This window comes from Chryseobacterium sp. WG14, from assembly GCF_024586945.1.
In the GTDB taxonomy this organism is placed as follows: Bacteria; Bacteroidota; Bacteroidia; order Flavobacteriales; family Weeksellaceae; genus Chryseobacterium.
This window is the reverse complement of record NZ_JALCZD010000005.1, coordinates 1-57,671: the sequence shown is the minus strand read 5'-3', so window position 1 is coordinate 57,671 and position 57,671 is coordinate 1. Positions and strand designations below refer to the sequence as shown.

Sequence of the window (57,671 nt, the reverse complement as noted above, 5' to 3'; positions counted from 1 at the left end):
TTTATAAATTCCACCTTTGAGCTATTTGATGGCACCTTGTTTGAAATAATCTTTTTTAAAAACCTAATGTCTTTGGTTGTCTTACCTTGTAGTAATAAATCAAAATTCTTGTACTTAAAAAAGTCTAAATTCTTAGAGTTAGGATTTACCATTATAGATTTAATATTATCCCTTGTTATAGTAATCATATACCCTTTGTTTTCGTAATAAAGACTTGACACATGAATTAATGATAAATCAGGCTTAAACTTTTCATCATTATTTGCATAAATAAATGCATCAACAACATTATTAAAATTGTATTTATTTGTTACACAAGGAGTTTGTGAAATACTAAATTGAAATATTAATGTGAATAATAATATTAAGTTATTTTTCATAAGTACCGTTTTTATTAAATGTTGTATAAGAGCCATTTCTGTAAACTCTAAAAATAGTATTTCTGTAAATTGGATTAACCGCATTGTCATAATCATACCTTCCTCCCCAAGCTTCTCTATTCGACCCAACATTACCCCATGGAAAGTAACCACTTGGAAGAGTATTTAATGGATGATTATGGTCTTGTTTGGTTAAAATGAACGTACCTTCAAAAGATGAAAAGTTTGTCATTCCATTTAATCTTGGGTCTACAGGTGAAGACCCTTTTAAACCAAAAGTTGAAACAACTGATTTAGTAGAACCATTTTCTTTTCCTGTATAGGTACTATTAGAAAACTCAATTTTTGTATTATTATATAAATATTCTGCTAATTCAGTAGCCTTACTGGAGGCATCCAGTTTTAACGTTGTCATTAAGCTAGATTCATTACCTTTGGAATCTGTAATGGGATTGTCTAATTTGACTTCCTGCATATTAGAGGCAACAGTCCCTTTTGCCCCGACCTCAACACCCTGAGCATTAGATTTTAAAGTTTTCCCATCTTTTTCAAACTGATTTTCAGCATAAATAACATCTGTATTTGAATCTGCAACTTTAGTAAGCTTTCCTGAGTTATCCCATTTAAATATATCTGTTGCCTGCCTTCCATCAGGGTCAATAAACCTCAAAGGATTATTCATAGCATAATTATAAGGAGACCACCTTCTAAACTCCTCACTTAATGGGTCAGGTGAAAACCATCTACCTGCTGTATCCAAATAAGGTTGAGCATCTGGGTCATTCAAATCTATTTCTCTGAACTCTGTTATCTCCTTGGTTTTTCTATTGTACTTTACAGAACCAATATTAACTACAGCATCCATATCGTGAAATTCTAAGTATTTTCCTTTGCTGAGTGTAGCAATTTTAGGATAATAGCCACGGTCTTTAAAAGGATTTCCAATAGCAATATTTTTTCTTCTTCTTTCTGCTTCTTCAGGAGTAATGGTATCTCTGGTTTTCAAAACCTCATCCATATAAGGTCTATTTCTCTCTTCTTTAGTTAGTTTAACAGGATTTACCCATTTCTTTTCAGCTTTTGGCTTAGCTTGGGGTTTCTTGACTTGAGCTTGTGTAATTCCTGCCAGAAGTACAAAGCCAGTAAGTATAATTCTTTTCATTGTCATTTGTTATTTTGTAAAGTTATTCATTAATTTTTTATTCTCATATTTATCTCTCTCAGTTCTCAGAGAAACAAGCCAGTCCAAATACATTTCCTCTGGCATTTGTCTATATCCGATGTCATAAATATGCCCATATTCCTTTATCATAAGCTCCATGAGTTCTTTGGCTTTTGGGTCTTGTTGAGCCTTTTTTATATTTTCAGGATTAGTGGAACTCAAATTCTGTTTATCCATCAGCTTTTCAAACTGTGCTTTGTATGTTTCAGCTTTCAGTATTAAGGCTTTAGCAAAATTGGGATAAATTTCTAATGCTCTGTTTATCGTTTTTAATACAAAGTCTCCATCATTATCAGGGAAATTTCTATTATATGCCTGTGCTAAATCAAATAGACATACAGCAAGGCTTTCTTTGTTGTTCAGAGCTTTCATAAACACCCCATTTTTGATAGCATCCAAATGAATATACCCAGAAGCCATCAGCCATGAATCCTGAGGAAATATGCCACTTGTAAGCTCTGTATTATACCAACCATCCGATTTAATTTGATGTTTGATATAAACGTGGTTTGGTGCTAATGCCAGATTAGCCTCAACCCCCAATTCTTCTGCCAATATCTTATACAGATAAGGCATAGAGTTACAGTTTCCTTTTTTTGTAGCCAGAAGTTTAGATACAAATAAATTGGTAATATCATTATGCCCAAACACATCCTTAAAATCATAATTGAAAGGCTTGTACTGGATTACGGTATCTTTAATAGCAATTGGCAAAGTCTGGCACATGATAGAATAGACTGCTGCATATTTACTTACTTTATCCTTGTCTGACTGTTTATAGGTCAAATCTCTGCTCTGAACAATATTATTTGCAAAACTCTTTAGAAAGGCTATTTCTCGATTTAATTTGTCTGTATCTAACTTACCTTGATAGTATGCATTTTCTATACTAAAAACAGCCTCTTTGAAACTGTATTGCTGTTTGTCATTAAGCATGTTATCAATAGTTTGATAAGCATCGTTATAAAATTGGTTGCTTTGTGCCTTAACCATTCCTGTACCAAGCCATAGAAGCAACACAGGTAAAAGGTATATAGTTTTATGAGATAAATATTTTTTCATTATTGCTATAAATGTTTTGGGTCTATTGGGAAATATTGGGCTTTCTCGTTAGACTGCTGAGATTCTTTTTTCTTTTGTTCCTGAACTTTTCTTAAAGATTCCTGTTGTTTCTGTTTTTGCTTTTCAGCATTAATCTGTTTTATTCTTTCAGCAAGAGCTTCACTTTTCTGCCTGTTGGCTTCACCTTTCATATTTCCTAACCACTCTTCATAAGCACCCTCAGACATAGAAACATAACCTAAATTGTCAATATTATTAAATTGGGCTTTTGTTTCCTGTAATAGAGTCAATGCTCTTGGATAAAATCTAATGTTTTGTAGCTCTTCAGGATTTTCAAGGTTTTTAATACCTAATTGCCCTGCTACATATTCCAGTTTAGCCTGTTGAAAAGTTGATTTTAGGAGATTTGCATAAATGTTTTTGGGTGAGTATTCCAGTGCCTTGTCTAAAGTCTTTCCTACAAATTCATCCATTCCGTATTTGTGGGCATAACCATTGGCTAAATCTGCATAGAACTGGGCTAATAGCTCTTTTTTGTTTTGCTCCTTCATATAAATATCATTCTGCAAAGCTTCTGATTTTATATAGCCTGATTCCAATATAATAGAGCTTGTGGTAAATATTCCATTGGTAAGCTCTGCATTTTGCCATTCCTCCTCTTCATCTTTAAACTTGACATAAGTATGGTTGGGAGCAAAGGCTAAATGAGCTTCTGCATTCATTTCTTCTGCCAGCATCAAATAATACAAAGGCATGGAGTGGCATTGTCCAGAGCCTGTTTTAAGAAGTTTGGAAACAAACATCTTGCTCCAATCCTTTGCACCCATGTAATCCTCAAAATCATACTTGATAGCTTTGTGCTGGACTCCTCCCAGCTTCATTCCTTTAGATAGGTACTCAAAAATCATCAGGTTTTTATCTGTATTGCTTTCAGTATCCTGCTTTCTCTCTTTCATTTTCTGTAAGAGCTGTTTTGCTGTTTTCTGAATGCCAGATTTGGATTGATTATAATTTTGTTTATTCCCATAATAGGCATTCTCCACAATGAAATTGGCTTCACTTATAGAGTAATTGTCAGTATTGAGTGAGGCCAGTTGATTGTAAGCATCATAATAAGATTCTGTTCCTGCTTTTCCTGAAAATGAAGGCAGGTTATAATAAGAATCTTCTAAGGCTTGTTGTCTGTAATAGTTCTCCTGTTTATTTCTGAGTTCCTCTTCCTGAACCACCTTTCTAAAGTCTTCTTCCATCATTTTTGCATTCTGTTGCTGAATCTGTGAGCTTCTAGAATTATATAAACCATCGTGAGGAACAGAGGGAGCAACAGACTTTGTTGTACCTCCGTAATTTGGATTTGAAAAGTTACCTAAACTACTAGAGGTAGGAGCTTGGGAAGTAGGGAAATTTGGAATCTGTCCCAATCCATAGATACTTATACACAGCAAAGGCAAAAACTGTAATTTTTTCATCATAAATACTCTTATATTGTGCTTGTTAGAGGTTCGTAAATCTACAAAAATTCAATGAATTGTGAAAATTACAACCAGCCCTAAACTTACATTTAGACAAAGGTATATGGGAGTAACGACAAAACGTGTCACAATATAATTAATCTCTGAAGAGTCTTCATTTTAGCAATTTAAAAAACTTCATTCCAGCATAAAATCTATTAATAAATTCGTTAAAATACTTTTTAGATAGGAAATCAGGAGATAACATTTAAATTTAACACTGTTTATTGTATCTTTGATAGAAACCACATGAAAACTTAGAAGATGGAGAAATATTATGTATTTGGTGATGAATCTGGAACACCTTCAAAAAACGATGGTATAAGTCATTTCATTTATGCTTGTGTTCTTATTAAGGAATCAGAGTTACAAAAAGCTAGAGAAGTTAGAAATTACATTAGTCAACAGTTTCTAGATGGACATATAATTAAAGCAAGCAATAGGGCAATAAGTAAAAATCTTTCAAAGAGGATTAAAATTTTAAAATACTTATGTGAGAACTTAGATTTTCATATATATTCTTTAGTCATTGATAAAAAGGCTTTATTCAGTAAAGGCCTAGATATTAAAACCAGCTTTATAAAATTTTTTCAAAGAATTCTTCTAAATGATTTAGCAGGAAAAGTTTCATCATTCCAAGTCTTTATTGACTCAACAGGAAATGATGACTTTCAAATAAGCTTAAAAAATTATATAGTTGCAAATATACCACAGTTCCAAGCCAATCTTTTCAATCAGGAAAACAGCTATCATTTAAAAAGTGATGAGGAAGAAGAATTAATTCAATTAGCAGATTTAGTTTCCAATTCGTTAATGATGATTTATTCGGAATCTAAGAGAAATGCTAATTGGGAAGAATTATTTAATACATTAGAATCGAAATTGTTTCAACCTCTTGTTTTTCCTTATAATTCAATTCTCAATCAAGAAGAGGCAGAAGAAAATTTCAAGGTATCGAAATCAATATACAGTAGTGTTTTGGAAACAATTGAGAGGTTTAAAGAGGGAAATATAGATAAAATAAAAAGTGTTATAGTAAATCATTTAGTATACATATCAAGAATATTCCCAACTAGGTTAATAGAAACCTATGAATTAAAAGATGAAATAAAGAGAGTCTTAAACCTGGATGTGAGCTTAGAAAATATTAGGATTAACATAAGAGACCTAAGATACAAGGGAGTTCTAATCATATCCAAGGCTGGTAAAAGTGGGTATAAAATAGCAGTTAATGAACAAGATATTAGCTCATATTTTCAACACTATCTATCTTACATAATTCCAATGTTAGAAAAAGCTAATATTGCTGATGAGGCCTTAAAAATCAGCATGGATTCTACCAATTACAATAAGATACATAAGTTTATTAAAGCTTTAAAAGAACCTGACATATTAGAAAGTTAACGTCTTAATCAATACATACTTATTAATTTTTTAGAAAATATAACATCAACTATAAAAACATGAATACATCTATAGGCTTTGCATTAATGAACATTTTTAAAGAACCTATTTTAAAAAAAGCAAAAGAATTAAGTGAGGAATATGCTTTCATATATGAAAATGGACTTGTTAAATACATCAATAACTATTATGACAAGTTTTCAAACATTAAAACATTTATCTACAGAGACCAAAGGATACCCTTCTATGACGTTTATTTCCCTGTTAATATAAAATCAAACCAAGAACATATACAAGATATTCAAGGATTAATTGATGATAAAAGATATATATCCATTACCGGCAGTGCTGGTAGTGGGAAAAGTATGTTAACAAAGCATATATTTATTTCAAATGCAAAAGGTTGCAAGTCAGTACCAATTTTGGTAGAACTAAGACAACTAAATACATTTGATGGTACTATTGAAGATTTGATAAATGCTATAATTACCGATAATAAAATATCTCCAAGTAATAAAATAACTAATCAGATATTAAGTGAAGGTAACTTCATATTTATATTAGATGGATATGATGAAATTTTTTCTAACAATAAACAAAAAATCACTAATGAGATAGAGAATTTTGTAGATAGATACAGTAATAACAAATTTGTTATTACAGCAAGACCAGGAGCAGGAATTGAATCATTTCAAAGATTTGACAATTATAATGTTTGCAACCTAGATAATACCGAAATTAAAGAGTTTATAAATCTACAATTCGAAAACCATGAGAACAAAGAGATTGCTGCTAAAATTATCGAAGAGATAGCAAAGCCTTCAAACAGACATTATAAGCACTACTTATCAAGCCCGTTGTTATTATCTATGTTCATTTTTACTTTTAGTAACTATCCTGAATTACCTAAACAACAAAGTAAATTCTATTGGAATGTTTTTGATACCTTATGTACAAGACATGATTCGTTTTCAAAAACAGGAGGGTGGCAGCATGAAAGAAAATCTGGGTTAAAGAATGATGAGTTAGAAAAGATACTTTTGTGGCTATCTTATTTAACTTTATTTGAAGGAAAATACAACTTTGATTATCATCACTTAAGTACCATTATTAAAAGAATAATTGATAAAATAAATATTACTGGTGATTTGGATAAAATAATTTATGACTTAAGCACATCCTTATCAATCTTAATTGTTGACGGAACGGAATACACATATCCACATAAGTCTTTACAAGAATATTTTACTGCAATGTTAATTAAATCCCTAGATGACAATCAAAAACAGAATGTTTATAGTAAGCAGTTTGAAAAATTTAATTTATTTACCAGTGGGGGCAATTCAAGCTTCTACAAACTCTGTCTTGAATTAGATAAAGTAAGTTTTTTAAAATATTATTTAATACCAGAATTAAAATCATCATACAAGTTTGACATTCAAAATGATAATGAAAAAGTAAAGTATATAATCAAGCTTTTATCATTTGGTTTTGCCTTCCAAAGAACAGGTAATAGTTTTAGACTAAAAAGTGTTGGTTATTCGGCCTCTGATATCAATACATTGATTTTAGAAAATGCTAATTTTATAACTTACTTTAATACTATTAATGAAATGATTGATATTAATAAAGATTTTGTAGCTTATCTTCATAGTCTTAAAGAGGTTAGATTGGATTTTGAAGGAAATATGGGAGTACGTATTTCGCAAAGTAATTTTAATACGGATAAAGTACTCGACTTTTTTACAAGTCAATCTGTTATAAAAAGTTTTATCATCACATATGAAGATATAAAAAATTCAATTAAGGACCTTGAAAACTTTATTATTGAAGATGAAAAAGGAACATTAGATTTATTAGATATATAAGATTTACTTAGTCAGCTTACCTATATGGATAACATCCCCCCTACCTTTTTGCAAGTTTAGGTATGCCCCCCCTTTTAGAATTCTAATTTTCTAGCTTACTTTGAAATTAACCTTAAAAGGTAATAAACCATCAGCTATTTTATGATAAAAGCTCTCTTAAATGTTTAGAGAGCTTTTAATTTAACAAATAGGAGCTAATTCAAAAAATTAATTCCAAACCTTATTCAGTTTATCAACAGAATCATTATCAGCAAACTTTACATAGTTTTGAAAAACAGCAAAATCTTCATGACCCGTAATTTGCATAATTTCAAGAGGCTGTAACCCTCTATTTAAACAACCAATAATAAAATACCTTCTACCATAGTGAAAAGTAATCCATTCATATACTGGCTTTGTAATTGAAACTAGCTCTCCCTTATAATTTTTTTCATTAATAAGGAAATCACTACTAACTTCAGCCTTTATAAGAATTTTTGTTAAATGCTTATTGCTAGTCTGGTTGGTATATCCTTTACCTACTCCGTAAAGTTTATTAAATTCCTCAATATAGGAAACAGCTTTACTTGACATTGCAATTATATCAGGTCTGTTCTTTTTAGTGTTTTTGAAATGATATTTTCCTTCCTTTATGCTTTTGTAGTCTATATTCAAAACGTCCGAATGTCTTAATCCTGTAAGGCAACTAATACAGAACAATCTACGGGTTATATCTAAATGAACGTTATTACTAAGGTCAAGGTTAAATACTTTTTCAAAATCTTTTTCTATAAAATCTACAAACTGTCCCTTTTCATGCTCTCTTTCTAAGGTTTCAAAAATTTTATTGGTATGGTACTTTCTACTATACATGAATTTTAAAAAAGCCTTTATGCTTTTAATTTGTTTAGACCTTGTATTTGTTTTCTGCTTACAGGTCATTTGTAAGTAAGTTTTAAAACCATCAAAAAACCTCTCATCTAAATCATCAAATAATAAATCTTTTTTGCTAATGGTAGTAGAATAAGATTTTAAATGATTTCTAACTGTTACATAAGCCTTCACGGTTTGTAGTTTAAATACACCTTTTTTTATTCTAAAAACTTTTCAAATGCTTTATCAACTGTCAAATCAGTCTCAGAGTTCTCAAACTTTCCATTTAAAAATGTTCTAACCTCATCAAAAAATTTGGTTGCTTTCGATTTATCATCCTCTACAAAACTCTTTGTGTACAAATCCAGTATTTTAGATTCTATCGTACTGAGCATTCTATTAAAGTTTAATGCATTAGGGGCATTTGCTTTAATTCTCTGGTTTTTTTTCATTCCAGTATTTAGGAGTGATTTTTAAGGTGGTGGAAAATTTGGGTCTTTTTCCATTCAGACTGATTGTAACTAGAACTAATGAATCTTTTATTGAGTTCGGTTCTTTTAGGTAAAAGTTAATTTTCATAATATTTACGTTTAGGGGACACTTTAATTTACATTAGGGACACTAAAGGGGACACTATTTTATGAATATAATTGAACAATCCTAAAAGTAAATATACAAAAAAACCCTTGTATTACTTATGAATACAAGGATTTACGTTTAACTGTGTTCAGTTAGTTTTAACTGTTTTCAGTTGTCTGTGGTCCCACCTGGGCTCGAACCAGGGACCACCTGATTATGAGTCAGGTGCTCTAACCAACTGAGCTATAGGACCTCAAAACTTGGTTAAATTTTGTGTTTGCAAAAATAGTAAAAATTCTTTCACCACAAAATTTTTTATTGCTTTTCTTGACAAAGTTCTACCAGCACGCCGTTTGTAGACTTTGGATGGAGGAATACAACTAATTTGTTATCAGCACCTTCTTTCGGTTCTTCGGAGATAAATTGAAATCCTTCTTTTTTTAATCTTTTTACTTCTTCCAGGATATTTTCAACACCAAATGCCAGATGATGGATGCCTTCGCCCTTTTTTTCGATGAATTTTGAGATTGGACTTTCAGGACTACTGGCTTCCAGCAGCTCAATTTTACTTTCTCCTGTTTCGTAGAAAGAAGTAACGACACCCTCCCTTTCCACAGTTTCTTTTTTATAGGATTCCTTTCCTAATAGTTTAGTAAAAAGCTCGTCAGAGATTCCTAAAGATTGTACGGCAATACCGATATGTTCTAGCTTCATAAATACAAATAAAATATAATTAAATCGTAAATTTGATACTGTAGCTGAATTTGAAAGTATCAATTCAAACAAAAGTACTAAATTTGCATAAATTATGGAAAGTAACAGACAAAGAAAAGTAGCACAGATTATTCAGGAAGACTTCGCAGAGCTTTTCCGCAAACAGGCTTCAGAAAGTAAGCAAAGCATATTGGTATCCGTATCAGACGTAAAAGTAACTGCTGACTTAGGAATTGCTAAAATTTATTTAAGCATTTTCCCACAGGAATTCCGTACTGCAGTCATGAAGGAGATTGAAGAAAACAAACCTCAGTACAGAAACTTCATTGGCCAGAAAATGGCAAAACAGGTACGTATCATCCCACAGCTTAACTTTTATCTGGACACCGCGCTGGATGATGTTGAAAAATTAGAAAGAGAATTAAGAGGCGAAGGCGACAATCCTGTTTTATAGATCTTGAAGAATATTGCATTTTACATAGCATCCAGATACCTTTTGGCTAAAAAAGGAAGTACTGCTGTTACGTTTATTACGTGGCTTTCGGCAGGGGCTATGACGGTTGCAGTAACTGCAATGTTCGTCATTATTTCTGTTTTTTCAGGTCTTGAAGACCTTAATAAAGACCTTATTTCCAATCTTCATGCAGATCTCACTATACAGAGTACTGCCGGAAAGACGATCAAAGACCTGGATAAGGTTAATAAAATACTGGCCAATCAAAAAGAAATCAGCAGCTTTTCCCGTGTTATTGAAGAAAAAATATACATCAGTTTCAATGGCAAAGGAGATATTGCTTACTTAAGGGGTGTTGATTCCGCTTATGTAAAGGTTAACCCAATCAATAAAGATGTATTCTACGGAACTTACCCAAGTTTCAAATATTCTAATGAAGTATTAATGGAAAACAGTCTGGATAACAGGCTTTCCATTCCGGTAGATTCATCCAATCATTATGCAACGGTCTTTATGCCGAAACCGGGAACGGGTATCATCACTAAGGAAGAAGACATTTATAATAAAAAAGACATTCTGGTAACGGGAGTTTTTCCGGGAAAAGATCAACTGGACAATTACATTATTTCTCCTATTGAACTTGCTGAAGAACTGCTTAGCTTACCTAAAAAATCTGCATATCAAATTGTTATTAAACTAAAAAATCCTGAGAATGCAGATGTAGTAAAACAAAACCTGCTCTCTGTTCTCGGAAAAAATATTGAAATAAAAACCAAAGAAGAGGAAAATGCAGCTTTCTGGAAGATGATCAACACAGAGAAAATGTTCATTTATTTAATTTTCGCATTGGTTATTTTCATTACTACCTTTAATCTTGCCGGAGCTATTATTATCCTGCAGCTTGATAAAAAAGAACAGGCAAAATCATTGATATCACTGGGCTTTCCTTTAAGCCACTTAAGAAGAACCTATTTCTACACCGGAATTCTCATTGTTATTTCAGGAGTTATCACCGGATTGATTGCGGGAACAGCACTTTGTTATTTCCAGCTTTATACAGAATTTTTCAGAGCTAATGAAGTACTTCCTTTCCCGGTGAAAATTGTAGGAAAGAATTATTTCATCGTAGCCCTTACCGCTTCCTTGTTTGGAATTGCAATTTCATGGTTCTTCTCAAAAATCAGCAAAGAATATATTACTAAAAATTAATATATTAAGCTGGTAAATTTAACAACACCAATCTTTTCGGATTTCATTTTTTCATACCTTTACGCCCCAATTTAAAAAAAATGAAACGAATTCTATCTTTTTTGCTATTAAACCTGGTATTCATCAGCGCTCTAGCACAACCACCCGCCAATTATTATAATGCTGCTGCAGGTTTAACAAATGCACCTCTTAAATCAGCACTGAAGCAAATCATTACCACCGGACACGCCTCCAATCTCTCTTATAATGATTTGTGGACCGCATATCAAACCACTGACCGTGATTATGACTATGATAATGATGGAACTATATTAGACATTTACTCTGAATTCCCTATTGGTCCAGATAATTATAGCTATCCTTACGGATCTTCGCAATGTAGTGGAACCAGTGGTCCTGAAGGGCATTGCTACAACAGAGAACACATCGTTCCTCAAAGTTTATTTAATCAGGGGTTACCTATGAGATCTGATGCTCACTTTGTAAGAGCTACAGACGGAAAAGTAAATGGAGAGAGAGGAGATTTACCTTTTGGAAAAGTGGCAACTGCCAATTATAATTCACAAAATGGATCTAAAAGAGGAAATTCTGCATCACCAGGCTTTACAGGAGTAGTATTTGAACCAATTGACGAGTTTAAAGGAGATGTAGCCCGAATGATTTTCTACTTTGTAACAAGATATGAAACTCAACTTTCCGGATTTGGTACAGGAAATATGCTGGGCGGCTCTGCTTATCCTGGACTTCAGAACTGGGAGCTTAATCAACTTATCATATGGCATACACAAGACCCTGTATCATCAGCTGAAATCAGAAGAAATAATGCTACCTATACATTTCAGGGAAATAGAAACCCATATATTGATCATCCGGAATATGTAAATATGGTTTGGGGAACTCCGGTTCTTGATACGGAAGCTCCTACCATTCCTACCAACTTAGCAGCCACAAATCCTACCTCAAGCACTGTTGCATTAAACTGGACGGCTTCTACAGACAATATTGGAGTAATAGGCTATGACATTTATGCCAACGGAGTTCTTAAAACAACTGTATCCGGCACCTCTACAACTGTTACAGGATTGTCTCCGCTTACAGCATACAATTTCTATGTAATTGCTAAAGATGCTTCCGGAAATGCTTCTACACAAAGTAATATAGCATCAGCAACTACCCTTGACGGACCTGTAGGTGGAAGCTGTGGAACTGAAGACTTCACCAACATTCCAACTTCTACGACTCCAGCCTACGATACAAGAGTATGGACTAATAATAGTATAACATGGACTGCAACAGACGCAAGAATTGATCAAACAATTAATGGTAAAGCTATTACAATAAGAAATGGGACTTTAACCAGCTCTACTGTTTCTGGAGGAATCCAAAGCTTAACCTTAACAACTCAGTTAAAGTTCTCAGGAAATGCTGGTACTATAAATGTTTTTGTAAACGACGTTAACGTAGGAGCAATTCCTTACAGCTCAACAGCTACAACCACTACGATAAACAATATTAATGTAAGTGGGAATGTTACCATTAAATTTACAAACTCCTCTACAACTGACAGACCTGCTTTAGATGACTTAAGCTGGACATGCTTCAACACTTTGGCAACTTCTGAAATCAAAAAAGATAAGTCAGAATTTACCATCTACCCTAACCCGGTAAGAAATAATGAACTGTTTGTAAAAGGAGAAAATCTTAACAAAATTTCAAAAGCTGAAATTTATGATCTTTCAGGAAAACTGATTGAAACGATTTCAAGTCCTTTCAAAAATTCAAATAAGATCAATCTTAAAGGATTGATAAAAGGAAATTACATTTTGAAAACAGATCATTTTACTACTAAATTCATCGTAGAATAAATATTAAAAATATTTCAAATCAAAGGCCGGATTTATCCGGTCTTTTTTTTATTTTTGATCAATGGATTCCAATAAAAAATTAGGATTGATAGGACGGAATATTTCCTATTCTTTTTCTAAAAAATTCTTCGAAAATAAGTTCCAAAAGCTTATGCTTAAAGGCTTTACTTATGACATATTTGACCTGAACGAAATTGATGAAGTGGAAAACCTTTTTTCTTCTCCCGAGCTTTTAGGATTCAATGTTACGATTCCCTATAAAGAAAAAATCATCAACTATCTGGATGAGCTTAGTGATGAAGCCGAAAAAATTGGAGCCGTGAACTGTGTTCTTATTCGGGACGGAAAAAAAACAGGTTATAATACAGATGCTTTTGGTTTTGAAAAAACTCTTTTTCTACACAAACAACCTTCCCAGAATAAAGCTTTAATTTTAGGGAACGGAGGAGCTGCCAAAGCTGTACAATATATTCTGAATAAAAATAATATTCCTTGCCAAATAATCTCCCGAAACACAGAAATTAATTTTGAAAATCTGGGCCACGAAACGGTTAAGGAACACAAAATCATCATTCAATGTACTCCTGTGGGTACATTTCCAAATGTTGAAGACTGCCTGAATTTTCCGTTCGAGGCAATCTCTTCGGATCACCTGGTAATCGATTTAATATATAATCCGAATTATACGAAGTTTATTATCAATGCCGCAGAAAAAGGAGCGAAAACAGTAAACGGTTATTATATGCTTGAACAACAAGCAGAAAAAGCCTGGGAAATTTGGAATTTTCAAAAAAAATAACATAAATTAGTGCTTTAATTGGCTTTATAGCTATATTCAAAGGATATTATTAACGCCACTCACATAAAAGATTTGCTATGACTACAGAAAACAATCTTTCTGAAAACGAAGAAAAGAAAAATCCGAACGAAGTATCTCAGGAAACATCAGAAAATAAAGATTCTCATGATGTGATTCCCCATGAGGATGATGCTGAGCACCTGGAGGACCATGAAGCTGTTGAAATTTCCCTGACAGACGCTCTGAAGGAAATGGAAAAAATCATCAACACTCCCAATGCCGGTGAAAACTTCAAAAGATTCAATCTGCTGAAGGAAAAAGCAAGTCATTACATTCATGATGAAGTGGAAGATAAAAAACATGAATATACAGAAGGTGGAAATGCCTCTGAAAATTTCAGTTACGAACATCCTTTACAAGCTAAGTTCTCTGCTTTAGTTAATATATTCAGAGAAAAGCACCATGATTTTCAAAAAGGACAGGAAGAAGAGCAGAAAAACAATCTTGAACACCGTCAGAATATTATTGAAAGACTTAAAAATCTCTACACCAATTCTGAACCGGGAGTTAATCTTTTCAAATCCATCCGTGAGATCAAGGAAGAATGGACGAAGGCAGGACAGGTTGCAAAATCTGAGTTTAAAATCCTTAACAACAATTATTTCCATCATTTGAACCAGTTTTATCAAATGCTGGATCTTAACAAAGAATTTTTGGAGCAGGAATACAGCCATAACTTAGAAAAGAGGCAACACATTATTGCCCGTGCCAAGGAGCTGGAAAATGAGCCCGTAATCCAGAAAGCTTTAAATGAGCTGCAGTATCTTCATAAACTTTGGAAAGAAGAAGCAGAACCGGTAGCAGAAGAATTCCGTGAAAAGACATGGGAAGAATTCAAAGAAATATCCAATAAAATTCACGAAAGAAAATCTGAACTTTCCGCAGTGATCGAACAGGAACAAAATGTTAATCTTGAAAAGAAAAATCAGATCATTGCTGAGATCAAGAAACTGTCTGAACCTGCTGAAACCCCCAATCACAACTATTGGCAAAACGCTATCAAAAGAGTGGAAGACCTTCGTTCCGAGTTCTTAAAAACAGGAAGCGTTCCAAGGAAACTTTCGAATCAGAACTGGAATGATTTTAAAACTATACTGAGAGGTTTCAATACAACAAAAAACAACTATTATAAGTCTTTAAAAGGTTCTCAACAGGCTAATCTTGAAGAAAAGTTAAAACTGATTCAGACAGCCAAAGACAATATGAATAATGAAGAATGGGATATTGTAGTTCCGTTATTCAAAAAACTTCAGGAAGACTGGAAAAAAGTGGGCCATGTTCCTAAAAGCATGACCAATAAGATCTGGGACGAGTTCCGTGATGCATGTAATGCTTTCTTCAATAATTACAGAGAAAAAAGCAATACGTCTACCGACAACTGGAAGGAAAACTATAAAAACAAAAAAGCCCTTCTTGATGAACTGAAAATGGTGACTGATGAAGAAGGCAGTATTGAAAAAATAGAACAGATCAAAACTTCATGGAATAATATTGGAAAAGTTCCCAGAGATAAAATTTCAATTAATTCTGAATTCAATAAGACCTTAAGAGAGAAATTAAAAATCAATAAGATCAATGAGCTTGAATTGAAAGAAGAAGGACTATCTGAAAACCAGCTTACCGACAAGGCAAGAAAGATCAAAAATCAAATTTCAGATCTTGAAGGCGAAATCGTTAAACTTGAAAATAACCTGGCCTTCTTTACTAAGCCATCAAGAGAAAATCCTCTTTTAAGAGATACTTATAATACTATTGATGAAAAGAAAGCTCATCTGGAAACATTAAAACAAAATCTCCACAATATCATTACCGGAGATTAAATTGTAATACAATAAATAAAGGCGGAGCAAAGCAATTTGTCTTCGCTTTTTCTTTTCTACACCTATGAATAACGACGAATTTTATATTAAAAGATGCATTGAACTGGCACAAAAAGCACTAGGCAAAACCTACCCTAATCCCCTGGTGGGAAGTGTAATTGTTCATAATGGAGAAATTATTGGGGAAGGCTACCATCATAAAGCTGGAGAAAACCACGCTGAAATTAATGCCATCAATTCCGTTAAAAACAAAGACCTTATTCCGGAATCTACCATTTATGTTTCCCTGGAACCTTGTGCCCATTACGGAAAAACACCTCCCTGTGCTTTAAAGATTAAAGAATTGGGATTTAAAAAGGTAGTTATCGGAGCTATGGATTCTCATGATAAAGTCAACGGAAAAGGAAAAAAAATCATTCAGGATGCCGGCATCGAAGCCATTTCAGGAATTCTGGAAGAAGAATGCATTGAACTGAATAAAAGGTTTTTCACGTATCATGAAAAGAAAAGACCTTACATTATTTTAAAATGGGCAGAATCCGGTGACGGTTTTCTGGATAAGGACTTTAAACCGACGGCTGTTTCAAATCCTTTAGTGAATCAGTTTGTCCATCAGCTGAGAGCTGACGAACATGCCATCCTGGTAGGAACCCAAACCGCTTTAAATGACAATCCCAGCCTTACCGTAAGAAATGCAGAAGGGGTAAATCCTGTAAGAATATTAATTGATTTTGATCTGAAAGTTCCGGATACCTTTAAAATCTACAATAAGGAAGCCAGAACATTGGTTTTGAATTCTATTAAAGAAGGAACTGAAGACCATATTCAGTTTATCATGATTAAGAAAGAAAATTTCCTGCAGAAACTCATGGAGACACTTTATAAAGAACAGATTCAATCTGTTATTATCGAAGGAGGACGTTTTACTTTACAGCAGTTCATTGATGGCCAACTTTGGGACGAAGCAATTGTCATCAAAAATGAGAATTTGAAATTGGAAGATGGGACCAAAGCTCCTGAGTTTAATTATACAGCTAGTAGAATTGAAAACTATAGGGATAACTCGGTATCCTATTTTGTCTTAAAATAAATCCATTTTATCCCTTTTAAATGAAATAATATATTTACATTAGTAATACAAAAATATTGCTATGAAAAATTTAAAGAAAATCACCAGACAAAATTTAAAAAAACTAGCGGGAGGTAGTGCACCTGAATGTTGCTCTTACTACCCGCCTTCATTACAGCATTGTTGCCCAACTCCTTCCAGCATGAGCTGTCCACCACCATGGCTTGACGGATCCTTCCCATGCTAGAATATGGAAACAATATATAAGATTAAAAGAGCGGAAACGCTCTTTTTTCATTCATTAAATTTTTCGGTGATATTACATACATAGTGAATTTTAAAGTTTTAAATTTGCACCAGCAATTGTTGAGAGGATGACGTTTGAATACAAAACCATAGAAAAACCCATAGAAAACACTTTATTAAAAGAGAAAGGAAGTAAATTCATAGGATTTGCTTATCCTGTGAATAATGAAAGTGAGCTGAAAGCTGCATTGGAAAAAGTAAGGGAAGAACATCCAAAAGCAACCCATCATTGCTATGCATTCAGGATAGGAATAAATGGAGAAAATTATCGGGCTAATGATGATGGTGAGCCTTCAGGAAGTGCAGGATTACCTATTTACAATCAATTATTAGCCCATGAAATCACCAACATACTTGTTATTGTTGTGCGCTACTATGGAGGAACTAAGCTGGGTGTGTCTGGACTGGTAAAAACGTACAAGGAGTCTGCAAAGATGACTTTAGAAGAAGCCAGTATTATCATTAAAGAACTGGAAACACAAATCGAAATTCAATTTAATTTTAATCAGCAAAATATTATATTTACGCTGCTTTCAAGATTTGATGCTAAAGTTTTGAATTTTGATGCCAATGAAAACTGCATCCTTACTGCTTCACTGAAACTTATTCAAAAAGAAAACATCTCGGAAAAATTATCCGAGATGCAATATGTTACCTTTGAATTTAAAGATTAATCCCTTCTTCCGCCAAGAAGTAAGGAGCCCCAATAGAGAAGCTGTGCTAAAGAGCCTAAAGCTGCCACTACATAAGTTCTTGCTGCCCATTTCAAGCTGTCCTGTACGCCAACGAATTCTTCCGTCGTTACAGTTCCTGTATCTTTAAGCCATTTCATCGCTCTGTTACTTGCATCATATTCCACAGGGAGTGTTACAAAAGCAAAAAGCGTTGTCATGGCAAACATAGCCACACCAATTGCCAAAACGGTTGTATTTCCATTTGGATTCTCTATGCTTCGGGATGCTGCCATTACCGCAATACCTGCGATAAGGACAAACTGCATCAAATTAGAACTTATATTAACAATAGGAACCAGTTTTGAACGTAAATTCAACATTGCATATCCTACAGCATGCTGTACAGCGTGCCCACATTCATGAGCTGCCACTGCCGCTGCTGCTGCATTCCTCTGCATATAAACCCCTTCAGAGAGGTTTACTGTTTTATCTGCCGGATTATAGTGGTCCGTCAACTGCCCGGGAACAGATATTACCTGAACATCATTAATCCCGTTATCTCTCAACATTTTTTCCGCTACTTCTTTCCCCGAAAGACCATTTCGAAGATGTACATTGGAATAATATTCAAATTTAGATTTCAACCTTGATGACACCCACCAGCTCACCAGCATTGAAATACCAATAATGATATAATAACCCGTCATTTTATATAGATTTTGTGTTTAATTTTTATTCATAATGATATAAAAACTGTGCCAAAGTATATGATATTATTATTTATATTTGCCCTTAAATTACCATCAAAAATTATGTCGAAGGTTTCAATTATTGAAGTAAAAACAGCCGGTCAGCTCAAGCAGTTCGTAAGATTCCCAATGGATCTGTACAAAAATAACCCATACTATGTTCCATCTTTTATTAAAGACGAAATTAAAATCTGGGATGCAAAAGAGAATCCAGCCCTGCAATATTCAGAATCCAGACAATTTCTGGCACTAAAAGACGGCAAAGTGGTTGGAAGAATTGCGGTAATGATTAATCATAAAGAAGAAAAGGAATTAGGCATTAAAAAAGTACGTTTCGGATGGATAGATTTTATTGACGATACTGAAGTTTCAAAAGCTTTAATCCAGACTGCTGCCGATTACGCCAAAGAGCACAATTTTGATATGATTGAAGGCCCGATGGGCTTCACCAATCTTGATAAAGCAGGAATGCTGACGATGGGATTTGATAAACTGGCGACAATGATAGGAATTTACAATCATGCCTACTATCCGAAGCACCTTGAAAATCTTGGCTTAACCAAAGAGAAAGAATGGGTAGAATATGAAATGAACTTCCCGAAAGTACTTCCTGAAAAAGTAGAAAAATTCAGTGGCTTAATCGCTCAGAAATATAAACTTAGTGTTCTTAATTTCAAATCAAAAGAAGAGATACTTCCTTATGTGGAACCTATGTTTAAGCTATTAGATGAAACCTATAAACATCTATCTACCTATACTCCGATTTCGGAAGAGCAGATCAAAACATATAAAGAAAAATACTTTCCTTTTATTGATAAAAATTACGTAATCTGCGTAGTAGATGAAAATAAACAACTGGTATCTTTCGCCATTACAATGCCTTCCTATTCAAAAGCTTTACAAAAGTCAAAAGGAAAACTGTTTCCTTTCGGATGGTGGCATTTTTTACAGGCGGGCAAAAAAAATGACCGTGCCAACTTTTACCTTATCGGAATTCACCCTGAATATCAGAGACGTGGCGTAACAGCTATTATCTTCAAAGAAATTTTTGTACGGTTTACAAGCATGGGAATCAATTTCGCAGAAACAAATCCTGAGCTGGAGGAGAATAAAAGCGTTCAGCTTCTTTGGCAGGATTACAACCCGGTCAACCACAAACGAAGAAGAACGTATTCGCTAACTATAAATAATAATTAGTTATGAATGATAAGTTTTGAGCTATGAATGATTTCATTCGAAAATTAAAACTTATAATTCATAACTCAAAACTTATACCTTTTCTCATGAAACCACAACTTATTATTTTTGCTATTCTCATCTCCGGCTTTATTGGTTACAACTTCTTTTTTCAGTCGCCGGATGACAGAACAAACACAATAATTAATATCGTGTTTGCCAGCGTTCTTTTTGGATATATTTCATTCATGGCATATGCTCTTCTTAAAAAAATGAAGAAATAACTCCTTATTTTTATTGATTCTAAATTGTAATTTTTCTCTATTTTAATCCTACTTTTAAGCTGATTAATTTCATGCTTTCTTGTTTATTCGCTAAATTTGCAAATTGAGATAATAATGCAAAAATGAATTTACCTGAAAGTTATATTCCAATCCTTATCCAGGCAGGTGTAGCAGTAGCATTCGTAGCTGTTTCCTTACTTGGAGCACATTTCCTAGGTCCAAAGCAGAAAAAAGGAGATTCTGTAAAAAACCAAAGCTGGGAATGTGGAGTTCCTAGTGAAGGAAATGCAAGAACACCGTTTTCTATCAAGTACTTCCTGACTGCGGTATTGTTCGTACTATTCGATATTGAAATCGTATTCTTTTATCCTTATGCAGTAAACTTCAGAGAATTCGGCATGGAAGGATTCCTGGCTGTACTTACGTTCGTTGCGATTTTCTTCGTAGCGTTTTTCTATGTTTGGAAGCGTGGTGCACTGGATTGGGATAAATAAATTTTAACATTAAAAGATTGAATGACTTAATTTATAAAAAATCAGCAGTGGTTTCAAATTTTTTAAATGCTTTAATCTTTAAATATTTAATCAAACAAAATGTCAGATAAAAAACCAGTAATAAGAACAGATGCACCTGCTCCCGAAGGATATGAAGGAGAAGGGTTTTTCGCAACAAAACTGAGCAGCGTAATCGGTATGGCTAGAAAGTTTTCACTTTGGCCGTTGCCATTTGCAACCTCTTGTTGTGGTATTGAGTTTATGGCTACCCTGAACCCTACTTATGATGCTTCAAGATTTGGAATGGAAAGAAACTCTTTCTCTCCAAGACAAGCAGATATGCTGATGGTTTGTGGAACTATATCAAAGAAATTAGGACCAGTCCTGAAAGAAGTATACACTCAGATGGCTGAGCCTAAATGGGTAGTAGCAGTGGGAGCCTGTGCTTCCAGTGGTGGTATTTTTGATACGTATTCCGTACTTCAGGGAATTGATAAGATTATTCCGGTTGACGTTTATGTGCCCGGATGTCCTCCAAGACCAGAACAGATTATTGAAGGGGTAATGCAGGTACAGGCTCTTGCTGAAAGTGAAAGCATCAGAAGAAGAGATATGCCTGAATATCAGAAATTATTAGATTCTTACAATATAAGCAACTAACGGAAATGACAAACGAATTTGTATTAGAAGCGATCACCAGAGAATTTCCGGAATCTGTTATTTCAAGTTCAGAACCGTATGGAATGCTGACCATTGAGGTAAAGAAAGAAGATATCAAGAAGATTATCCACTATCTTAAAGATTCATCATTAGAAATCAATTTCCTTACTGATATCTGTGGAATTCATTATCCTGAATTCCCGGACAAAGAAATAGGTGTTGTATATCATTTACATAATATGATGGTCAACTTCAGATTACGTCTGAAAATCTTTATGTCCAGAGAAAATATCGAAGTGGACTCTCTTGTAGAATTATATGCGGGAGCTAACTGGATGGAAAGGGAAACTTTTGATTTCTATGGAATTAAATTTAAAGGACATCCTGATCTTAGACCTATCCTGAATATGGAAGATCTTGGATACCACCCCATGTTGAAAGAATATCGACTTGAAGATGGTACAAGAACCGACAAGGACGATAATATGTTTGGAAGATAAAAAGCGAATGGCCAATGGCAGCTAGCCAATAGCCTGAAGCAAATAGCTAAAAGCAATCATTATGAAAGATAACTCATTATCTAATATACTAAACCAGTACGAAAGTAAGGAACAGATTGACGGACAACTATATACCCTCAATTTAGGACCTACCCACCCTGCAACTCACGGAATTTTTCAGAACATCCTAACAATGGATGGGGAAAGGATTCTTCATGCTGAGCAAACGGTAGGTTATATCCACAGAGCATTTGAGAAAATTTCTGAAAGAAGAAACTATTCTCAGATTACTACTCTTACTGACCGTATGAATTACTGCTCTGCCCCTATCAATAACTTAGGCTGGCATATGACAGTAGAGAAGCTGATTGGTGTAGAAGTTCCAAAACGTGTAGACTATATGCGTGTTATCCTAATGGAATTAGCCAGAATCGGTGATCACCTGATCTGTAACGGGGTAACCGGAATGGACTCAGGAGCTATTACAGGTCTTACGTATATGTTCATTGAAAGAGAACGTATTTACGATATGTACGAGCAGATCTGCGGAGCAAGGATGACGACTAACATGGGAAGAATCGGAGGATTTGAAAGAGATTTTACTCCAAAATTCCATGAGCTGCTACAGGACTTCTTAAAAACTTTCCCGGCAAGATTTAAAGAATTCGGTACTTTATTAGAAAGAAACAGAATTTTTATGGACAGAACCATCGGTACAGGAGCTATTTCTGCCGAAAGAGCATTAAGCTATGGTTTCACAGGTCCCAACCTGCGTGCAGCCGGTGTAGATTATGATGTAAGAGTTGCACAGCCTTATTCTTCCTACGAAGATTTCGACTTTATTATTCCTGTAGGAACTTCAGGAGATACTTACGACCGTTTCATGGTTCGTCAGCAGGAAATCTGGGAATCACTTAAAATTATCAAACAAGCATACGAAAATCTTCCTGAAGGGCCATTCCATGCGGATGTTCCGGATTTCTATCTTCCTGAAAAGGCTGATGTATATCAAAAAATGGAGGCATTGATCTACCATTTCAAAATTGTAATGGGAGAAACTGATGTACCAAAAGGAGAAGTTTACTATGCTGTAGAAGGTGGAAACGGAGAATTAGGTTTCTATCTTGTGAGTGACGGAGGAAGAAGCCCATACAGACTTCACTTCAGAAGACCATGTTTCATCTACTATCAGGCATATCCTGAAATGATTACAGGATCTGTAATTTCAGATGCCATTGTAACGATGTGCAGCATGAATATTATTGCGGGAGAATTAGACGCATAATACATTAGACAAAAAGATAAAAGAAGAAAGATAAAAGACTTTCTTCAACCCAAAATAAAAACGAATTTAGAATAACGGACTTTAGAATCTTTTTTCTTTGTTCTTTACTCTTTAATCTTAGATAAAAAATGAGCGAAACAATAGCTTTTAAACCGGAAAGTTTAGCACAGGTACACAAAATTATCGCAAGATATCCTGAAGGGAGACAGAAATCTGCTCTTCTTCCTGTACTTCACTTAGCACAGAAAGAATTCGGAGGATGGTTAGATGTTCCTGTGATGGATTATGTTGCCGAACTATTAAGTATCCAGCCGATTGAGGTATATGAAGTGGCTACTTTCTATACGATGTTTAATATGAAGCCGGTAGGTAAATATGTTTTGGAAGTTTGCAGAACCGGACCTTGCATGGTGTGTGGAAGCGAAAAAATCCTTAATCATATCAGAACCAAACTGAACATTAAGGATGGAGAAACTACCGAAGATGGAATGTTTACATTAAAGCCTGCTGAATGTCTTGGAGCATGCGGATATGCACCAATGTTACAACTGGGAAAATTCTTTCATGAAAATTTAACGATAGAAAAAGTAGATGAAATCCTGGATCTTTGCAGACAGGGGCAAGTTGCTTTAGACTAAATAAATTTTAACAAATTAAAAATAGCCATAAGCTAAAAGCCATAGGCCAATAGCTGACCGCTAAAAGCATAATAAACAATGAGTAAAAAACTTTTACTTAAAGACGCACATATAGAAGGTATTCGCTATTTTGAAACATACCGTAAACAGGGAGGTTACACTGCAGCAGAAAAGGCCTTGAAGATGACTCCGGACGAAATTCTTGAAGAAGTAAAAGCTTCAGGATTAAGAGGACGTGGTGGAGCAGGATTCCCAACAGGAATGAAATGGAGCTTTTTGGCAAAACCTGAAGGCGTTCCAAGACACCTTGTTGTGAATGCGGATGAATCTGAGCCCGGAACATTTAAAGACAGATATCTAATGGAGTTCCTTCCTCATGTATTGATTGAGGGAATGCTTATTTCATCATTCTGCTTAGGTTCCAATGTTTCCTATATCTACATCCGTGGAGAGTATTCGTGGATTCCTGATATTTTAGAAGAAGCTATTGAAGAAGCTAAAGCAGCGGGATTTTTAGGTAAAAATATTTTAGGAACTGGTTTCGACTGTGAAATTTATGTTCAGAGAGGAGGTGGAGCATACATCTGCGGTGAAGAAACGGCATTGCTTGAATCCCTTGAAGGAAAGAGAGGTAATCCAAGGCTAAAACCGCCATTCCCTGCTGTAAAAGGTCTTTGGGAAAGACCAACAGTGGTAAACAACGTTGAGTCTATTGCTGCTATCGTTCCTATCATTGATATTACAGGTGCTGAATATGCTAAAATTGGTGTGGGAAGATCTACCGGTACGAAATTGATTTCTGCTTGTGGAAACATCAATAAACCAGGTGTATATGAAATCGACATGACGATTACAGTAGAAGAATTCATCTACTCTGACGAATATTGCGGTGGTATTGCCAACGGAAAAAAATTAAAGGCTTGTATTCCCGGAGGAAGTTCCGTTCCTATTGTTCCTGCTAACTTATTGTTGAGAACAGTAAATGGGGAGCCTAGATATATGAACTACGAATCATTGGCAGACGGAGGTTTTGCTACCGGAACGATGATGGGTTCAGGAGGTTTCATCGTTTTGGATGAAGACCAGTGTATCGTAGAACACACAATGACTTTAGCAAGATTCTATAATCACGAAAGCTGTGGTCAATGTACGCCTTGCCGTGAAGGTACAGGATGGATGTATAAAATCTTAAAAAAAATAGAAAACGGACAGGGAAAAATGGAAGACATCGATCTACTTTGGGATATCCAGAGAAAAATCGAAGGAAACACAATCTGTCCATTGGGTGATGCCGCAGCTTGGCCAGTTGCAGCAGCAATCCGTCACTTTAGAGATGAATTTGAGTGGCATGTAAAAAACCCTGAGTTATCACAGACTCAAAATTATGGATTGGCAAATTATGCAGATCCTATTCCGGCCGTAGAAAAAAACGCATAGATGAAAAATTTGTTGGTTGTCGGCTTAATGTTGTCGAGTTTTGTTTTCGGACAAAAAAAAGAAAAAGATACTTTAATAGACAGAAGTATGACGGATTCGTTTGCAGCGACTCCTAATCAGAAACCTGAACCTTTAAGCAAAAAGGGACAGATGTTTGTTTTTTTTGGATGGAACAGAGCCGCCTTCAGTAACTCTGACATCCGTTTTAAGGGAAATGGCTATGATTTTCAGCTGAATAATGTATCCGCTCAGGACAGACCTACAAAGTTTGGAATCGTTTACATTAATCCGGGATGGTTTACTGTAGTTCAGTATAATTTCAGAGCGGGATATTTTATCAAAGATAATTTAGCACTTGTTCTTGGAATTGACCATATGAAATATGTGATGGATCAGGATCAGACAGTTAATTTCAAAGGGCATATTTCAGATCCTGAATATGCAGGAATGGTACAAAACGGACAGGTAAACCTGGCAGATGAGAAGTTCCTTACTTTCGAACATACGGATGGACTTAATTATGAAAACCTGGGTCTTGAAAGATATCAAAACCTTATCAACAAGAAAAACGTTGATTTAGTTTGGTCTTACGGAGCAGGAATCGGAGTCATGTTTCCTAAAAGTAATGTAAGACTTTTTGGAAATGAAAGAAGCGACCGTTTTCATGTTGCAGGTCTTGGGACCGACGTAAGATCCAGTCTTAACCTTGTTTTCTGGAACCACTGGATGGCAAGACTGGAAGTAAAAGCAGGTTATATCAATATGTGGGATATAAAAACTACATTAAATAATAAACCTGACAAAGCACAGCAGGATTTTGTTTTCGGGCAGGTCCTTGCAGGAGTTGGATATACATTTAATACGAAAAAATATAAATAACAAAGCCTATTGCTTAATGCATAAAGCTTAAAGCATACAATATGAGCGAAGAAGTTAAAAAATTCACAATAACGATAGACGGACAGACTACTGAAGTTTTGCCTGGTACTTCTATTTTGGAAGCCGCAAGACAAATTGGTGGAAAATCTGTACCTCCTGCGATGTGTTATTACAGCAAATTGGAAACCAGTGGAGGAAGATGCAGAACATGTCTTGTAGAAGTATCTAAAGGATCTGAAGCTGATCCACGTCCTATGCCAAAATTAGTGGCTAGCTGCAGAACGAATGTAATGGACGGTATGGAGGTAAAAAACCTTACTTCTGAGAAAGCTCAGGAAGGAAGAAAAGCGGTTACCGAATTCTTATTGGTAAACCATCCGCTGGACTGCCCTATCTGTGACCAGGCAGGAGAATGTCATCTTCAGGACTTAGGTTATGAACATGGTGTAGACAGTACAAGAACAGAGTTTGAAAGAAATACTTACGAAGCTGATGATCTTGGACCGAACATCAAATTGAACATGAACCGTTGTATTCTTTGTGCAAGATGTGTATTGACAGCAAACCAGCTTACAGATACAAGAGAACACGGTATTCTTTTCAGAGGAGACCACGCTGAAATTTCTACCTATTTAAATAAAGCTTTAGACAATGACTTCATCGGAAACATTATCGACGTTTGTCCTGTAGGAGCATTAACAGACAGAACAGCCCGTTTTGCAAGCAGAGTATGGTTTACCAAACCAATGAACGCTTCCTGTAAATGTGATAAGTGTTCAGGAAAAGCTGTGGTATGGATGAAAGGTGACGAGATTGTAAGAGTAACAGCAAGAAAAGACCAGTGGGGAGAAGTTGAAGAATTTATCTGTGATACCTGCCGTTTCGAAAGAAAAGCATTATCAGACTGGAACATCGAAGGTCCTAGACATATCGACAGACACTCCGTAATTTCATTGAACCACTACGAGAAGCCTAAAGATGAACTGAGAGTTTTAGACAATCCAATGGCTAAAGAAATCAGTGAAAAAGACGAAAAATAATTTTAATTAAAAGACATCAGATTTCAGACATTAGATCACAGACTTTCTAATTTCTAACTTCTAATATCTAACATCTATAACAAAAAAATGGATTTAATAACATTTAAACTTATACTTGTACTAGCGCTTTTCCTGCTGTCATTAACGATTGCAGCCTACTCTACCTGGGCAGAAAGAAAAGTTGCCTCTATCATGCAGGATAGAATTGGTCCTAACAGAGCAGGACCCTTCGGACTATTACAGCCTCTTGCTGACGGTGGAAAGTTTTTCTTTAAAGAAGACTTTACTCCGGCCAATGCAGAAAGATTCCTTTTTGTATTGGGGCCTGCTTTAGTAATGTTTATTTCATTAATCACAGGAGCAGTTATTCCTTGGGGTAAAAGTTTAAATATTGCAGGTACTTCTTTTGATCTTCAGGTAGCCAACATTGATGTGGGAGTACTTTTCATCATCGGAATGGCCTCAATTGGGGTGTATGGAATTATGATCGGAGGCTGGGCTTCCAATAACAAATATTCATTATTAGGTGCTATCCGTGCTTCTTCTCAGATGATTTCTTATGAATTGGCGATGGGACTGGCACTTCTTTCTATCATTATGATGTCTGGAAGTTTAGACTTAAAAGTAATTACAGAATCACAAAGTGGATGGCATGGAATGAAATGGAATATTGTTTTCCAGCCAATTGCTTTCTTAGTATTCTTCGTAGCAGCTTTAGCAGAAACCAACAGACACCCTTTCGATTTACCTGAGTGTGAATCTGAATTGGTAACAGGATACTCTACAGAATACTCTTCCATGAAGTTAGGTTTATATATGTTTGGTGAATACGTGAACATGTTTATCTCTAATGCTTTCATGGTGGTTCTTTTCTTTGGAGGGTACAACTATCCTGGTATTGACTGGGTAACTCAGAACTGGGGAGAAAATACTGCAGGTATTTTGAGTGTTGTTGCGTTCTTAACGAAGACAGTAATTGGAATTTTGATCTTTATGTGGATCAGATGGACGCTTCCAAGATTCAGATATGATCAGTTAATGCACTTAGGATGGAAAACATTGATTCCTATGGCATTGGTAAACCTATTGGTTACAGGAGCTGTAATTTTAGCGTTTGCAAACTAGAAATTTTGAAAATGAGCTAATTTGAGAATTTGATAATGAAATCAAAGCTTTATCTTTAGCCTATCATATTCAATCATCAATATTAAATAATTAAGATAACAGACAGGATTAGTCTAAAATCTAATGTCTAACATCTAATATCTATAATTAAATGAAACTTACAAACAGATCAAAAGTTGTTTCCAATAAAGAAATGACCCTTGCTGAAAAAATCTACCTTCCTGCTATTTTTACAGGGATGGGGATTACATTTAAGCATGCTGTAAGAACCGTGATAAAGGGTGCTCCCGCAGTATATTCGTATCCGGAAGTACAGAAGCCAAGAACTACCATCTGGAGAGGTCAGCACGTTTTGAAAAGAGACGAGGAAGGCAGAGAAAGATGTACTGCCTGTGGACTTTGTGCGGTAGCTTGTCCTGCAGAAGCCATTACCATGACGGCTGCTGAAAGAACCAAAGAGGAAAAAGGCCTTTACAGAGAGGAAAAATATGCTTCAGTATATGAAATCAATATGCTGAGATGTATCTTCTGTGGAATGTGTGAAGAAGCCTGTCCTAAATCCGCTATCTATCTTACAGACAGATTGGTGGATGTGGAAACCAACAGAGGTTCTTTCATCTATGGAAAGGATAAATTAGTTGAAAAAATAAATGAAAGGATTGATATCACAACAAGACAATCCGAGAAACAAAAAAATGCGGTAAAATAATGGATCAGTTTTTATTTTTCTTGGTGGCGTTTTTAGCAGTGGCAAGTGCTGTTTATTTTGTATTTGCCAGAAATCCTTTATATGCTATTTTGTCATTAATCGTCACGATGTTTTCAATTGCAGGAATGTACATTCTTTTGAATGCACAGTTCTTAGCTATTATCCAGATTATAGTGTACGCAGGTGCCATCATGGTACTTTTCCTTTACATCCTAATGATGCTTAACCTTAATAAAGGAGACGAAAGTAAGAAGAACAATACTTTAAAATTTGTTGGAGTCTTTACTGCAGGTCTTCTTTTAGTAGGGGTATTAGGGGTATTCAGAGGAGTACAGGACAACCATATTGTAGTGGAAAATGTAGACAGAGGAGTGGGTCTTACTAAAAATCTGGGTAGACTTTTGTTTAATGAATATGTTTTACCGTTTGAGCTTGCTTCCATCCTAATTCTGGCAGGTATTGTAGGCGCGGTATTAATCGGTAAAAAAGATTTATAAATTATGGGAGAAGTAAATACATTTATACAAAGCATCCCCTTGGAGTACTTCATCATTCTTTCTTCGGTATTATTCTGCCTGGGAGTGATGGGCGTATTGCTAAGAAAAAATGCTATTGTGATTCTGGGCTGTGTAGAGCTTATGCTGAATTCTGTAAACCTTTTGTTGGCAGCTTTTTCAGCATATAAAGGCAACGGCGACGGACAGCTTTTAGTTTTCTTCATTATGGTAGTGGCTGCTGCTGAAGTAGCAGTAGGTTTGGCAATTATTGCTATGCTTTATAGAAATACCCGTTCTGTAGATGTGAGTATATTTAATAAATTAAGAGGATAAGAATGGAGAATTTAGTATATGCAATAGTACTTTTACCACTTTTAGGGTTTCTTATTAACGGTTTATTCGGGAAAAATCTTCCAAAAATATTGGTAGGATCTTTGGCCACGGCAGCAGTATTCGGATCTTTCTGTATTGCTGTAAGTCTTTTCATGAATTTCAATTCTGAAAGTCAGCCTGTAATCGTAAAAGCTTTTGAATGGTTTAGAGTCAATGGTATTCAAATTAATTTTGGATTCCAGATCGATCAGCTTTCTTTAATGATGGTAATGATCATCACGGGTATCGGATCATTAATCCACCTATACTCTATCGGATATATGAGTCATGACAAAGGGTTCTATAAGTTCTTTACTTACCTGAATCTTTTCATCTTCTCGATGTTACTTTTAGTAATGGGAAGCAACTACCTTATCTTATTCATCGGATGGGAAGGTGTAGGTCTTTGTTCTTACCTGTTGATCGGATTCTGGTATACTAACGAAGAATACGGTAAAGCGGCAAGAAAAGCTTTCATTATGAACAGAATTGGTGACCTTGCATTATTGATCGGTATCTTTATGATTGCTGCTCAGACCAATGCTGTAGATTACCTTTCAGTAGCAGAAAACGCTTCAAAATTTGAATTAGACGGAACCGTGATCATCTTTATCACCGCCAGTTTATTTATCGGTGCTACCGGTAAATCGGCTCAGGTTCCTTTATATACATGGTTACCGGACGCAATGGCCGGTCCTACTCCTGTATCAGCGTTGATCCACGCGGCAACGATGGTTACGGCAGGGATCTATTTGGTAGTAAGATCAAACTTCTTATTTACTTTAGCCCCTACGGTACAGGGAGGAATTTTATTAATAGGATTCTTAACGGCCGCTTTAGCAGGGTTCTATGCACTTCGTCAGAACGATATCAAAAAAGTATTGGCATACTCTACAGTTTCACAGCTTGGATTTATGTTCATTGCTTTAGGTCTTGGAGCGTATACAACGGCTATGTTCCACGTAATGACGCATGCATTCTTTAAAGCTTTATTATTCCTTGGTGCAGGTTCTGTAATCCATGCTATGAGCAACGAGCAGGATATGCGTTTCATGGGAGGTCTTAAAAAATATATTCCTCTTACCCATGCTACCTTCCTTATCGGAACATTAGCCATCTCAGGTTTCCCTTTATTATCAGGGATGATCTCTAAAGACGAAATTTTAGTAGCAGCTTTCGCTAAAAATCCGGTGTACTGGGTGATCTTATTTGTTTTAGCGGCAATGACTGCAACGTATATGTTCAGATTATACTATTTAACATTCCACGGAGAGTTCAGAGGTACTGAAGATCAAAAACACCACTTACACGAAAGCCCGTCTAATATGACATTACCATTGATCGTATTGGCTATTCTTTCTGTAGTTGGAGGTTTTATCAACCTGCCACACTTCATCGGTCACGGGCATTATGCTAAACTGATGGAATGGTTAAAGCCGGTTCTTACGGAACAAAGCTACAACCAAATGGAAGCTACCCTTTCGGGAGTACCTTTCAATACTGAAATGATATTATTGGCAGCTACAGTGATTATGTTCTTTACGGTATGGTTTATCGTTAGAAACACTTATGTAAGTAAGAAAAAGATGGCTGTTGCAGAAGAAAGCTATACCGGATGGGAAAAGCTTTCTGCTAAGAAATTATACGTTGACGAACTTTACAACGCATTGATTGTAAAAACTGTTGAAGGATTAGGACGCGGAGGAAAGATGTTTGATAAGGGTATCTTAGATCGTTTTGTAAACTTTGTAGGTGATGGTGCTGAGGACAGCGGAAAAGCTATGAAGCGTGTTCAAAACGGAAATGTAGAGACGTATATTCTTATCATGTCTTTAGCTGTGGGAATTATATTAATTGTTAACTTTTTATTACAATAATAATGTCTTGTTTATTATTAACATTATTACTTTTACCTCTAGTAGGTTCGGGATTAGTTTTTGCATGGAAGAGTAATTCCAGCAAATATTTGGCACTGGGAATTGCACTGGTACAAATGCTTCTTACATTTTATATACTTTCGGATTTCGATTTTACTCCGACGGTAGATAGTGTATTGCAGCATGAGATCAATTATCCCTGGTCACAATTTATGAAGAGTTCTCTTCACTTCGGTATCGATGGGATGAGCATGCTTCTGCTATTGCTGACTAATATTTTAGCGCCAATCATCATTTTATCTTCTTTCAATGAAAGTGTAAACTACAGAAATACATTCTACGGTTTGATTCTGTTGATGCAATTTGGTCTTGTAGGAGTTTTTACTTCTCTAGACGGATTGTTGTTCTACATTTTCTGGGAAGTAACATTGATTCCAATTTGGTTTATTGCCGGACTTTGGGGACAGGAAAATAAAAGGTTTGAATTCACTACGAAATTTTTCGTATATACATTCGTTGGATCTTTATTTATGCTGGCCGGATTGATCTATGTGTACAACCACTCTGCATCATTCGCCTTAACAGATCTATACAATGCGCAACTTAACGAAGTACAGCAGACGGTGGTATTCTGGTTTATTTTCTTTGCATTTGCAGTGAAATTACCGGTATTCCCTTTCCATACATGGCAGCCTGATACCTATACCTACTCTCCTACTCAGGGATCGATGTTGCTATCAGGGATCATGCTTAAGATGGCAGTGTACGGGGTAATGCGTTATTTACTTCCAATTACTCCACTTCCTATTGCTGGGATTTCAGGACAGATTGTGATCATTCTTGCTATTGTAGGAATTGTTCACGGAGCTCTGATTGCCATCATACAGACGGATATGAAGAGAATCATTGCGTATTCATCTTTTTCTCACGTAGGGTTAATGGTGGCAGGGATCTTTGCTTCAGCAGTGGTTACTTTAAGAGGTAATTTCAATGTTGAAGGTGCTGAAGGAGCTTTGGTACAGACTTTCGCTCACGGTATCAACGTGGTAGGATTATTCTACTGTTGTGATATTTTATACAAAAGATTTAAATCAAGAGATATCAGACAGATGGGAGGTTTAGCAAAAGTAGCTCCTAAATTTGCGGTATTATTCCTGATCATTATATTAGGTTCAATGGGAGTTCCATTAACCAATGGATTTATCGGAGAATTTATTCTATTGAAATCAGTATATGATTTTAACGGAACAGCAGCGGTAATTGCTGGTCTTACGGTAATTCTTTGTGCAGTGTACTTATTGAGATTCTACGGAAAAGCAATGTTTGGAGAAGGAGATGAGGCAGTTCTAAGCACAGCAAAAGATTTATCAGGTGTAGAGTTTTCTGTATTGGCAAGTTTAGCGGTTTTTGTGATTTTACTTGGTATTTTCCCACAACCGGTAATAGACATGGTGAGCAGTTCAGTGAAGTTTATCTACACGGCGATGGCCAACTAAAAATTAAAAGATTTAAAAATTAAAAAATTAGGAGATTAGAGAAAAGTAAAAGACAGGAGACCGAGAGATTAGAGACAGGAGACTAAACCTGGAACTTTACGTCTTACATCTTGAACTTTACCCTTCAAATCTCACATCTCAAATCTATATTATGAGTGTTTTAATTATTGTTTTCCTAACGGCAGTTATTGCGTTATTTTCAGGAGTTTTTGAACAAGGAAAATTCGCAAGATACATTGGGATTTTGGGATTAATCATCGCATTGTACGTAAGTTTTATGCCGGAATGTTCGTTCTTCGACCATTACAAGCATATGTATGAGTACAGTGCCAATACAGCATTATTCACAAAAATATCCATTGTAACAACCTTATTGTTATTCTTCCTTGGAGGTTTTGCATTCAGCAATCACAGAAGCCACCAGTCGGAATTATATGCTTTAATGCTATTTGCATTATGTGGAGGGATCATCCTTTTCGGATACCAAAACCTGGTGACGATGTTCCTGGGTGTGGAGATTCTTTCTATTCCACTTTATGTAATGGCCGGAGCCAACAAAACTGATTTAAGATCAAACGAAGCTTCTATCAAATATTTCTTAATGGGTGCATTCGCAACAGGTTTCCTACTTTTCGGAATTGCGTTCATCTATGGAAGTGCAGGAAGTTTTGACCTCTATAAGATCCATGATTTTGGAGTAGCAAACACGGGTAATGTAATGTTTATCTTAGGGGTATTATTAATCCTTTGTGCATTGGCATTCAAAGTAGCTTTGGCACCTTTCCATATGTGGAGTCCTGATGTATATGCAGGTTCCCCTTCATTAATTACAGCTTTCATGGCAAGTGTAGTAAAAATCTCAGGATTCTTCGCCCTGTTCAGATTAATGACCATTGGTTTTGCCGGGGTTACCCATGAATGGATCAATGTTTTAGGGGTATTCTTAATTATTACTTTGCTTTTGGCAAACGTTATGGGTCTTGCCCAGACGAATGCAAAAAGAATGCTGGCCTACTCTTCAGTTTCTCACGCCGGATACATCGGATTGGTATTCTTCGGAATGACCAGCCTTTCTACTTATAATTTAGCATTTTATTTATTTGCGTACTCATTATCTACAGTAGGAGTTTTTATGTGCTTAATCTGGGTAGAGAAATTAAAGAGAGAAACTTCTTTCGGAGCATTCAAAGGATTGGCAAAAACAGAACCTTTATTAGCTACTGCGGCAGCAATCTCTATGCTTTCTATGGCAGGAGTTCCGCTAACAGCGGGTTTCATGGGGAAATTTGCTTTATTCTCCCAGGCTATGAACGGTGCAGCTTTCCTTGTATTGGTAGCTGTGTTAGGTTCTGCCCTATCTATCGCTTATTATTTAAGACTGATTGTAGCCATGTTCTTCTTTAAAGAATCAACATTCAAGTCATCAGAGAAAGTAACGCTTACTTATAATATCATTGCAGTAGTTGTTATTGCCTTGATTATCATTCTGGGAATTTTCCCGGATCTGTTTGCAAGAATATTCGGACTGTAAAAAGTTATCTATTATTATATCAAAAACCTTCCAGGCATCTGGAAGGTTTTTTTTTGTCAAAATTTTTATAAATTTCAGACAACAAAATAAATTTTACTCTCTATCATTATAACCCCATCTCACATTACTAAACACACCAATCACATGATCACGTATATGACTCTTCCAGGCGATACTCTGGAGAAAATTGCTTCTGACCTGAAAGTAGAAAACCCCAACTATCTCAAAGAACTGCATAATAAATGCTGCGCCCTGCACAACAGACTGGTAGAGCCTGTACAGCTGAAACCCGGAACACTCCTTCATATTCCGTTTGGGGATGAAATAAAGAATCTCAATATTAAAATTAATGAAAATGGAGACAGCTTCTACTATCATCCACCCCATGGAAAAATTCCGTTTCAGATCCCTTTATTGGATGGCAGCTATAACATGAAACATCAGAAATATCAGGACCACAACATGCAGGCAGATTATCAGTATCAAATGGAACTTAAATACCTGAAAACGGAAAATGATCAATACTTTTTTTCAATGCAGCTAGTAGACTCAAGAAAAGACGGAATGGAATCAGACAGTAAAATTTCCAGCCTGGCGAAAGCCTGCACAACAATTATTTACCCATTGCAAATAAGGATAGATGAAGAAGGCAGACTTATAAGCGCCGAGTTTATGCATTCAGAAACGGTGATTAAAGAGGAACTGGAAGCGTTGAAAAAATACTTTACAGATGAACTTTCAGCATCTTACATTGATCAACTTAAAAAAAAGACGGGAGATAAAAAACAGATTCTTGGAGATGTAAGACATACGCTTCCTGTACAATTCCTGTTTGGATCTTTTTACAGAGCGCAATATGGAGACTGGACCGACTCCAAAATTTATCATGAGTTTCTTCCGTGGATTGCCCATGCTTCCCCGATACGTTTTGAACTTTATAACCGGATCTTACCAAAAGATTCAGCTACAGATAATGAAGTTCTGAAAATCATTCAGAACGGCAGCTGCTGTGACTACCGTAATCTCAATCAACTGTATGATAAAAACTATATTTATTCTGAGCAAACTCCCATTAATGAAAACTCTGTACACTGCCGCCATGAGGCAGAATATATTTTTAACAGAAAGGATCTGGCAGTTCAAAAAATCACAGGAAGTTTTGAAATTCAGATTGGTGATGTAACAGAAAAAGATGTTTTCATGATCGAAAAAGCAATAAAATAAATTAGTATCTTTGAGACAGCACCATCAAAAACGCAAAATATGTCCGAATCCGCATCACCACATGACGGAAAACACTTTGTCATACAGAAAGGGAAAGCCCAGTGTAATCAGGGAGACCTCTTTCCACAGTTTAAAGTCACTTCCCATCAGAAACATTACTGGAATAATGAAGAAGGTAAGGCTGATTATCTGGCTGTTACCGAAGATGACCTTCAGTTTAATCCCCAAGGCCCAAGCTTCGGAAAATGTAAACTGAAACCTACTCCCGGTGGATATCTTCCCTGCGCATATGCTCCCGCAGGAAAATGGCAGAAAACTTACGAAAAAGTAAAAGTAATGGGTAAAAGCTGCGTTACAGAAATCTCAGAACTTATGTGCTCTACAGGTGGAAAGATCACCATCATGGAACATGGGCAGACTGCTGCCATGGCTCAGCAGAATGTTAAAAATGCAGACCCTCAGGAACAGCATCATATCAATCCTTTTATTGATTTTAAAGAATTTCAGAAGGAAACGGATGATCATGAAGCAGATGCCTATTAACCATAAACTTTTCGGCCATGTCAAAACAAGGAATTTATAAAATATCGGGAAATACAAAACCAAAGGTTGGCGAACAGGTTACCTACAAAATTGATGAATGGTATCCTGCCACCCCCAGAGAAAAAAGAAATCCGGCACTCGTTACCTGGCATCTGTTCAAAAAGGTGAACGGGAAATTTGTTCCTACCACTATTAAGAAAAAAGGAATAAGCAGCTTTACCTTTAATACAACAGCTTATAAAGATACTTTCAGGATAGAAGCTTATCTTCATAATCCGGAAGGAAAAACTCCAATGGCACTTGAGATACAGCCCCAGCCCAGCGATGTTCCCCGGATCAACAAAGTTGAACTAAAATACATAGACAATACTCCGGGAACTGTTTTCAGCTTTACGGAAAAAATGGTGGCAGAAGCTAAATGCATGAATCTGGAAGCCCAGTATCTGCAATTTACTCTTTGGGAAGATGATTCCAGAGACTCAGGTCATAATGCTCAAAATCTGCCTATAGACAGTAAAAAAGAAAAGGTAAAAAACGGAATCGCCAGGGCAGAATTCATGCTCACAAAAGCTCTTATGAGAAAAGCAATGCAAGGTGAAATAAACCCTCAGCAGCTTGAATTCTATGTAACCGTAGAATATTATGCCCATAAAAAGCATGCAACGGATACTATAAATATCAATACCCCCGCAGAATTACACCCTTCATCCGGCCAACCTCAACCTCAGCCGCCCCAACAACAACAACAACAACAACAACAACAACAACAACAACAACAACAACAACAACAACAACAACCTGCTCCGTCACCTCAACAACATCCCGAGCCACAAACAGCCCATGGACAGATCAATAATACCCAGCCGGCAACATCCCCACCATCGGGAGGGGTCTCTCCTACCGTCATCAATCAGGTAAAGGTTGAAGACCTTCTGGATGCTTATTTTGCAAAAAAAGAATATACCAGGAAAACAGGAGAAGAGGACGGAACTCATACCTATACTTTCGGAGGAAGCAAAAGTGGCAACAAAACAGCTACTGCCGAAGAGAAAAATAAAGTGGCCCAGACCATTCTTAATAAAATTAAAGAGAACCTGAAATCCTTAAAGAAATATACCACTCCTGAAGTGATTGCTGCTGCATTAACCGCCGAGGCTTATGGAAAAGATACAACCAGTCAAAAGACTGTAACTTTTAAAACCTTTAGGCTGGGGGTCGATTTTAAAAAGGTTGACAGTGCTCCATTGGATGATAAACTATACCTGGTTGCCAGAACCATGCTTCTGGATGGGAAACAGGTCACCATATCCATTAAAGAAAAAGATGGCATCATCAAAGGTTCAGCAGATGCTGTTCTCCCTGTTCTGGAAATTACTGAAGAACAGATGGAACAGAAAACACCTGCCGGAGGAGAAGTTCCGGGAACAGAAAAAACAGAATTCTCAGGAACTGTAAAAGACAATCTCGTCAAAATTCCTATTCACCTCCGCCCGAAATCCGAAGAAGAGCTGAAGCAATGGAAAGATAAGATCAACAACGGAAAAGAAGATGGAAGCTATACCTATACATTTGGAGGTCCTACAAGTATAAAAAATGCTGCCGATAAAAAATCTATCGCCGGAAATATTCTCAACAACGCCAAAGGCGGTAAACGGGGGAATCCAAAAATAGAAGACGGCAAAACCTCCAGTGTAGAAGAAATAGAAAAAGCTTTAGCCATAAAGGATTACAAAGCTGGAGATACCATCACCTTTAAACTTCTGAAAAAGGTCCCGGAATTTTTATATCTTAATGCAAAAGCCCAGGGTGAGAAACAGCATGATAAGAAGTTCTTGAATAAAGAGGGAGCATATTTCCAGATTGGGAATAAGTGTCCTAGATGTGAGGCTGAGATAACATTGAAAGATATAGAAACTGCTTTCGATGTCTACGCAAATCAAAAAGATTTTAGACAAAAAATAGTAGATAGTTTAAACAAATTCATAAAACAAAGAAAAAATGAGGGAAAAGATCTTCATTTAAATACATGTTTGCGTAAAGCACATTTCTTTGCACAGGTCGCAGTGGAAACTTTAGGTATACATGGAGATTGGATCATTGAAGGTAAAATTAATCATTCTGTAGAGTCTGCGAAATCTGCTTTTGGTGAAAGAGCAGAAACTCTTGAAAGAAAACATCTTTTAGCTACATATTGTCAAGATAGACCTCAAAAAAGATTACTTAACTATATGTATGCTTTAGGAAATGGTTTTGATAATGGAAATGGAAATGAAGCAAGTGGAGATGGATGGAAGTTTAGAGGAAGAGGTCTAAAACAGATCACAGGAAGAGGAAATTATAAAGATATTTCTGAAGTAATAAAAGAAATTTTCCCGGTGGAATATAATGCTTTACCACAAGCAAATGCAGGAGAAGAAAGATTAGTTAGCCATCCTGAAAAAACAGAAGAAATCGATTATGCAGTAATAACAGCACTCGCCTATTGGGAAAAACATAAAATATGGGAACTAGCAGATACAATTACTTCGAAAACAAGCCCTGACGATGATTTTAAAAAAATTAGGAAAAAAGTAGTTGGAAAAAGTGGATTTAAATGGGCAGTAGCTAAAAATTATTTCCAGAAAACTTATGATGCATTTAGGGTAAATGAATGCAGCCCTGGAGACAAAACGCCATCTGTAGAAGCTTGTACACCTGACTGCTCACAATGTTTTAATTATGCTGATGTATGGGAAAACCCAGTAATAAGTAGTGATAATGGAGGAAAGAATAATAACAGATATGGCAGTAGTAAAAGGGGGCATAAGGGAGTTGATATTCTATCTGGTCCTATATACAAAGATGTACATTCAATAATGTGTGGTACCGTTGAAAAAATAGTAACTACATTTAAAACCAATCAATATGGCTCTTTGAAACTAGGTAATGTAGTCAATATAAAATCTAAGGATAAAAATGGTAATACAGTATATATATTATATTGTCACTTAGATAAGATTTATGTTACAAATGGACAAAAAGTAACTCATGGAGAGAAAATTGCTCTTTCTGGCTCAACAGGAAATGCTTCGGATGGTAGTTTACCCAATGGTGTACCTGGCAGAGGAATTAAAAAAGAGAACTGGCATGTTCATATTGAAGCATGTGCCAATGGAGCAGATTTAGTAACCTTCTTTGGAAAAGACAGATTACAGCCGGAAGATTATATGAAAACGAAATTTGATACTAATGGAAATGCAATTAAATAAAATATTATATACAATCGTAATATTATTACTACTGTCATGCAAAGGAACTGCACAGGAAAATATTCAATCAACATCAAACTCTCAAAATATAAAACCTGTTGACAAGCAAATTGATTTCTTCAGTAAAAAATATTTTACCGGATATAATTTAGCTATAGATGAATCAAATCTATCTGATCATCCTTATTTTAGTTACTTAGATTGTAAAAATGAAGGATATTTCAGTGTCCATTTTATTCCTAAAGAAAATGATTTACAATTATTTTGGTCAGAAGACTATTATAAAAAGACAGACTTTAATACTTACGATTTTGAAAAAGATAATAAAAAAATTGAATCTTTAATTAAAAACAACTTAAATGCTTATAACATTTTCTCTTATTATGTAAAAAACAAATATTTAGATTCAAATAATGGTTGTACATTAGAGAGTGTATGGCTGAATAAAAATACTAACGCTGAAATATATTTATATAATCATAAAAGTAATAAATGGGATTTACTAAAATCAGAATCATCTGAAATTTTACCACCTTATGCTGATAATAAATTCTTTATTTCAAATTTTCCAAATTTATTTCCCAAACCAAATAAAATCATTAAACAGGAAAAAACATTCCCATCTGATTTAGAAGGCGAATGGGCTGTAAACTGCGGAAACGGACTGACCACCTTCAGTATAGGGAAAGAAGAAAACATTATATCATTGTATGGAAACTCTATATACATTAATGTACAGGTGGAAAAACTAACTGATAGGGAATATATTTTAAAATTCAAAAATATAGCAACTCAGGAAAATTGGGTAGAAGAGTCATTAAAAATAACTGAATCAGATATATCAAAAGATAAAATCATTGGAAAATTCTTTATAAAAAAAGATGGCAAAGTAGAACTTCATTGGATAGGTCTGTATAATATGAAAAAACAAAAACTAGATTACGCTGGTAAAGACTTTTCATTAATTAGGGAAAATCGGGGTAAGAATCCTGTTATATTAGAAAAATGCTCATAATCAGATTAGTAAAATGCATGTAAATAGTATCACTTTTGTATTGTTATTTATTATTCTCTTATCATTTGAAGGGAACGCACAATCAAATAGTAGAAATAAGATTTCTCATCATCAAACTGCACCAAATACAACAAGCGAAAAAGAAAAAACGGCCCCTTCAGATTTAAAAGGGACCTGGGCCGTAATTTGTAAAAATGAATTAACAGAGCTTGATATCAATAAAAATGAAGGTTATTTATCACTGTATGACTTTAATGCCATTTACATCAATCTAAAGGTAGAAAAATCATCTAACAAAGATGAGTATGTTCTGAAGTATGCAAGCTTAGCTTCTCAGCAAGATTACTATAAAGAAAATTTAAAAATTGTAGATGAAGAGATCTCAAAAGATAAAATTATTGGAAGGCTGATTCTGCAAAAAAATGGTAAAGCAGAATTACAATGGATCGGATTATATAACATAAAAAAGCAGAAACTGGAGTTTGTAGGTAATGATTTTCTTCTTATAAAAGAAAACGGTGGTAAAACTCCATTAATTCTTGAACTATGTCACTAAAATGATAAAGACTCAATTTTTTTTTATAATCGGATTTTTATGGTTTTTCTTCTGCAAAGAAGCAAGACAGAAAACACTCCAATTTGAAAAGTCAAAATCAGGTACTTTGGATAATGATAAATATGTCAACTATTATATAGATATTAATAAAGATAATATTCCTGATAAAGTAGTTTCCAGTGCTCCTGGAATGGGAGATGAGCTTTCACTCTATATAAAAAAAGATAACAAATTCAATTTAGTATTGAAAACCATTAACTTCTCTCAGGATGGAGGAAATAAAGTATCTGATATTAAAGAAACAAAAGAGGGATTTGTTATTGTTACCACATTTCCCGATAGAGGATACTATGAAGAAAACTATCAGATTATATATGATAATAATAGTTTTATCTTAAAAAATGTAGTTTACAAAACAAGTTCATGGCAGGATGATTATACAAAAACATATGTCTGTAACGTAATTCAGAATATCAACATTTCAAAAAATCCCTATAAATTTAAAATAAAAGGGATGCCGGGTGAAGAGAATAGAAATCAGGAATGTAGTGTTGAATATTACTCAGGAAAAACTTTACAAGAATTTATAGATCGATTTAAAGAACGAAATTCACCTCAAATCGTACAGGGAATTGAAAGATATAAACAATTATTACAAACATTTCCCATCACTCAACAAAATATATTACAATACAATGACATAGGATATTATCTACAACAATCACAAAATAACAGAGAAGCCATTTTTCTGCTCACAAAAATTATAGAAAAATCTCCAACTCGAGTAGTAGCATACCTTAATATAGCAGACGCTTATTGGGAAATAAATGATAAAGGAAAAGCCAAAGAATATTATCAAAAATATATATCATTGATGAAAACCCAAGATAAAGATTTGAAGAAGATACCACAAAGAGTTCGTGACAGAAATAAGTAACATCATTATAGTTTTAAAAATTAATAGATTTTCATATAAAAATATAATGCAGAAAAAATAAGAGATAAAATATAGATCAGAAGTAAACAAAAAATTCGAACTTTTCGGCCAAAAAGAAAGACTAAGAAAACAAGAGTTCAATGGTAATAATTTTCTCTTCTGATTCTCTAGCCATGTAAATAAAAACGATGATGAAGCTATCAAATCTTCTATTATTACTTCTAACCATAAGCATCTTTTCCTATAAGAAGATGGAAAAACAAGATTCTCAAAAACAGATCTCTTACACCAAAGGTAAAACTGAAAAAATAATAGAAAAAAAAGATGATTCTTCCAGGATTGACAAAATAATTAAGGATAGTCTATCTTCAAAGGAAGTCTTTACAGTCAACGCAAGCTTCAATAATGATCAGTTAAATAACTTCAGTTTTTCAGGAATATGGAAAGCTGAATGTACTACTAATGACCATGTAAGTAATATCTTATTTTATAAAAAAGATGAAGGGGATCTGAGTATATATTATAAAACAAAGCTCATAGCTAAAATGATGGTTGAAGTAAGTTCCGACAATAAATCATTAAAGTATATTGGAACAAATATTATTGGAGAAGGAGTAGATATAAAAAAAATAACTACCCTTACAAAAGGAGATGTACTTGCCAAAATTGATATTATTAATGAATATAAAATATCAGTTAATTGGCTGGACTTTATAAAAGAAAAAATATTTATTAAAAATTTATTTGGAAAAGAAAACTCTATAATCCTAAGTAAATGTAGTGAGTAATATAAGAAAATCATTATACTCTCAATGATGTACCTAAACAAAATACTATATACAATCGGGTTTTTATTATTACTTTACTGTAAAGAAAAGAAATAGAAGGCTGTTCAATTTGAAGAAAAAAAATCTGATACTTCAGTAGCATATTCAATACAGGAAAATGATACTTTACAACAATCAAAAGGCCCGATAAATATAAAAAGTGTTGAAGATAAACCCTCCCAAAAAGAAGAGAAATACTCTCCTGATGGAACCTGGCAGGTAGACTGTAAAAAAGGAGCCGGAAGCATATCTATCGATGGCAAAGAGGCATCACTGACGGTTTTATACAATCAAATTTATATCGATATGAAAGAACTCAAGAAATATGATTTTGAAAAAGGTATTGCCTATACACTAAAAGAAGTTCCGGAAGATATTGGAAATATTGGAAGAGGACTCAACTGGAAAGAATATGTAAATAATGAACCTATAGCATATCTGAAGATCATTAATGAAAATACTATGCATTTTTACTGGTACGGATTTTACAACAAAAAAACAAAGAAGATAGAATGTAAAGAAACTAATTTCCAGCAGGAAAGCAAAACCAAAGAAATCATACTAAAGAAATGCTCTCCATAAATCATGAATTTAAACACAATATTTTACACAGCCGGGATTCTGTTATTATTTTCCTGCAAGGAAACCCATGGCAATAAAAACACTCCGGAACCCAATTCCAGTCTAAAGCGTGAGAAGATTGTCACAGGGCAGCAAATACAGAAAACAAAAGCGGAAGAAGATCCAGGTCAAGCTTCTGTACAGGAAACAGGATCTATCTGGAACGGGAAATATTCAGGTTCATTTTTAAGATTAAAAGATGAAACTGCAGATCCCAGAGCCTGGGGACAGATTCATCTACACATCCATGGGAAAAGTGCAACACTTTCTATCGATTCTTATGTGGAGAATGTTCAAAAAAAATTAAAATTATTCAGCGAATCAAAAGATGAACTCAGACTAAAAGATATTTCCGATGGGAAATCTCTTACCCTATCTAAAAAATCCGGTACAATCACTATGGAAGGTGACTTAATGGAATCAATAGTCGGAATCAGTGAAAAATATGAAATTGAAAAAACGGTCAGATAAAACGTATGATGAAATTTATAATGCTGTAACCTTTAATGGCAGATATCAGCAATCCAGCTATGATGCCCAGCATTTCAATATCTTCGGAACACAGTTTATACTGGGATATAATATAAAGTTCTAATACTCATCATAAAAATCAGAAGCCCTGACCACCAAACAATTACTATATTTTTAAAATAATAAAAGTTGTCCCAGAACTATTGGAGGCAACTTTTTTCATAACTTTACTTTAAATTTCAGCTCTTGGCTAATCTTTACAAAAAAGACTCTCCCTTTCAGGTTTATATATCGTTCAAAAAATATTTGGATGTATTGGAACATATCCGCTATAATGACCGCCTGGAATACAGGGTCAACTATGCTGAATCCCTGATTGACAGAACAAAAAACTTTACAGAGCTTAAAGAAGGCTTTCAGGATATCACCCTGCTGGAAAAACATGAAGACCTCATCAGGTTACTTCTTGCTGACCTTTTCCCTACCGGTCTTACCCATAATGAAATAAAGGCAGCAAGTATTCCCCTTTCCAACATTACTTTTAATTATACCGAAAGGTTTAAAAACATCCTTAAGGACGCCGGTAAAGATTTTGAAATAGAGCTCAGAAATATTAATGACGATGAATTTTATGTATTCTGCTGCTGTCTGATTCTTCAGAGCTACTTTAAGAAAGATATCAAAAGTACAATCCCTTTTTATTATGATATCCCGAATCAGCAGGGAATCATGAAACATTATAAAATTACAGTAAACTCAGACTTTACTGAAATTTATCCTACAGAAGATGCAAAAATACCATCGGATGACATTCTGGATGTATTGTTGGAAAATCTTGATGACTTTAAATTGTGGAAAAAATATTTTCCTTCGCAATCCTGGATATTAAAAGGATTTACAATTATTTCATTGGTAGACTGTACTTCCGAAGTCGCACTATCTGACCTGAAGTCAAGCATGATAGAGATTGATCCTGAAGATTTAAATCCGGATGAAAACCTGACTGAAATTTTCAAATCCTATTTTGATGTACCAGAGCTCAATTTCGGATTGATGACCTTCAATAAGAAAGAACAGAAGCTTGATAAGCTTCCTATTTACGAAAGTCTTCTAACCAATCATATCCTTGATTTCTGGATCAATACATTTGATGAAGAAACCCGTAAAAATACTTTCAATAACTTAAACCACAACTCAAAACCCATTGTCGTTTCCAACGTCGATAATCTGGATGAAAATGTCAGACAGCTTCCTTCTTTCAGCATATTAAAAGACAATAACGTCAACAGCTTTATGGTGATTCCTATCATGAAAGACAGTGAGCTTCTTGCTATCATGGAATTCACGTCTCCTCTGGCTGGCAGTTTTAATGGATTAAAACTTAAAAAAATGGAGTTTTTTTCCGATATGATCCTTTTTTCTTTAAGCAGATTCTACTTTGAGAAAAATTACCAGATAGAAGCTATTATCCAGCGTGAGTATACGTCTATTCATGACAGTGTGGTATGGAAGTTCAGGAATGAAGCTGAAAAATATTTTACGGCATCGCTTGGAAAAAAAATATATACTCTAAAGGAGATATCATTTAAAAATCTAACCCCCTTATTTGGAGTCTCAGACATCCGTTCTTCTTCGGAAAAACGTTTTAACCTCATGCTTCAGGACCTTAACCAGCAGATTGAATGGTTAATTGATATTTTAACAATGACCAATTCTGATTCGGAAAAGTTTATGCTCGCATTAGATGTTTTTGAAAATGAACTGAATAATGAGATCAAGGCTGATACTGAACAGCGCCTTCAAAGATTATTGAGAGAAGAAATTCATCCGTTCCTACAGGGAAAACTGGAGGTAAGATCATCCAGAGAATTAAAAACTAAAATTAAAGAGTACTTTTTGCAGGTGCGGGTTCAAACTGACCTGTTTTATAACCACAGAAAAAAACTGGATGATTCTATAACGCTTGTCAACAGGAAATTGGCAGATATGCTGGATGAAAGCCAGGTGAAAGCTCAACAGATCTTTCCACATTATTATGAAAGGTTTAAGTCTGATGGAGTGGAACACAACCTGTACATTGGTACCACTATAGCTCCGGAGCTTCATTACACTTCAAAAGTAGTCCATAAGCTAAGATACTCGCAGCTGAAAACCATCTGCAAAATGGAAATGGAGTTTCAGTCTTTTAAACAGCAGCTTCCGATTCAGCTGGATATAGCTTCACTGATCTTTGTATACAATGAAAAAATAGACATCCGATTCAGAATGGATGAAAAGCGCTTTGATGTAGATGGGGCTTATAATTCCTATTATGAAATCATAAAAAAGCGTCTTGACAAAGCTCATGTAAAAGACTCTTCGGAAAGAATTACTGCTCCCGGAAAGATTACCATAGTCTATTTCGGAATGGAAAACCAGAAAGAATATCTCGAATATATCTCAAAACTTCAGAACAAAGGAATTTTACAACCTAACGTAGAATTTCTGAAAGTTGAAGACCTTCAGGGGATCACTGGGTTGCTGGCACTGAGAGTGACGTTGATATAAATTGTGGACTCAATAATTTTATGATTTTTTCATTTTTACTTAATAACTACTGCCTTATTATGGGTAGATAAGCATTTTTTTTCATAGTGAGAAGGTATATCTTCCGACTTACATCTTGATGTGCTTTTAGGTAACTAATAAACTTTTACTCTTAAAAACCAATCATCAGCCAGATTATCCTAATCTATAAAATAAGTATCCGGCTTCTTCAGCTCACCCTGTGGTATTTCAGCCTGCTCAAAAATAGAAAACTCAATAGTACGGCAGATGCTGTTCAGGGCCAGATCATTTTCTTCTTCCCCAAAAGGTTCCCCAATTTCCTGGATTATAGCATCCAATGCAATAAAGGTATAACTGATCAGCAGGACAATTAAAGGCATCATCCATCCCAGGGAATCAACTAACCCAAAAGGAAGCCAAAAACAGTATAGGTATACCGTACGGTGCAGCAAAACACTGTAGGCAAATGGTAACGGTGTGTTATAAATTCGCTCACAGCCTCCGGAAATATTAGAAAACTGATTCAGCTGATGGTCCATAGAAGTCAGTACAATGGTATCAATATTTCCTTTTTTCTGCTGTTCATTCAGCCAGTCGGCAATAAAACCCAGGATTATACTTGGAATAAATTTTTTATCCTTCAGCTGCTCCACCTGCTCCTGAGAAAGTAACCGGGAAAGGTGTTCAGTTCCGGATTTATCTCTGAGCTGATGGTTCAAAGACCAGCAGAATGCAGAAATCATTTTGATGATTTCTTGTTTTTCTTCTTTAGATTCAGGAGAAGAATCATTTACCAATGAAAAAATTTGCCTTGTTAGCGATCTTGTTTCAATAACAAGCAGTCCCCAAAGCTTGCGGCCTTCCCAAAAACGATCATAGCTTGCGGAATTGCAAAAACCCATGAAAATGGCTAATGCCAATCCTATTAATGTAAAAATCGTAGGATTAAGATGTACTTTATAATCAAATATTTTTCCTTTAAAATAATAAATAGCCAATGAAAACAGCGTAATAATGATCAGCTGAACTACAATTTTCTTTAACACAGAACCTCTCCATATAAATAGCATTTTCAGCCAGTTTGTACGCTGCCTAACAATCATTGTATCTGTTTTTAATTAAAGACTAAGAAATGCAAATCCAAAAGAAAGTACTGAAATAATAATTCCAGCCATAAAAATCTTATACGTTATGGATAGAAGCTTATATTTTCTGTCCAGGACTTTTCCCAGGTAATACAAATCCTTTACCATAGAGTCGTAAATATAATCCCTGTCCTTAATAAGGTCTTTCATTGCATTATGATAATCATCAAACAGCATCTGCTGAAAGTTTCCGAAAAACAACAGGTTTACTTTTCTGTTAGCAATATCCTGAGGAGTAAAAGTCGTTTTGGTTACATTGGGTTTTGTAGACAGGATGGCAAATATAATTGTCAGCACACTTGAAAGCAGTAATATAAAGCTAGGAAGAATCAAATGTGAATTTTTAGGGGTATCCAGCTTCGGAATTAATACAGACAGGCATACTGAAATAATAATAGCATTTACAGATAACAGAATGTTCGCTTTACTGTCTGCAATATCACTCAGTCTTGTATGATTATTAAGCGTCACTCGAAATAAAGTATCGACACTTCTGTCAGATTTTTCTTTTTCTTTTTTCCCTTCAGAATTATCTTTTTTATCTTCCTTCTTCTCAGCTTCTTTCTCAAGCTTTTTTTCAATCTTTTTGATATTCTTATTTTTTAAAGGCTCCCAGTTTTCTTTGGCATAATCTGTATAAAAAGTATGCCTGTTTTTCAGCATATCCAGATTTCCGGCATTCCATTCGTCGTTAGAAAAACATTTTACATTGGTAAGCTCCCATTCTTTTCTCAAGGCATCAGAAATATCATTATAATCGTGACCTGCAAAATGGCTGAAATCAGCATCTTTCACTATTTTCTCAAGTAAATTCTGAGGCTCATAAGTAATTTTTGTGGCCATGATCAGTTTTTCAACATCTCCGATATAGTCTTCAGGGTAATTTTCCTGATGCAGAAAATCCTTCATAATTTCCACACCCCTCTCTTCATGATTCATCGCACATTCTATGTAGCCGGTATCATGGAACCAGAGTGCCACAAGTACCTTCTCCTGATCCTCTTCGGAAACAGGAGTATTTTTCATGATTTCTTCTGCCTTGTTTACTGTATAGGCAGTATGAATAAAATTATGATAAAAATATACCGAAGATAACTTATCTTTGAATAAGATTTCAACATAATTTTTAGCTTTGTGTAGAATGCTCATTCCTGAATTTTTGTTATTGTAAATTTATGAATTTATCCTTTAAAACTCATCTAAAAAATACTTCTATTGTTCTAAGGACAATATTATCCGCAGGAGCCCTTTACTCTTGTGCAACCTATAACGTACAAAAAGGCAAAAACTTATTTGAAGTGAAAGATTCTGATATAAAATCTGAAGCTGATTTTAAGCTTTTCCTGATCGGTGACGCCGGAAATGCAGATGAAGTTCAGGCACAGAAAACCCTGAATTTACTGAAAGGCAAGCTGGATTCTGCAGACAGCAAGTCTATGCTGATCTTTTTGGGTGATAATATCTACCCTAACGGAATGCCTAAAGAAACGGATAAAGACTATAATCTTGCCAAACAAAAACTCGAAAATCAGCTTTCTATCACCAAAAACTTCAAAGGAAAGACACTGGTGATCCCCGGAAACCACGACTGGTACAGTGGTATGGACGGATTAAAAGCCCAGGAAACCCTGGTAAAGAATTATTTCAATGATAAGAAGCCCTTTTTACCTAAAAGCGGCTGCCCTATTGATGATATCAACATATCTCAGGATATTAAATTAATTGCCATTGATACGGAATGGGTGATCGCCAACTGGGATAATTACCCGGGAATCAATAAAAACTGTAATATAAAAACCCGTGAAGATTTTTTCACAGAGTTTAAAGACCTGGTCATCAAAAATCAAGGCAAAAGAATTATTGTGGCCCTGCATCATCCTATTATCAGCAGCGGAATTCATGCAGGATTTAACTCTGCAAAATCTCACCTTTATCCTCTTAAAAGTAAAATTCCTGTTCCTGTTGTGGCCAGTGTTATCAACATATTGAGGAGCTCATCAGGGGCAAATCCTCAGGATATCAACAATCAGCATTATGCTGATCTTGCCAACCGGTTGAAAAGTATTGTTCAGGATAAAGAAAATATCATCTTTGTTTCAGGACATGATCATAATCTTCAATATCATGAAGATGGAAATATAAGACAGATCATCAGTGGTGCAGGTTCCAAAACTGATCCGTCTACGATTGTCGAAAAAACAGATTTCTCTTACGGCGGAAATGGTTTTGCTGTTTTAAATATCAGAAATGACCAGAGTACCGATGTTGAATTCTTTTCAACAAAAGATACCCAGCTTCAGAGGCTTGCCCAGATCTCTGTCATTTCAAAACCGGACGTATTTGTGAATAACTTTCCAAATTCTTTTCCGCCAGCCATATCTTCTACTATCTATCCGCTACAGCTTACCCAAAAAAGAAAATTTTACAGATGGCTTTGGGGAGATCACTACAGAAGATATTACGGAATCCCTGTTGAAGCTCCTACAGCCAACCTTTCGGAGCTTAATGGAGGCTTTATCCCTTTCAGAGAAGGAGGAGGAAACCAATCCAACAGCTTAAGATTAAAATCTTCAGACGGACAGGAATTTGTAATGCGCGGCATAAAAAAAAGTGCCATTCGTTTTCTCAACAATATGGCTTTTACCAAAAGTACATTTGGAGAAGAACTTACCGATACCTTTCCTGAAAAGTTCTTACTGGACTTTTATACCACGAATCATCCTTTCACTCCTTTTTCCGTTGGAAATATGGCCGATAAACTGGGAATTTTCCACAGCAATCCAAAATTATATTATATTCCTAAGCAACAGGCTTTAGGCAGGTACAATCAAAACTACGGTGATGAAATGTATATGATTGAAGAGCGTTTTTCTTCAGACCCCAAAACCTTAGCTTCACTGGATAATGCAAAAGATATTGTTTCAACTGATGACGTACTGAAAAACCTCATCAAAAACTATAAATATTCTGTTGATAAGGAATCCTATATGAGGGCCCGGATTTTTGATATGCTGATCGGAGATTGGGACCGCCATTCGGATCAATGGAAATGGGCTGAATATGAGAAAGGAGATCAAGTGGTTTACAAACCAATTCCCAAAGACCGGGATCAGGCTTTCAGTAAATATGACGGAGCTGCATTCAAACTTATTATGAATGTCCCGGCGATCCGTCATATGAAAACATTCACAGAAGATATCAGCAGTGTAAAATGGCTGAGTATGGAACCTTACCCAATGGATCTGGTCTTTTTAAAAGGATCTACTCAGGAAGAATGGGTAGCACAGGCAAAATACATCCAGGAACACCTTACCGATTCCGATATTGATGAAGCATTCAAAAATCTTCCCAAAGAAGTACAGGATGAAACCATTGCCGATATTCAGAAAAAACTGAAAATACGAAAAACAAAGTTACAGGATTATGCCTTCGACTATTATGATGTGCTTCAGAAAAAAGTTCCATTGGCAGGAACTATAAATCCTGATAAATTCGTCATTACAAAAAATGGAAAGTCTGTACTTGTACAACAATATGAACTCGGTAAAAACAAAGATAAAAATGAACTGGTTTTTGAAAAAAAATATGATGATTCAAAAACAAAAGAACTCTGGATCTATGGGCTCGAAGATGATGATATCTATGAAGTAACAGGAACCGGAAATCCAAAGATGAATATCAGACTGATTGGCGGATATAATCACGATGTATATAATGTTGCAGACGGAAGAAAAGTGAAAATTTATGATTTTAAATCACAGAAGAACACTTATAACAATGCCGGCAATGCCACAAAGAATATTTCTGATGATTATGACCTCAACAGCTACAATTATAAGCACCCGAAATACAATTCATTTGCAGGATACCCCAACTTTGATTACAACCCTGATGATGGAGTAATTGTTGGTGTTTTAGCAAATTATACCGTGAATAACTTCATTCGCGACCCTTATACTCAAAAACACAGTTTAAAAGCCAATTTCTATACTGCTACAGCGGGGTTCAGCCTTACTTATAAAGGGATTTTCAAACAGGCAATTAAAGGATGGGATTTTAATGTGGATGCTGCCTATACCACGCCAAGGTTCTCTCAGAATTTCTTTGGCTTATCCAATGAAAGCCCTTATGATAAAGAAAATACGGAGAGAGAATATAACAGAGCCCGGATTTCCAAATTCAATGTTGCTCCTTCGATCTCCAAAAAAAGCTGGATGAATCTCAATCATCAGATTCAGCTTACCTTTGAAGACAATAAAGTACAGGTAAAGGAAGGAAGATTCATTAACGAATCTCCCGATGTAAGGCCTGAAGTCTTCAGTAGCCAGCAGTTTGTAGGGGCCAATTATACATTCAGTTATAAAAATTCAGATAATGTTGCCTTCCCTACTCTTGGAATGGAGTTCATGCTTAATGCCGACTGGAAAGCAATTTTATCAAATTTTAACCGGAACTTCCTTACTCTGAAAGGTAAGCTGGCTATTGACCACAGAATTGATAAAAAAGGAAATTTTGTTTTTGCCAATTCCAGTCATGCCATGTGGATTAATAATGACAGCTTTGAGTTTTACCAGGCGGCAACTATTGGTGGAAACAATGGAATGAGAGCATTCAGAAATGAAAGATTTTCCGGTAGATCATACTTTATCAACAATTCAGAAATCCGATGGGATTTTGGAAGAATCAGAAATAATATTATTCCTGCCAATCTTGGAATTCTGGTAGGCTATGATATTGGGCGTGTATGGAATGATGGCGAATATTCAAGAAAATGGCATCAATCTGTAGGAGCCGGTGTTTGGCTAAGTCTTGCCGAAATGATCTCCGCAAGGTTAAATTATTTCTATGGCTCAGATGGCGGAAGGATTTCAGCAGGTATTGGAATGAAATTTTAGATTAATAAAGAAGTAAATAAAAAAAACTCAGGGTGACCTGAGTTTTTCTTTTATGTATATATGTTTGTATTACTTCTTAATGAATTTAATACTTTCAGAAACTGTACGATCCTGTATTGTAATAACATAAGTACCTTTCACTAAATCAGCTACACGGATCTGGCTATTTTCAATTTTACCTTTCTTAATAAGCTGTCCGACAGCATTATGAATTTCAAATTGTGCTTCTCCGGAAACAGATGAGATAGTAAGTATATCATTAACCGGATTAGGATATATTCCGAAATTATTTTTCTTATCCGTTTCCTTGGTTCCCAGCGTCTCTCTTGTTGTAAATGTTTTAGTTTCATAAACAAACTCACCATCTTTATGAAATACAACCTGCCCTGAGCTTGTAGATAAATCAACATAACCATTTGTTAAGCCATCCCCAAAATCATCGGAAATAGTAAATGCATAACAATCTTGAGGAAGCGTCCATGTTTGTGTAATAAGTGTTGGATTCGGCTGTCCCGGTTGTGTGTTAGAATAGTTTCCGGACTTAACAATCTGGCCAGCACTATTTCTCAGGTTCCATCTTGTCTCATTTCCATATCGGTCTCTTAATAATTTAAAAGTAAATGTAGTGGTACCAAAATACTCAGGTATTATAGGTTTCACATAATTACCGTTTGAGGTATTATTTGTACTTCTTTCATCTGTTGTTCCGTTGACAGAGACAATCGCTAATGAAACAGGAGAGGAAGCTACAGCTCCATCAACAGGAATATTGATAACGCTTGATTTATCCTGAGCTAAATTACCTGCCCAGTTATAATTTTGAACAGCACCACCATTGAATGAATAAGAAATAACAGCTGACGTTAAATTACTTGTCCCTCTATTATTAAGAATAAGACGTACTACTCCTTCCCCACAATTCACCACACCAATTGAACAGCCTCCGTCAAATTTGATCTCAGCATCATTAGCAAACAGAGGAATAGGCTGATCTCTATTAGATGTCTTCAGCTCTACCCTTCTTGGAGAGTTGTCCATTACTGTTCTGATTCTTGTTTTCTGATCATTCGTATAAATGTTCATACAGGTATCATTGGTATAATCCATATAGTTCTGAACCATTTCATAGACTGATGCATTATCACAGCTGGCTATTGCAGCATTACATGTATAATTTGCAGTATGTGCTGTTGGAGTATCTGCACAATAGTCATTTCCACAGTTAGCATCTCCCCAGATATGTCTTAATCCTACAAAATGTCCTACCTCATGAGTCATTGTTCTCCCTCTGTCATAGCCCGCCTGCATCAGAAATGTTCCATCATTGTAATCCATACTCCCAAAAGTAGAGAAACCTGCAACAACACCATCTGTATTGGCGAGCCCACCATTAGCAGCCATCCCCGGAAGTCCGGAATTAGATGGAAATTGAGCAAAGCCCAGTAAGCCACTGTCTGCAAAATTTACACTCCACATATTCATGTATTTTGTAGGATCCCATATTGTTGTAGGCTTTACCGTACTGTTAATAAAGTTTTCGTAACCATCTGCTGGGGATCCGTTAGCCCAGAACTCCCGGCAAAGATTTACCCTATCAATACCATTGGTGGGATTTCCGTTAGGATCCACCTTTGCAAGTACAAATTGTATTTCAGTATCTGCTCCTACAAGGCTGGCATTAAATCCCGGAGTTCCCGTCATTCGTCTAAAGTCGTTATTCATTACTGTGATCTGTGACATTACCTGGCTATCTGTAATATTGGGAGCAGTTCCTATATCCTGACCATTGTGAATAACATGTACTACAACCGGAATAGTAATGACATTCCCGTTCTGGGATCTATTCAATTTATTTTTTTCAATTAAAGGGGCCAGCCATTCTTCAAATTGTTCCGTTGTAAATCTCTCAGGAAATTGTTTCCTAAGACCTTCTTCATACGCAACAGTTCCACATCTTTCAATTCCCCGGGGATCCCTATTTCCTTCTGTAGAGCGTTTTGAAAATTTTGAACCTTCTTTATTCTGAGCATTGGTAAATACAGCTCCGGAAAATAATAGAGGTACCAAAAAAAATTTCGAAATAGTAGTTTTTCTCATATTCTTTTTTATATTTTAGCAAATATATAAACAAAAACAAAAAACCAAATAATAATAGATAAAAAAAACACCAAATACATAAAAATAATTCAATGAAAAAACATTTTATATTAATTAATTCCGTATTCATATTTTCAATTATAGGTTGTATTAATCAAAATAAAAGTGAAAACAACGGAAAAAATTCAACAATAAATACAAAACAAGGGAAAATTGAAAAAGTACAATTAATCGAACAAACAAGAGGAGTTAATGATAGTGTGACTTTCACAGCTACCTCTAAAATCTACACCTCCAATAATGCAGACCCAACCAATTCTTCTATCTCCCCCTCTGAATGGGCAAGCATTTCCAAACAGGCAGAAGCGCTTGATTTATCTGCAATATCCAAGCTTCAATCTCCCACAACAGGAAGATATTCTGACCGGGCTCTGGCCGCTACCATTATTATTACTTCGGGCGGTACAACCTATACCTCAGCAACTTTTGACTCGGGCCATCCACCAAAAGAATTAGAAGCTTTGTATAATGAAATTCAAAAACCTACCAGAAATCTTAAAAAGAAACCTGAATAAACCAATAAAAAAACCACAGATAATTTCTGTGGTTTACTATTTATAAATATTGATTTGTTTAAAAAGCAAGCTGATATACATTTCCACCTTCTTCTTTAGCTTTTTCATCAGCAATAATTAATGTTTTGTCATTAAGGAAAACAATCGCTTCTTTCTGCGAATTGTGGTCTAATGGTATTTTCTGAATTTTGGCAGAACTGAAATCATCTGCTGTAAACCCACTGAGAACATGAATGTTTTTATGGGTAAGCAGTACAATCTTATCTTTCGTACTGTTGATGGTTGCAGAAGTAATAGCAGCATCATTATACCCTCCGTCAAGCTTTAATCTCCCTATTAATTTGGCTTCAAAATCTCCTTCTTTATTAGGAACCTGAAAAACAAGGAAAGTTCCGTCAAAACCTTTGCTTCTGTTTTTAGTAAAAAGATAGAAGTTACCATCCATCTCTACAAAAGCCTCACAGTCATACAATAAGTTAGATTTTTTTGGAGGAAATTCAGTCTGTCCCTGATAATGAAATTTTGTAGTTTGGATCACCTTGGTTGTTGCCTGAGTGGCATCTTTCAAATCTGTCTTCAAAATAGCAAGGTCCTGTCTGCTATTATCATTATTTCCAAAATTTCCGATGTAAATATTTCCTTGTGTATCTGAGATAATATCTTCCCAGTCTGTATTTTCAGCATTTTCAACCGGAATAGAGGCCAGCAATTCACCTTTATCATTAAGCCCATATACAGCATTTTTATTTCCACGGTCTTCTATGACCCAGGCTGTCTTTTTATCCTGAGACAAGGTAATTCCGGAAACCTCCTTTAGCTTTTTAGGTAAGGTATACTGTACTTGTAATTTATCATCATTAGTGGGTTGATTCTGTGCCTTAGGATTACAGCTCAGTAAAAGTGAAACAGGTAAAATAAGAAATCGTATCATATGTATTTTTTTTAACTTAAATTAAGAAGCATTAATCGTTCCAAATACGACTTTATGAAAGAAGCTTTGCTTTTTCCCATAAAATATCCATTTCTTCCAGGGACATATCAGCAAGTTTTAAACCTTGCTCATTGGCAAGTACTTCCATCTTTTGAAATCTTGAAATAAACTTCAGGTTTGTTCTTTCTAATGCAGAATCAGGATTAATTCCTGAAATCCTCGCATAATTGATCAATGAGAAAAACACATCTCCCAGCTCCTGTTCTTTTTTAACAAGATCCGTTTCCTCATGGAATTCCTGGATCTCCTCATCCACCTTTGCCCAGGCATCTTCTGCATCATGAAACTCAAACCCAATCCCTTTTACCTTATCCTGAATCCGGTACGCCTTTACCATACTTGGAAGGCTTTTCGGCACTCCTCCCAGGATAGAGGTATTACCTTCTTTCAATTTCAACTTCTCCCAGTTCTGCTTTACCTCTTCTTCATCCTTCACTTCAGTATCACCATAAATATGGGGATGACGGAAAATCAACTTTTCATTGAGAGAATTGATAACATCTGCTATATCAAAGCTTCCTTTTTCAGATCCTATTTTAGAATAGAAAACCAGATGAAGCAATACATCTCCCAGTTCCTTCTTTATTTCCTGTAAATCTTCCTGAAGTATGGCATCTGAAAGCTCATAGGTCTCCTCAAGAGTCAGGTGGCGAAGCGACTCTAAAGTCTGCTTTTGATCCCATGGGCATTTTTCACGCAGATCATCCATAATATCCAGTAGTCTTCCGAAAGCTTCCAGCTTTTCCTGTTTCGTATTCATAGTAATGGGAAATTCAAAATTATACAAATGTAAGGGTTATTTTGACTTTAGTGCAAGCCTTGGAGCTGAAAGTTGAGAGTTAAGAGTTAAGAGTTGAAAGTATGAAGCAGGAATTGTGAATCGTCAATCTGCGTTGCGCTTATCAATTTTTACAGATCTGGTACAACCAATCACTATTCACTGGCAAAGAAAAATTCAATCTCTGACTTAAAACGGCATTGCAAATTGTGAATGATCAATCCGCTGTGCTTGTCAATTTTTTGCAGATAAAAAATTCACTATTCACCAGCAAAGAAAAAATTCAATCTCTGACTTAAAACGGCATTGCAAATTGTGAATGGTCAATCCGGCTGCGCTTGTCAATTTTTACAGATCTGGTACAACCAATCACTATTCACCAGCAAAGAAAAATTCAATCTCTGACTTAAAACGGCATTGCAAATTGTGAATGGTCAATCCGGCTGCGCTTGTCAATTTTTACAGATCTGGTACAACCAATCATTATTCACTTGCAAAGAAAAATTCAATCTCTGACTTAAAACGGCATTGCAAATTGTGAATGGTCAATCCGGCTGCGCTTGTCAATTTTTACAGATCTGGTACAACCAATCACTATTCACTT

General features: G+C 35.3%; 53 protein-coding genes and 1 tRNA gene (1 of these 54 running past the window's edge). 39 read left to right on the top strand and 15 right to left on the bottom strand.

Features of this window, described 5'->3' with window-relative positions; genetic code table 11:
• The 4 genes in view from MP478_RS10245 to MP478_RS10230 are tightly spaced (at most 9 nt apart) and all read right to left on the bottom strand, a layout consistent with a single transcriptional unit that may run on beyond the window.
• On the bottom strand, positions 1–380 hold the 5' portion of the coding sequence (locus MP478_RS10245) for a hypothetical protein (RefSeq protein WP_257200409.1). It extends 166 nt beyond the left edge of the window; the window shows 380 of its 546 coding nt (coding positions 1–380); its start codon is at positions 378–380; the stop codon falls past the left edge of the window.
• On the bottom strand, positions 370–1,542 hold the full coding sequence (locus MP478_RS10240) for an RHS repeat-associated core domain-containing protein (protein WP_257200408.1): 1,173 nt from the start codon (positions 1,540–1,542) through the stop codon (positions 370–372). Before MP478_RS10240 ends, MP478_RS10245 begins: the two co-directional genes overlap by 11 nt.
• 9 nt (positions 1,543–1,551) lie before the next feature.
• Entirely contained in the window at positions 1,552–2,664 is a 1,113-nt protein-coding gene (locus tag MP478_RS10235) for a hypothetical protein (protein WP_257200407.1), read from the bottom strand.
• Positions 2,665–2,669: 5 nt separating this feature from the next.
• Positions 2,670–4,136, bottom strand: a complete 1,467-nt coding sequence (locus tag MP478_RS10230; RefSeq protein WP_257200406.1) for a hypothetical protein — start codon at positions 4,134–4,136, stop codon at positions 2,670–2,672.
• Between the two features lie 303 nt (positions 4,137–4,439).
• Here MP478_RS10230 and MP478_RS10225 point away from each other — a divergent pair, with 303 nt between their 5' ends.
• Positions 4,440–5,579: a DUF3800 domain-containing protein gene (locus tag MP478_RS10225; protein WP_257200405.1), complete on the top strand. Its 1,140-nt coding sequence runs from the start codon at positions 4,440–4,442 to the stop codon at positions 5,577–5,579.
• Between the two features lie 59 nt (positions 5,580–5,638).
• A complete protein-coding gene (locus MP478_RS10220; RefSeq protein ID WP_257200404.1) occupies positions 5,639–7,447 on the top strand; it encodes an NACHT domain-containing NTPase in 1,809 nt (602 codons plus the stop codon).
• Positions 7,448–7,654: 207 nt separating this feature from the next.
• Here the strand turns inward: MP478_RS10220 and MP478_RS10215 are convergent, their stop codons facing one another.
• From MP478_RS10215 to mce, 5 genes are all read right to left on the bottom strand, one after another.
• Positions 7,655–8,491: a site-specific integrase gene (locus MP478_RS10215; RefSeq protein ID WP_257200403.1), complete on the bottom strand. Its 837-nt coding sequence runs from the start codon at positions 8,489–8,491 to the stop codon at positions 7,655–7,657.
• 26 nt (positions 8,492–8,517) lie between these two features.
• Entirely contained in the window at positions 8,518–8,751 is a 234-nt protein-coding gene (locus MP478_RS10210; RefSeq protein ID WP_257200402.1) for a hypothetical protein, read from the bottom strand.
• A complete protein-coding gene (locus tag MP478_RS22585) occupies positions 8,729–8,878 on the bottom strand; it encodes a hypothetical protein (RefSeq protein WP_373691696.1) in 150 nt (49 codons plus the stop codon). Before MP478_RS22585 ends, MP478_RS10210 begins: the two co-directional genes overlap by 23 nt.
• A gap of 179 nt (positions 8,879–9,057) precedes the next feature.
• Positions 9,058–9,131: transfer RNA gene (locus MP478_RS10205), tRNA-Ile, on the bottom strand.
• A gap of 62 nt (positions 9,132–9,193) precedes the next feature.
• The gene (mce, locus tag MP478_RS10200; RefSeq protein ID WP_257200401.1) at positions 9,194–9,592 is read right to left on the bottom strand and encodes a methylmalonyl-CoA epimerase; all 399 of its coding nucleotides are present in this window, start codon (positions 9,590–9,592) and stop codon (positions 9,194–9,196) included.
• A 94-nt stretch (positions 9,593–9,686) separates the two neighbouring features.
• Here mce and rbfA point away from each other — a divergent pair, with 94 nt between their 5' ends.
• The 7 genes from rbfA to MP478_RS10165 all read left to right on the top strand — a co-directional run bounded on the left by rbfA (position 9,687) and on the right by MP478_RS10165 (position 17,848).
• Positions 9,687–10,046, top strand: coding sequence for a 30S ribosome-binding factor RbfA (rbfA, locus tag MP478_RS10195; RefSeq protein WP_027373534.1), 360 nt, complete (start codon positions 9,687–9,689; stop codon positions 10,044–10,046).
• Positions 10,047–10,049: 3 nt separating this feature from the next.
• Complete coding sequence (locus MP478_RS10190; protein ID WP_257200400.1) at positions 10,050–11,255, top strand: ABC transporter permease; 1,206 nt, start codon at positions 10,050–10,052, stop codon at positions 11,253–11,255.
• Between the two features lie 80 nt (positions 11,256–11,335).
• Positions 11,336–13,120, top strand: coding sequence for an endonuclease (locus MP478_RS10185; RefSeq protein WP_257200399.1), 1,785 nt, complete (start codon positions 11,336–11,338; stop codon positions 13,118–13,120).
• A gap of 61 nt (positions 13,121–13,181) precedes the next feature.
• Positions 13,182–13,919 carry a shikimate dehydrogenase gene (locus tag MP478_RS10180; RefSeq protein ID WP_257200398.1) on the top strand — a complete coding sequence of 246 codons (738 nt, stop codon included), beginning with the start codon at positions 13,182–13,184 and terminating at the stop codon, positions 13,917–13,919.
• A gap of 77 nt (positions 13,920–13,996) precedes the next feature.
• On the top strand, positions 13,997–15,799 hold the full coding sequence (locus MP478_RS10175) for a DUF349 domain-containing protein (RefSeq protein ID WP_257200397.1): 1,803 nt from the start codon (positions 13,997–13,999) through the stop codon (positions 15,797–15,799).
• A 64-nt stretch (positions 15,800–15,863) separates the two neighbouring features.
• A complete protein-coding gene (ribD, locus tag MP478_RS10170; protein WP_257200396.1) occupies positions 15,864–16,889 on the top strand; it encodes a bifunctional diaminohydroxyphosphoribosylaminopyrimidine deaminase/5-amino-6-(5-phosphoribosylamino)uracil reductase RibD in 1,026 nt (341 codons plus the stop codon).
• A 353-nt stretch (positions 16,890–17,242) separates the two neighbouring features.
• Positions 17,243–17,848, top strand: a complete 606-nt coding sequence (locus MP478_RS10165) for a YigZ family protein (protein ID WP_257191607.1) — start codon at positions 17,243–17,245, stop codon at positions 17,846–17,848.
• Here MP478_RS10165 and MP478_RS10160 read toward each other — a convergent pair.
• A complete protein-coding gene (locus MP478_RS10160) occupies positions 17,845–18,555 on the bottom strand; it encodes a zinc metallopeptidase (protein WP_230039844.1) in 711 nt (236 codons plus the stop codon). The genes MP478_RS10165 and MP478_RS10160 overlap by 4 nt on opposite strands.
• Positions 18,556–18,660: 105 nt before the next feature.
• Between MP478_RS10160 and MP478_RS10155 the strand changes: the two genes are divergently transcribed.
• The 28 genes from MP478_RS10155 (at position 18,661) to MP478_RS10020 (ending at position 46,586) form a co-directional block, all read left to right on the top strand.
• Positions 18,661–19,794 carry a GTP cyclohydrolase gene (locus MP478_RS10155; RefSeq protein WP_230039846.1) on the top strand — a complete coding sequence of 378 codons (1,134 nt, stop codon included), beginning with the start codon at positions 18,661–18,663 and terminating at the stop codon, positions 19,792–19,794.
• Between the two features lie 86 nt (positions 19,795–19,880).
• Entirely contained in the window at positions 19,881–20,057 is a 177-nt protein-coding gene (locus tag MP478_RS10150; RefSeq protein WP_230039848.1) for a hypothetical protein, read from the top strand.
• 122 nt (positions 20,058–20,179) lie between these two features.
• Complete coding sequence (locus MP478_RS10145) at positions 20,180–20,551, top strand: NADH-quinone oxidoreductase subunit A (protein WP_076356209.1); 372 nt, start codon at positions 20,180–20,182, stop codon at positions 20,549–20,551.
• Positions 20,552–20,650: 99 nt separating this feature from the next.
• The gene (locus MP478_RS10140) at positions 20,651–21,211 is read left to right on the top strand and encodes an NADH-quinone oxidoreductase subunit B (RefSeq protein ID WP_002983540.1); all 561 of its coding nucleotides are present in this window, start codon (positions 20,651–20,653) and stop codon (positions 21,209–21,211) included.
• Between the two features lie 5 nt (positions 21,212–21,216).
• A complete protein-coding gene (locus MP478_RS10135; protein ID WP_257191612.1) occupies positions 21,217–21,711 on the top strand; it encodes an NADH-quinone oxidoreductase subunit C in 495 nt (164 codons plus the stop codon).
• A 61-nt stretch (positions 21,712–21,772) separates the two neighbouring features.
• Positions 21,773–22,996: an NADH dehydrogenase (quinone) subunit D gene (gene nuoD, locus MP478_RS10130; protein WP_257200395.1), complete on the top strand. Its 1,224-nt coding sequence runs from the start codon at positions 21,773–21,775 to the stop codon at positions 22,994–22,996.
• Between the two features lie 128 nt (positions 22,997–23,124).
• Positions 23,125–23,634, top strand: coding sequence for an NAD(P)H-dependent oxidoreductase subunit E (nuoE, locus tag MP478_RS10125; protein WP_230039853.1), 510 nt, complete (start codon positions 23,125–23,127; stop codon positions 23,632–23,634).
• A 78-nt stretch (positions 23,635–23,712) separates the two neighbouring features.
• Positions 23,713–25,071, top strand: a complete 1,359-nt coding sequence (gene nuoF, locus MP478_RS10120; RefSeq protein WP_230039856.1) for an NADH-quinone oxidoreductase subunit NuoF — start codon at positions 23,713–23,715, stop codon at positions 25,069–25,071.
• 87 nt (positions 25,072–25,158) lie between these two features.
• Entirely contained in the window at positions 25,159–25,950 is a 792-nt protein-coding gene (locus MP478_RS10115; protein WP_306592650.1) for a hypothetical protein, read from the top strand.
• A 41-nt stretch (positions 25,951–25,991) separates the two neighbouring features.
• Positions 25,992–26,990: a 2Fe-2S iron-sulfur cluster-binding protein gene (locus MP478_RS10110; protein ID WP_230039860.1), complete on the top strand. Its 999-nt coding sequence runs from the start codon at positions 25,992–25,994 to the stop codon at positions 26,988–26,990.
• An 87-nt stretch (positions 26,991–27,077) separates the two neighbouring features.
• The gene (gene nuoH, locus MP478_RS10105; protein ID WP_257200393.1) at positions 27,078–28,115 is read left to right on the top strand and encodes an NADH-quinone oxidoreductase subunit NuoH; all 1,038 of its coding nucleotides are present in this window, start codon (positions 27,078–27,080) and stop codon (positions 28,113–28,115) included.
• A gap of 151 nt (positions 28,116–28,266) precedes the next feature.
• Entirely contained in the window at positions 28,267–28,824 is a 558-nt protein-coding gene (locus tag MP478_RS10100) for an NADH-quinone oxidoreductase subunit I (RefSeq protein WP_040996950.1), read from the top strand.
• Entirely contained in the window at positions 28,824–29,321 is a 498-nt protein-coding gene (locus MP478_RS10095; protein ID WP_047494349.1) for an NADH-quinone oxidoreductase subunit J, read from the top strand. Before MP478_RS10100 ends, MP478_RS10095 begins: the two co-directional genes overlap by 1 nt.
• A gap of 3 nt (positions 29,322–29,324) precedes the next feature.
• Positions 29,325–29,654: an NADH-quinone oxidoreductase subunit NuoK gene (gene nuoK, locus MP478_RS10090; protein ID WP_047494345.1), complete on the top strand. Its 330-nt coding sequence runs from the start codon at positions 29,325–29,327 to the stop codon at positions 29,652–29,654.
• 2 nt (positions 29,655–29,656) lie between these two features.
• Positions 29,657–31,570 carry an NADH-quinone oxidoreductase subunit L gene (gene nuoL, locus MP478_RS10085; protein WP_257200392.1) on the top strand — a complete coding sequence of 638 codons (1,914 nt, stop codon included), beginning with the start codon at positions 29,657–29,659 and terminating at the stop codon, positions 31,568–31,570.
• Between the two features lie 2 nt (positions 31,571–31,572).
• A complete protein-coding gene (locus tag MP478_RS10080; protein ID WP_047494340.1) occupies positions 31,573–33,066 on the top strand; it encodes a NuoM family protein in 1,494 nt (497 codons plus the stop codon).
• Between the two features lie 151 nt (positions 33,067–33,217).
• The gene (locus MP478_RS10075; RefSeq protein WP_230039866.1) at positions 33,218–34,597 is read left to right on the top strand and encodes an NADH-quinone oxidoreductase subunit N; all 1,380 of its coding nucleotides are present in this window, start codon (positions 33,218–33,220) and stop codon (positions 34,595–34,597) included.
• Between the two features lie 144 nt (positions 34,598–34,741).
• Positions 34,742–35,821 carry a hypothetical protein gene (locus MP478_RS10070; RefSeq protein WP_257200391.1) on the top strand — a complete coding sequence of 360 codons (1,080 nt, stop codon included), beginning with the start codon at positions 34,742–34,744 and terminating at the stop codon, positions 35,819–35,821.
• Between the two features lie 39 nt (positions 35,822–35,860).
• A complete protein-coding gene (locus MP478_RS10065; RefSeq protein ID WP_257200390.1) occupies positions 35,861–36,364 on the top strand; it encodes a DUF4280 domain-containing protein in 504 nt (167 codons plus the stop codon).
• 17 nt (positions 36,365–36,381) lie between these two features.
• A complete protein-coding gene (locus MP478_RS10060) occupies positions 36,382–39,612 on the top strand; it encodes a peptidoglycan DD-metalloendopeptidase family protein (RefSeq protein ID WP_257200389.1) in 3,231 nt (1,076 codons plus the stop codon).
• Entirely contained in the window at positions 39,593–40,627 is a 1,035-nt protein-coding gene (locus tag MP478_RS10055) for a hypothetical protein (protein WP_257200388.1), read from the top strand. The genes MP478_RS10060 and MP478_RS10055 overlap by 20 nt, the downstream gene beginning before the upstream one ends.
• A gap of 13 nt (positions 40,628–40,640) precedes the next feature.
• Positions 40,641–41,183: a hypothetical protein gene (locus MP478_RS10050; protein ID WP_257200387.1), complete on the top strand. Its 543-nt coding sequence runs from the start codon at positions 40,641–40,643 to the stop codon at positions 41,181–41,183.
• A gap of 106 nt (positions 41,184–41,289) precedes the next feature.
• Positions 41,290–42,120: a M48 family metallopeptidase gene (locus MP478_RS10045; protein WP_257200386.1), complete on the top strand. Its 831-nt coding sequence runs from the start codon at positions 41,290–41,292 to the stop codon at positions 42,118–42,120.
• Positions 42,121–42,371: 251 nt separating this feature from the next.
• A complete protein-coding gene (locus MP478_RS10040) occupies positions 42,372–42,908 on the top strand; it encodes a hypothetical protein (RefSeq protein WP_257200385.1) in 537 nt (178 codons plus the stop codon).
• Positions 42,909–43,253: 345 nt separating this feature from the next.
• Positions 43,254–43,529 carry a hypothetical protein gene (locus tag MP478_RS10035; RefSeq protein ID WP_257200384.1) on the top strand — a complete coding sequence of 92 codons (276 nt, stop codon included), beginning with the start codon at positions 43,254–43,256 and terminating at the stop codon, positions 43,527–43,529.
• 3 nt (positions 43,530–43,532) lie between these two features.
• Positions 43,533–44,039, top strand: a complete 507-nt coding sequence (locus tag MP478_RS10030) for a hypothetical protein (RefSeq protein ID WP_257200383.1) — start codon at positions 43,533–43,535, stop codon at positions 44,037–44,039.
• Complete coding sequence (locus MP478_RS10025) at positions 44,014–44,163, top strand: hypothetical protein (RefSeq protein ID WP_257200382.1); 150 nt, start codon at positions 44,014–44,016, stop codon at positions 44,161–44,163. The genes MP478_RS10030 and MP478_RS10025 overlap by 26 nt, the downstream gene beginning before the upstream one ends.
• Positions 44,164–44,285: 122 nt before the next feature.
• A complete protein-coding gene (locus tag MP478_RS10020) occupies positions 44,286–46,586 on the top strand; it encodes a GAF domain-containing protein (protein ID WP_257200381.1) in 2,301 nt (766 codons plus the stop codon).
• A gap of 179 nt (positions 46,587–46,765) precedes the next feature.
• On the opposite strand, the gene MP478_RS10015 is transcribed toward MP478_RS10020, so the two are convergent.
• A complete protein-coding gene (locus MP478_RS10015) occupies positions 46,766–47,689 on the bottom strand; it encodes a bestrophin family protein (RefSeq protein WP_257200380.1) in 924 nt (307 codons plus the stop codon).
• 15 nt (positions 47,690–47,704) lie between these two features.
• Positions 47,705–48,880, bottom strand: coding sequence for a Pycsar system effector family protein (locus tag MP478_RS10010; RefSeq protein WP_257200379.1), 1,176 nt, complete (start codon positions 48,878–48,880; stop codon positions 47,705–47,707).
• Between the two features lie 26 nt (positions 48,881–48,906).
• Between MP478_RS10010 and MP478_RS10005 the strand changes: the two genes are divergently transcribed.
• Complete coding sequence (locus MP478_RS10005; protein WP_257200378.1) at positions 48,907–52,626, top strand: metallophosphoesterase; 3,720 nt, start codon at positions 48,907–48,909, stop codon at positions 52,624–52,626.
• A 69-nt stretch (positions 52,627–52,695) separates the two neighbouring features.
• Here MP478_RS10005 and MP478_RS10000 read toward each other — a convergent pair whose 3' ends face one another.
• Positions 52,696–54,723, bottom strand: coding sequence for a M43 family zinc metalloprotease (locus MP478_RS10000; RefSeq protein WP_257200377.1), 2,028 nt, complete (start codon positions 54,721–54,723; stop codon positions 52,696–52,698).
• Between the two features lie 92 nt (positions 54,724–54,815).
• Between MP478_RS10000 and MP478_RS09995 the strand changes: the two genes are divergently transcribed.
• Positions 54,816–55,298 (top strand): hypothetical protein, encoded by a 483-nt coding sequence (locus tag MP478_RS09995; protein ID WP_230039905.1) that lies wholly within the window; start codon positions 54,816–54,818, stop codon positions 55,296–55,298.
• Positions 55,299–55,356: 58 nt separating this feature from the next.
• Here the strand turns inward: MP478_RS09995 and MP478_RS09990 are convergent, their stop codons facing one another.
• The gene (locus tag MP478_RS09990) at positions 55,357–56,229 is read right to left on the bottom strand and encodes a hypothetical protein (protein ID WP_257191639.1); all 873 of its coding nucleotides are present in this window, start codon (positions 56,227–56,229) and stop codon (positions 55,357–55,359) included.
• Positions 56,230–56,281: 52 nt separating this feature from the next.
• A complete protein-coding gene (mazG, locus tag MP478_RS09985) occupies positions 56,282–57,049 on the bottom strand; it encodes a nucleoside triphosphate pyrophosphohydrolase (protein WP_257200376.1) in 768 nt (255 codons plus the stop codon).
• Positions 57,050–57,671: the final 622 nt, after the last annotated feature.

What these genes read in the sequence shown, in the direction of transcription:
- MP478_RS10005 (WP_257200378.1), top strand. Translation starts at nt 48,907, where the DNA reads ATGAATTTATCCTTTAAAACTCATCTAAAAAATACTTCTATTGTTCTA.
- mazG (WP_257200376.1), bottom strand. Translation starts at nt 57,049, where the DNA reads ATGAATACGAAACAGGAAAAGCTGGAAGCTTTCGGAAGACTACTGGAT.
- nuoE (WP_230039853.1), top strand. Translation starts at nt 23,125, where the DNA reads ATGAGCGAAACAATAGCTTTTAAACCGGAAAGTTTAGCACAGGTACAC.
- MP478_RS10055 (WP_257200388.1), top strand. Translation starts at nt 39,593, where the DNA reads ATGGAAATGCAATTAAATAAAATATTATATACAATCGTAATATTATTA.
- MP478_RS10225 (WP_257200405.1), top strand. Translation starts at nt 4,440, where the DNA reads ATGGAGAAATATTATGTATTTGGTGATGAATCTGGAACACCTTCAAAA.
- MP478_RS10110 (WP_230039860.1), top strand. Translation starts at nt 25,992, where the DNA reads ATGAGCGAAGAAGTTAAAAAATTCACAATAACGATAGACGGACAGACT.
- rbfA (WP_027373534.1), top strand. Translation starts at nt 9,687, where the DNA reads ATGGAAAGTAACAGACAAAGAAAAGTAGCACAGATTATTCAGGAAGAC.
- MP478_RS09990 (WP_257191639.1), bottom strand. Translation starts at nt 56,229, where the DNA reads ATGATACGATTTCTTATTTTACCTGTTTCACTTTTACTGAGCTGTAAT.
- MP478_RS10115 (WP_306592650.1), top strand. Translation starts at nt 25,159, where the DNA reads ATGACGGATTCGTTTGCAGCGACTCCTAATCAGAAACCTGAACCTTTA.
- MP478_RS10080 (WP_047494340.1), top strand. Translation starts at nt 31,573, where the DNA reads ATGTCTTGTTTATTATTAACATTATTACTTTTACCTCTAGTAGGTTCG.
- MP478_RS10030 (WP_257200383.1), top strand. Translation starts at nt 43,533, where the DNA reads ATGAATTTAAACACAATATTTTACACAGCCGGGATTCTGTTATTATTT.
- nuoK (WP_047494345.1), top strand. Translation starts at nt 29,325, where the DNA reads ATGGGAGAAGTAAATACATTTATACAAAGCATCCCCTTGGAGTACTTC.
- MP478_RS10040 (WP_257200385.1), top strand. Translation starts at nt 42,372, where the DNA reads ATGGAAAAACAAGATTCTCAAAAACAGATCTCTTACACCAAAGGTAAA.
- MP478_RS10185 (WP_257200399.1), top strand. Translation starts at nt 11,336, where the DNA reads ATGAAACGAATTCTATCTTTTTTGCTATTAAACCTGGTATTCATCAGC.
- MP478_RS10100 (WP_040996950.1), top strand. Translation starts at nt 28,267, where the DNA reads ATGAAACTTACAAACAGATCAAAAGTTGTTTCCAATAAAGAAATGACC.
- MP478_RS10155 (WP_230039846.1), top strand. Translation starts at nt 18,661, where the DNA reads ATGTCGAAGGTTTCAATTATTGAAGTAAAAACAGCCGGTCAGCTCAAG.
- MP478_RS10095 (WP_047494349.1), top strand. Translation starts at nt 28,824, where the DNA reads ATGGATCAGTTTTTATTTTTCTTGGTGGCGTTTTTAGCAGTGGCAAGT.
- MP478_RS10010 (WP_257200379.1), bottom strand. Translation starts at nt 48,880, where the DNA reads ATGAGCATTCTACACAAAGCTAAAAATTATGTTGAAATCTTATTCAAA.
- MP478_RS10075 (WP_230039866.1), top strand. Translation starts at nt 33,218, where the DNA reads ATGAGTGTTTTAATTATTGTTTTCCTAACGGCAGTTATTGCGTTATTT.
- MP478_RS10150 (WP_230039848.1), top strand. Translation starts at nt 19,881, where the DNA reads ATGAAACCACAACTTATTATTTTTGCTATTCTCATCTCCGGCTTTATT.
- MP478_RS10230 (WP_257200406.1), bottom strand. Translation starts at nt 4,136, where the DNA reads ATGATGAAAAAATTACAGTTTTTGCCTTTGCTGTGTATAAGTATCTAT.
- MP478_RS10210 (WP_257200402.1), bottom strand. Translation starts at nt 8,751, where the DNA reads ATGAAAAAAAACCAGAGAATTAAAGCAAATGCCCCTAATGCATTAAAC.
- mce (WP_257200401.1), bottom strand. Translation starts at nt 9,592, where the DNA reads ATGAAGCTAGAACATATCGGTATTGCCGTACAATCTTTAGGAATCTCT.
- MP478_RS22585 (WP_373691696.1), bottom strand. Translation starts at nt 8,878, where the DNA reads ATGAAAATTAACTTTTACCTAAAAGAACCGAACTCAATAAAAGATTCA.
- MP478_RS10000 (WP_257200377.1), bottom strand. Translation starts at nt 54,723, where the DNA reads ATGAGAAAAACTACTATTTCGAAATTTTTTTTGGTACCTCTATTATTT.
- ribD (WP_257200396.1), top strand. Translation starts at nt 15,864, where the DNA reads ATGAATAACGACGAATTTTATATTAAAAGATGCATTGAACTGGCACAA.
- MP478_RS10070 (WP_257200391.1), top strand. Translation starts at nt 34,742, where the DNA reads ATGATCACGTATATGACTCTTCCAGGCGATACTCTGGAGAAAATTGCT.
- MP478_RS10065 (WP_257200390.1), top strand. Translation starts at nt 35,861, where the DNA reads ATGTCCGAATCCGCATCACCACATGACGGAAAACACTTTGTCATACAG.
- MP478_RS10240 (WP_257200408.1), bottom strand. Translation starts at nt 1,542, where the DNA reads ATGAAAAGAATTATACTTACTGGCTTTGTACTTCTGGCAGGAATTACA.
- MP478_RS10035 (WP_257200384.1), top strand. Translation starts at nt 43,254, where the DNA reads ATGAAAGAACTCAAGAAATATGATTTTGAAAAAGGTATTGCCTATACA.
- MP478_RS10015 (WP_257200380.1), bottom strand. Translation starts at nt 47,689, where the DNA reads ATGATTGTTAGGCAGCGTACAAACTGGCTGAAAATGCTATTTATATGG.
- nuoH (WP_257200393.1), top strand. Translation starts at nt 27,078, where the DNA reads ATGGATTTAATAACATTTAAACTTATACTTGTACTAGCGCTTTTCCTG.
- MP478_RS10220 (WP_257200404.1), top strand. Translation starts at nt 5,639, where the DNA reads ATGAATACATCTATAGGCTTTGCATTAATGAACATTTTTAAAGAACCT.
- MP478_RS10060 (WP_257200389.1), top strand. Translation starts at nt 36,382, where the DNA reads ATGTCAAAACAAGGAATTTATAAAATATCGGGAAATACAAAACCAAAG.
- MP478_RS09995 (WP_230039905.1), top strand. Translation starts at nt 54,816, where the DNA reads ATGAAAAAACATTTTATATTAATTAATTCCGTATTCATATTTTCAATT.
- MP478_RS10175 (WP_257200397.1), top strand. Translation starts at nt 13,997, where the DNA reads ATGACTACAGAAAACAATCTTTCTGAAAACGAAGAAAAGAAAAATCCG.
- MP478_RS10145 (WP_076356209.1), top strand. Translation starts at nt 20,180, where the DNA reads ATGAATTTACCTGAAAGTTATATTCCAATCCTTATCCAGGCAGGTGTA.
- MP478_RS10025 (WP_257200382.1), top strand. Translation starts at nt 44,014, where the DNA reads ATGAAATTGAAAAAACGGTCAGATAAAACGTATGATGAAATTTATAAT.
- nuoL (WP_257200392.1), top strand. Translation starts at nt 29,657, where the DNA reads ATGGAGAATTTAGTATATGCAATAGTACTTTTACCACTTTTAGGGTTT.
- nuoF (WP_230039856.1), top strand. Translation starts at nt 23,713, where the DNA reads ATGAGTAAAAAACTTTTACTTAAAGACGCACATATAGAAGGTATTCGC.
- MP478_RS10140 (WP_002983540.1), top strand. Translation starts at nt 20,651, where the DNA reads ATGTCAGATAAAAAACCAGTAATAAGAACAGATGCACCTGCTCCCGAA.
- MP478_RS10050 (WP_257200387.1), top strand. Translation starts at nt 40,641, where the DNA reads ATGCATGTAAATAGTATCACTTTTGTATTGTTATTTATTATTCTCTTA.
- MP478_RS10135 (WP_257191612.1), top strand. Translation starts at nt 21,217, where the DNA reads ATGACAAACGAATTTGTATTAGAAGCGATCACCAGAGAATTTCCGGAA.
- nuoD (WP_257200395.1), top strand. Translation starts at nt 21,773, where the DNA reads ATGAAAGATAACTCATTATCTAATATACTAAACCAGTACGAAAGTAAG.
- MP478_RS10235 (WP_257200407.1), bottom strand. Translation starts at nt 2,664, where the DNA reads ATGAAAAAATATTTATCTCATAAAACTATATACCTTTTACCTGTGTTG.
- MP478_RS10165 (WP_257191607.1), top strand. Translation starts at nt 17,243, where the DNA reads ATGACGTTTGAATACAAAACCATAGAAAAACCCATAGAAAACACTTTA.
- MP478_RS10180 (WP_257200398.1), top strand. Translation starts at nt 13,182, where the DNA reads ATGGATTCCAATAAAAAATTAGGATTGATAGGACGGAATATTTCCTAT.
- MP478_RS10160 (WP_230039844.1), bottom strand. Translation starts at nt 18,555, where the DNA reads ATGACGGGTTATTATATCATTATTGGTATTTCAATGCTGGTGAGCTGG.